The sequence below is a fragment of the Marinobacterium sedimentorum genome (genome assembly GCF_024267675.1).
GTDB classification, from domain to species: domain Bacteria; phylum Pseudomonadota; class Gammaproteobacteria; order Pseudomonadales; family Balneatricaceae; genus Marinobacterium_A; species Marinobacterium_A sedimentorum.
Map to the genome: position 1 here is coordinate 1 of NZ_JALDYX010000030.1, position 57,671 is coordinate 57,671.

Consider the following 57,671-nt stretch of genomic DNA (forward strand, 5'->3'; position numbering starts at 1 on the left):
AGCATTTATTCAACGAAAACGCCTCGACCATTGGTCGGGGCGTTTTTGTATGTGGGATTTGAAAATTCGCGGTAAGAGCAGCTGGTCTTATCCGCTCAGAGAACCGTGCGCGGTATATGCCTGCTGTGCTTTAGCGGCTGGGCCAGGTCCTATGGTCGCGGTTGCTGCCTTCGGAGCGATTTATCCAGTATTGAATCTTGAACGGGTTGCCGAGGCTGGCTGCCGGAGGAGATTCTGAATTGCGACTGAGCTGGAAGCGGCCATCACAGCCCAGGGTTTCACCTGTGGGGGTTACCGATATTCGGCCGGCACCGACACTGCGTGCGGAGTCCAGTTTGCCCGATATCCTGAGCTGAGGTTCATTGTTGAAGATGCCCACACCACCGTAGATCCAGGTATCTCCAGTCACCGGCATCCGGTGACTGAATTCGCCACTGGCATTGAGCGTCGTGCTGAAGTTGAACGTTGGTTCTCTTCCCAGCGAGCCTTCAAGCGTCCCATTCGCAACCTTTAGGCTGATCAGATCCTGATAGCGGGCGCAGTCGATTTCAACCGGGCCTGCGAGTGCACCATAGGCCACCTTGTGAGAGTACGCATTACGAGCCAGCCCCTGCCAGTGACCGTTCAACGTCATCTGATTGAGTTGGCCCGGTGCAGGCGGCTCATACCAGTAGCTGGGGGATGCGCAGCCGGTTAGAAAAACGGCGGTGACTATCAATTGAGTCGCGTGCAACGGTTTCATCGGGTGCTCCTGCAGCCGGGGTCTTACTGGTGAGACTCTGCCCGGAGTACTCGGTTCACTAGTGTATCCCCGGTCTATCGGGCAATTGAGTTATGCCGCTCAGGCTCATAGACAGTTTTTCTAAGTTGCTGTTTTCAATATATTGCTGTGTGGGTGGAAGGACGGTATCCGGGTTTTGCGGACTCTAGGTTCGGCTGCTCCTTTCAGGAAGACGGCGTTGCGCGTGGACACTTGGTCGCCAATCGACTAGAATACCGCCGGTTTGCCTGCCCGCAGGGGGTGGCTAAGCCCCAAATTCTATAGAGCGAGGTAAAGTTTCGGTTTTACCTCGCTTTTTTGCACCTGTTCATTTTTGTATCGGCTTGTTTGTAACGCATCACGCGGGGGAGGTTCACTTGACGAGACCAGCCATTTTGGCCCTTGAAGACGGTAGTATTTTCAGGGGGGTGGCAATTGGTGCCGACGGACAATCCAGCGGGGAAGTTGTTTTTAACACCTCCATGACCGGATATCAGGAAATCCTGACAGATCCGTCCTATTGCCGTCAGATCGTAACCCTGACATACCCGCACATCGGAAACGTAGGTACCAACGCCGAAGACGAAGAGTCTGACAAGACCTGGGTCTCCGGTCTCGTCATTCGCGATTTGCCTTTGCTGGCGAGCAACTTTCGCAGTGAACAGTCGCTGGATACCTATCTGAAAGCCAAAAATATTCTTGGCATCGCTGATATCGATACCCGTCGTCTGACCCGCATTCTGCGGGAAAAAGGCGCGCAGAATGGCTGCATCATGGCCGGTGATTCGGTTGATGAGGCTGTTGCACTGGCTGAAGCCAAGGCGTTTCCGGGCCTCAAGGGCATGGACCTGGCCAAGGTGGTTTCTACCACTGAGTCGTACAGCTGGAATTCCTCAACCTGGACGCTGGGTGTGGGCCATGTCGACAAGGATCCGTCCGAGCAGCCATTCCATGTTGTCGCCTACGACTACGGTGTGAAGCGCAATATCCTGCGCATGCTGGTTGAGCGCGGTTGCCGTTTGACGGTTGTACCGGCTCAGACCCCCGCCGCGGAAGTATTGGCGCTGAATCCGGATGGCGTTTTCCTGTCCAACGGTCCGGGTGACCCGGAGCCCTGTGATTACGCAATTCAGGCGATCAAGGATATCTTCGAGACAGATTTGCCGGTTTTCGGCATCTGCCTGGGGCATCAGCTGCTCGCGCTGGCCTGCGGCGCCAAAACGATGAAAATGAAATTTGGCCACCACGGCGCCAACCATCCGGTACAGGATCTGGACTCGTCCCGCGTGATGATCACCAGCCAGAACCATGGTTTTGCGGTGGATGAAAGTACGCTGCCGTCCAATGTCAGGGCGATTCAGAAGTCGCTGTTTGACGGGTCTTTGCAGGGTATTGAACTGACTGACCGTCCGGCCTTCAGCTTCCAGGGACACCCTGAAGCCAGCCCGGGACCGCAGGACGTGGCGCCGCTGTTCGATCGCTTTATCGAGCAGATGAAGGCCCGCAAGGACGCCTGAGCAACACGCAGTTACAGCTAACAGATTTGACTGGTTTATATCGATGCCAAAACGTACGGACATTAAAAGTATTCTGATTCTAGGTGCAGGGCCGATCGTAATCGGCCAGGCCTGTGAATTCGACTATTCCGGTGCTCAGGCCTGCAAGGCGCTGCGTGAAGAAGGTTACCGGGTCATCCTAGTGAACTCCAACCCGGCCACCATCATGACCGATCCGGCGATGGCGGATGCGACCTATATTGAGCCTATCAACTGGAAAACAGTTGCCAAAATCATTGAAAAAGAACGCCCGGACGCTCTTTTGCCGACCATGGGTGGCCAGACTGCACTGAACTGTGCGCTGGACCTGGACCGCGAAGGCGTACTGGCCAAGTTCGGTGTCGAGATGATCGGCGCCAGCCAGGATGCCATCGACAAGGCCGAAGACCGCGAGCGCTTCGACAAGGCGATGAAATCCATTGGTCTTGCCTGCCCGCGTGCGATGATTGCCCACAGCATGGAAGAGGCACTGCAGGTTCAGGCGTCCATCGGCTACCCGGCCATTATTCGCCCGTCGTTCACCATGGGTGGCTCCGGCGGCGGTATCGCCTACAACCGTGAAGAGTTCATCGAGATCTGCGAGCGTGGTCTGGATCTGTCCCCGACCAGCGAGCTGCTGATCGATGAGTCCCTGATCGGCTGGAAGGAATACGAGATGGAGGTCGTTCGCGACAAGAACGATAACTGCATCATCGTCTGCACCATCGAAAACTTCGATGCCATGGGGGTTCACACCGGCGATTCCATCACGGTTGCGCCGGCGCAGACATTGACCGACAAGGAATACCAGCTGATGCGGGATGCGTCCATCGCAGTCCTGCGTGAGATTGGTGTTGAAACCGGCGGTTCCAACGTCCAGTTCGGTATAGATCCGAAAACCGGCCGCATGGTCGTGATCGAGATGAACCCGCGTGTATCGCGCTCGTCTGCGCTGGCGTCCAAGGCAACCGGTTTCCCGATCGCCAAGATCGCCGCCAAGCTGGCCATCGGTTACACCCTGGATGAGTTGCAGAACGACATTACCGGCGGGCGCACACCGGCGTCCTTTGAGCCGGCGATCGACTACGTCGTTACCAAGATTCCGCGTTTTACCTTTGAAAAATTCCCCCAGGCAAATGACCGCCTGACGACGCAGATGAAGTCCGTCGGCGAAGTTATGGCCATCGGCCGTACACAGCAGGAATCGCTGCAAAAAGCACTGCGCGGTCTGGAGGTGGGCGCCACGGGTCTGGATCCGATCGTGGACCTGGAAAGCGAAGATGCGCGCAGCGACATTATCCGCGAGCTCAAGCAGCCCGGCGGCGAGCGTATCTGGTACATCGGTGATGCCCTGCGCCTGGGCATGAGCGTAGATGAAATCTACGCACTGTCGGGCGTTGATCCCTGGTTCCTGGTGCAGCTCGAAGACCTGATCAAGGACGAAGCGCGCGTTTCCAACATGGCCCTGTCCGATCTGGACAAGGACAAGATTTACCGTCTCAAGCGCAAGGGCTTCTCTGATGCCCGTCTGGCCAAGCTGCTGGGTGTGAGCGAGAAACAGTTCCGCAAGCAACGCCACAGCCTGGGTGTGCGCCCGGTCTTCAAGCGTGTGGATACCTGTGCGGCGGAATTCGCCACCGACACGGCCTATATGTATTCGACCTACGAGGAAGAGTGCGAGGCCAACCCGTCCACCCGGGACAAGATCATGGTCATCGGCGGTGGTCCGAACCGCATCGGTCAGGGCATCGAGTTTGACTATTGCTGTGTGCACGCCGCACTGGCTGCCCGTGAAGACGGGTACGAGACCATTATGGTCAACTGTAACCCCGAGACGGTTTCTACCGACTACGACACCTCTGATCGTCTGTACTTCGAGCCGATCACACTGGAAGACGTACTGGAAATCGTGGAAGTCGAGAAGCCCAAGGGCGTGATCGTGCAGTACGGTGGCCAGACGCCGCTGAAACTGGCGGTGGCACTGGAGCAGGCCGGCGTACCCATTATCGGCACCAGTCCGGAAGCGATCGACCGTGCAGAAGACCGTGAACAGTTCCAGCAGATGCTCAAGCGTCTGGGTCTGAAACAGCCGCAGAACGCAACTGTGCGCAGCCTGGAAGAGGCCGTTATCGAAGCGGCCAAGATCGGTTACCCGCTGGTTGTGCGTCCGTCCTACGTCCTCGGTGGCCGGGCGATGGAAATTGTTTATAAGGAAGACGAACTGCGCCGCTACATGACTAACGCGGTCAAGGTTTCCAACGACGCGCCAGTGTTGCTGGATCACTTCCTGAATGCCGCTGTTGAAGTTGATATCGATGCGATCTCTGACGGCAAGACCGTCGTGATCGGCGCGATCATGCAGCACATTGAGCAGGCCGGTGTACACTCCGGTGACTCCGCCTGCTCGCTGCCGCCTTACAGTCTGGCGGCCGATGTGCAGGACGAGATGCGCGAACAGGTCAAGAAGATGGCACTGGAACTCGGTGTTGTCGGCCTGATGAACGTACAGCTGGCCTATCAGGACGGCGAAATCTACGTTATCGAGGTCAACCCGCGTGCATCACGCACCGTGCCTTTCGTCTCCAAGTGCATTGGTGTGTCGCTGGCCAAGATTGCGGCCCTGGTGATGACCGGCAAGACCCTGCAAGAGCTGGGCTTTACCGAAGAGATCGTGCCGAGCAACTTCTACGTCAAGGAAGCTGTATTTCCGTTCAACAAGTTCCCGAGCGTGGATCCGATTCTGGGCCCGGAAATGAAGTCGACCGGTGAAGTCATGGGCGTTGGCGAAACCTTCGGCGAAGCCTTCATGAAGGCGCAGATCGGTGCCGGTGAAAAAATGCCGAAGAAAGGCAAGGCGTTCATCTCGGTACGTGACGTCGACAAGGCGGGTGTGGTCAAGGTGGCCAAGTCTCTGCTAGACCTCGGCTTCTCCCTGGTAGGCACAGGTGGTACTGTCAAGCTGCTGGCCGAACACAACCTGCCGGCGACGGCGGTGAACAAGGTTATGGAAGGTCGGCCAAATATCGTGGACATGATCAAGAACGATGAAATCGTTTATGTGATCAATACCACAGAAGGCCGCAAGGCGATTGCAGACTCGTCTGAAATTCGTCGCAGCGCATTGCAGCACAAGGTGCCTTACACCACGACTCTGGCGGGCGCGGAAGCCATGACCATGGCGCTGGAATATGGTGAAGAGAAGGTTGTCCGCAGCCTTCAGGACTTGCATGCAGGTATTGCGAAATGAAACGAGTTCCCATGACTGTCGGCGGCGAGCTGGCTCTGCGTGCAGAGCTGGATCGCCTGAAGTCCAAAGATCGTCCGCGTGTTATCGCGGACATCGCCACTGCGCGTGCGCACGGTGATTTGAAGGAAAATGCCGAGTACCACGCGGCGCGGGAACAGCAGGGCTTCATCGAAGGCCGGATTCAGGAACTTGAGTCCAAGCTGTCCCAGTGCCAGGTAATCGATGTCACTACGATTCCCCATACCGGCAAGGTGTTCTTCGGTGCGACTGTACTGATCGCCAACGTCGACAGCGGTGATGAGGTTCGTTATCAGATCGTCGGTGACGACGAGGCCGATATCAAGCTGAGCAAGATTTCGGTGAACTCACCGATCGCGCGCGCCCTGATTGGCAAGGAAGAAGGCGATATCGCCTGTGTGGCAACCCCAGGCGGTGAAATCGAGTACGAGATCATCGAGGTGAAGCACATCTGATTGTGCTGTTACATAAAAAAACCGCCTGTCGGCGGTTTTTTTATGTGCTGCGAAGACTTAGCGCAACAGGTTGGACAGCTTGGGATTGGGCTCCAGCGCCTTGCGGTAGATCAGGGCGATGTTGCCGATCTCCTGCACGAGTGTGCACTCCACGATGGTGCAGAGCTCCTGGATAATCTGTTTCTTGATTTCGCGCTCGCCAACCGCAAACTTCACCTTGATCAGTTCGTGGTCGTCCAGGGCGCGGTCGACTTCCAGCTGCAGGTTCTCGGTCAGTCCCTTAGCGGCAACGGTCACGATCGGGTTTAGTTTGTGGCCGATGGTGCGCAGCTGCTTCTTTTGCTCGGGCGTCAGGCTCATACTAGAATACGTTGCCTCGTGATTGTGTGGGTCGGGCTTGCGTGTTAAAACGGGCCACGATGAAAACAATCAATCATTTTACCTGAGTTGCCCATCGCTGAGTAGCGTTGCAACCATTGATCGGTCTGGAATTACAAGTGGCAAGATCTAAAAGCAGTGGTCAGTGGTTAAAGGAACATTTTGATGACCGCTACGTCAAACAGTCAAAATCCGACGGTCTTCGCTCCCGCGCCAGCTACAAGCTGAAAGAACTGAACGACAAGGATCGGTTACTGCGCCCGGGCATGACAGTGGTCGATCTGGGCGCGGCGCCCGGCGGCTGGTCCCAGGTGGCCAGCGAACTGGTGGGGGATCATGGTCGCGTAGTGGCGTCGGACATACTGCCGATGGACTCACTGGCGGGTGTCGAGTTCGTGCAGGGTGACTTCACCGATGAGGCCGTACTGGCGCAGATTCTGGCAGCGCTGGGGGATGCGCCGGCAGACCTTGTAATTTCCGATATGGCCCCCAATATGAGTGGTATGTCCGGAATTGACCAGCCTGCAGGAATGTATCTGGTTGAACTGGCGCTGGATATGGTGCGCCAGGTGCTTAAACCAGGCGGCTCCTTTCTGGTCAAAGTATTTCAGGGAGAGGGATTCGATGCCTATCTCGCGGATGTGCGGCAGAGCTTTACCAAGGTAGTGACCCGCAAGCCCGATGCATCGCGCGCGCGCTCCCGCGAGGTCTACCTGCTCGGCACAGGCTTCAAGGGCTAAACAGTCCGTAGTACCGCGCCGGCCTGGCTGTCATGGCACAGGGTGGTGAGTGAAGTAGTCAGGCCAGTTAAACTGGTGTACTTTTGAAGCGCGAATTTTCGTGCTTGAGCGTCAATTGAGGGTAGTCCTTTGAACGATATGGCAAAGAATCTGGTCCTCTGGCTGGTTATTGCTGCGGTCTTGCTGACCGTTTTCAATAACTTCAATGCCGAGGGAGATTCCCGCAGACTTACATATTCCGACTTCGTGGCGGAAGTCCAGGCTGACCGCGTGTCCAAGGTTGTCATAGATGGTTATACCATCCAGGGACAGCGGCAGAACGGGGAGCGGTTCGAGACTATTCGTCCTGCGCTGCAGGATCCCAAGCTGGTCGACGACCTGCTGCTGCACAAGGTCGTCATCGAAGGCAAGCAGCCTGAGCAGCAGAGCATCTGGACCCAGTTACTGGTGGCGTCATTCCCGATACTGGTGATCATTGCCGTATTCATGTTCTTTATGCGCCAGATGCAGGGCGGTGGCGGTGGCAAGGGGCCAATGTCCTTTGGCAAGTCGAAAGCCCGCATGATGAGCGAAGACCAGATCAAGACCACCTTTGACGATGTCGCCGGTGTGGAAGAGGCCAAGGAAGACGTTAAGGAACTGGTCGAATACCTGCGCGACCCCGGCAGATTCCAGCGGCTCGGTGGCCATATACCGCGCGGTGTACTGATGTCAGGTAACCCCGGTACAGGTAAGACACTGCTGGCCAAGGCGATCGCCGGCGAGGCGAAGGTGCCTTTCTACAGTATTTCCGGTTCGGACTTTGTCGAAATGTTTGTCGGTGTGGGTGCGTCCCGCGTCCGTGACATGTTCGATCAGGCCAAAAAGAGTGCGCCCTGCATTATCTTTATCGACGAAATCGATGCTGTTGGTCGTCACCGTGGAGTTGGCATGGGCGGCGGCAATGACGAGCGCGAGCAGACACTGAACCAGCTGCTGGTTGAGATGGACGGCTTCGAAGGCACCGAGGGTGTCATAGTGATCGCCGCCACCAACAGGCCTGACGTGCTCGACCCTGCCCTGTTGCGTCCCGGCCGTTTCGACCGCCAGGTGCATGTCGGCCTGCCGGATATCCGTGGTCGCGAGCAGATTCTCAAGGTACACATGCGCAAGGTACCGCTGGCTGACGACGTCAAGCCTGCGCTGATTGCCCGTGGCACGCCCGGCTTTTCCGGTGCGGATCTGGCCAACCTGGTGAACGAGGCCGCGCTCTTTGCTGCCCGTGACAGCCGTCGTACCGTTGGCATGCTGCAGTTTGAAAAGGCCAAGGACAAGATCATGATGGGTGCCGAGCGCAAGTCCATGGTCATGTCTTATAAGGAACGTCTGAATACCGCCTACCATGAAGCCGGTCACGCCATCGTCGGGCGCCTGATGCCCGAGCACGATCCGGTGTACAAGGTGTCCATTATTCCCCGTGGCCGGGCGTTGGGTGTGACCATGTTCCTGCCTGAGGAAGATCGTTACAGTCATAGCCGTCGTACACTCATTTCCAACATCTGCTCGCTCTATGGCGGCCGTATAGCGGAAGAGATGACTCTGGGCAAGGATGGCGTCACCACCGGCGCGTCCAATGACATTCAGCGTGCCACCAGTCTGGCGCGCAACATGGTTACCAAGTGGGGTCTGAGCGAAGAGCTGGGGCCGCTGCTGTATGACGATGAAGACGGCGACCCCTTCACCCGCGGTTATGGTGCACCTGCCAAGCAGACGTCGGAAGAAACCCAGCGTAAAATCGACTCGGTGGTGCGTACCATCATTGATGATTGTTATGTCCAGGCGCACCAGTTGCTGGAACAGAATCGCGATATTCTTGAAGCCATGGCGCACGCACTGATCAAGTACGAAACCATCGATTCAGGTCAGCTGGATGAGCTGATGGCGCGTCAACCGGTGACGCCGCCGGATGACTGGGTCGAAACCGACAGCAGCGCTCAGGCGACTGAAAGTGCGGATGCGGAGGATACGCCTGCGAACGAAGCGCAGTCAGACGAGCGCGACGAAAAGCCGAGCGTCGATGCCGGGAAGGACGAGACACCCCCTGCGGAAGACCCGGATATGCCGGAGTCAACGGATCGAAAGTTGCACTGAGATAACCGACACTGATTAGTATCGAAAAAGGCTGGCCCTATAGGGTTGGCCTTTTTGTTTTGGAGACATGGCTGTGAGTAACATTAAACTAAAATGTGGCAGGCGTGAGCTAGATCTGTCCCGGGTTCAGGTCATGGGTATCCTGAATGTGACCCCTGACTCCTTTTCGGACGGTAACAGCCTGTACAAGGCCGGCCAGCCTGCCGGCGATAAAGTGCTGGGTCGCGCAGCCCGAATGGTGGCGGAGGGCGCAACGATCATTGATCTGGGGGGCGAGTCAACCCGTCCTGGGGCTGCGCCTGTCAGTGTGCAGCAGGAGCTCGACCGGGTGCTGCCGGCGCTGGAGCTGATTCAGCGCGAGCTTGATGTGATTGTCTCGATTGATTCCAGTACAGCCGAGGTATTCATCGAAGCTGAAAAACTGGGGGCGGGCATGCTCAATGACGTGCGTGCGCTCGGCCGTGATGGTGCTCTGGTCGCTGCAGCAGCAACCGGGCTGCCTGTCTGTCTGATGCACATGCAGGGCAATACGCCGGCGGACATGCAGCTGGCGCCGCACTACGAGGATATCATAGCCGAGGTTGGCGACTTTCTGCGTCAGCGGGTGCTGGCCTGCGAGCGGGCGGGAATCAGTCGTGATCGCCTGTTACTGGATCCGGGTTTTGGCTTTGGCAAGACGCTGGAGCACAACCTGCGCCTGCTGAACCAAATGCAGCGCCTGCAACAGCTCGAGCTGCCGCTGCTGGTTGGCACCTCGCGCAAGAGCATGATTGGCCAGGCGCTTGAGCGTCCGGTAGATCAGCGCCTGGCGGGCAGTCTGGCAACGGCGGTGATGGCGGTGCAAAAGGGTGCGAAAATTATCCGTGTACATGATGTGGCGGCAACGGTAGATGCGGTACGCATGACCGAGGCTGTGATGATGGAATCAAAGGGAGAACAGGCGTGACGAAACGTTATTTTGGCACGGACGGCATACGCGGCAAGGTGGGACAGCATCCGATTACACCGGATTTTGTGCTCAAGCTGGGCTGGGCTGCGGGCAAGGTGTTTGCGCGCTCCGGGCAAAGCCGCATCCTGATCGGCAAGGACACCCGCATTTCGGGCTACATGTTTGAATCTGCACTGGAGGCGGGGCTGTCCGCCGCCGGTGTGGATGTGTTGCTGACCGGTCCGATGCCGACTCCGGCCATTGCCTACCTGACCAAGACCTTTCGTGCCGATGCGGGCATTGTGATCAGCGCCTCGCATAATCCGTTCTACGATAATGGCATCAAGTTTTTCTCGGCATTGGGTACCAAGCTGCCGGATGAGGTCGAACAGGCGATCGAGGCGCAGATGGATATCGCCATGTCCACGGTGGAGTCCCATGAGCTGGGCAAGGCCCGTCGTATCGACGATGCCGCCGGGCGCTACATCGAATTCTGCAAGGGCACGGTCAGCGGTGCTTTGAGCCTGAAAGGCCTTCGTATTGTGCTCGACTGCGCCAATGGCGCGACCTACCACGTAGCCCCCCAGGTGTTCGAGGAGCTCGGTGCGCGGGTGATTCGCATGGCGGCCTCGCCCGACGGGATCAATATCAATGCCGAATGTGGCGCCACTGCGCCTGCGACATTGCAGCAGCGGGTGTTGGCAGAAAAGGCGGACCTAGGCATAGCGCTGGATGGTGATGGCGACCGGGTGATTCTGGTGGATGCCGCCGGCGAGGTGGTGGATGGTGATGAAATCCTGTTCATCATCGCGCGCCAGATGCAGCTGCACGGGCGACTGACCGGCGGTGTTGTCGGCACCCTGATGAGCAATTACGGGCTTGAACTGGCGCTGCAGCGCGCCGAGATTCCGTTTGTGCGGACCCGGGTTGGCGACCGTTATGTGCTGGAAGAGCTTGATCGCAGGGACTGGTTCCTGGGGGCCGAGAATTCCGGTCATGTGGTGTGCCGTCATCTGACCAGCACCGGCGATGGCATCGTTGCCGGGCTGCAGGTGCTCAAGGCAATGGTGGAAAGCGGCGATACCCTGGCGCAGCTGCGACAGGGAATGACCAAGCTGCCGCAGGAAATGATCAATGTGCGGATCGCCAAAAAGGTGGATATTAGCTCGGTGGCCGAGATCGACCAGGCGGTGGCCCGGGCTGAGGCACGGCTGGGGAATTCCGGACGCGTACTGTTGCGCCCGTCGGGTACGGAACCTGTCGTGCGAGTCATGATCGAGGGCGAGGACGGGCAGCTTGTTGCAGAGCTGTGCCGAGAGCTTGCCGATGATGTTGAAAAAGCATTGCAAGCGCTTGTATCTTAAGGTCGGCTCAGTTAATATTTGCGCCTCTTTCGAGAGGGGACACCGATGCGTAAGAGTATCGTAGCTGGAAACTGGAAGATGAATGGCAACCTGGCAGCGAATGCTGAGCTGGTTAAAGGCCTTCTGAGTACGCGTTCTGGTGGCGATAATGTCGACGTGTTGGTCTGCCCGCCCGCAGTATATATACCGCAGGTAGCAGCCTTGCTGCAGGGCAGTGATATTTCCCTGGGTGCGCAGAATGCATCCGCTTTCGAAAAAGGCGCTTATACCGGCGATCTTTCGCTCTGCATGCTTGCCGAGTTTGGTGTCCAGTACGTTATTCTGGGTCACTCTGAACGCCGCGCACTGTTTGGCGAAGATGATGCCCAGGTGGCCGACAAGTTTCACGCTGTCGTGGCCGCCGGCGCTACGCCGATTGTATGTGTCGGCGAAACACTGCAAGAACGTCAGGCGGGTCAGACGCTGGAAGTTGTCAGTCGTCAGCTCAGAGCGGTGCTTGAAGTTGCCGATAAGGCAAAGCTGGCGGATGCCGTTGTTGCGTACGAGCCTGTATGGGCTATTGGGACGGGGCTGACAGCAACACCGGAGCAGGCGCAGGAAGTACATCAGGCGCTACGCGCACTGATTGCCGAGTACGACGCCGCGGCGGCGCTTAAGGTGAGAATTTTGTACGGTGGCAGCGTGACTGCTGATAGCGCGGCGCAATTGTTTGAAAAGCCCGATATCGATGGTGGTCTGGTAGGTGGAGCCTCTCTGAAGGCAAAAGATTTTCTTGCGATCTGCAGTGCAGCTGCAGGCGCATCGGCAAATGGTTGATTAAATGGAAACTCTGGTTCTGGTTGCACACGTGCTGCTCGCCGCTGCGATTATCGCACTGGTTTTGCTGCAGCAGGGTAAAGGTGCAGAAGCAGGCGCTGCCTTTGGTGGTGGTGCTTCCCAGACCGTATTTGGCAGCCAGGGAAACAGCAGTTTCCTGGGCCAAATGACCGCAGTAATGGCGGTGGGTCTGTTTATTACCAGTTTTGTTTTGGCCGTGTTCGCTAAGGACAAGGCCGAAACGGTTGGCGATGCTGGTATTCCAGCGCCGATCGTGATCGAGAGCAGTGCGGCTGAACCGCAACTGCCGGTACTGGAAAGCGCACCTGAGCCCGCGGCTGATGCCGATGTGCCCAGCGCCGAGTAAGTACCAACCTGGTGTTGCCCAAGTGGTGGAATTGGTAGACACGCTATCTTGAGGGGGTAGTGTCCCTAGGACGTGCCGGTTCGAGTCCGGCCTTGGGCACCATATTGAAAGAAAGACAGGAAGTGTGTAATATAACGCTCCTGTTTGTTGCGGGGTGGAGCAGTCTGGTAGCTCGTCGGGCTCATAACCCGAAGGTCATAGGTTCAAATCCTGTCCCCGCTACCACCTTATTCGTGTATCTTCGAAAAGGCCCCTCTTTAGGGGCTTTTTCGTAGGTAAATCAAGGCATTGGTGCCGCGATCAATAATGGGTCCAACAGAGACCCATTTTTTGTTTCCGGCGTCCGAATCGGTGCTTGCCAACAAGAGGTTTGCCGGTGTCAGCAAAGCTGAAATTGCTACATGAATTGATTGAACCGGGCGTTGTATCGCTTGGATTCGAGCTGTGGGGCATCGAATATCTTGCCCACGGTGTTCACAGTGTACTGCGTGTCTACATTGATGCTGAAAACGGCATTACCGTTGATGACTGCGCCAAAGTGAGTCATCAGATCAGCGGTGTGCTGGATGTTGAAGAGCCTATCAGCGGCCAGTACAACCTGGAAGTTTCATCCCCCGGGCTGGACCGTCCCCTGTTCACGCTTGAACAGTTTGTCGCCTTTACAGGCCACAAGGTTGAGATACGCCTGAGAGTGCCGTTTGAAGGGCGGCGCAAGTTCAAGGGGCTGCTTAACGGCGTCGAAGGTGACGAAGTCCTGGTGGTCGTAGATAAAGAAGAATATCTGTTGCCGATCGATTCCATCGATCGTGCGAACGTAGTTCCGCAGTTCTAAGGAACGCGAAGGATTGAGCGAGGCAGTGGCATGAATAAAGAGATTCTACTGGTAGCAGAAGCAGTTTCGAACGAAAAGGATGTGCCCAAACAGGTCATATACGAAGCGATCGAACTGGCACTGGCAACAGCGACCAAAAAACGCTACGACGAAGAGGCTGAAATCCGGGTTGAGATCGACCGGGTAACCGGCGATTACGATACTTTCCGTCGCTGGCTGGTTGTAAGCAATGAAGGTGTAGCGGCGCTCGGTACTGAGCTTACGCTGCAGGAAGCGCACGAGCTGGATATTAACCTCCAGCCGGGCGATCTCTATGAGGAGGCCGTTGAATCCGTCAAGTTTGGTCGCATTGCCGCCCAGACTGCCAAGCAGGTTATCGTACAGAAGGTACGTGAAGCCGAGCGGGCCAAGGTCGTCGCCATGTATCAGGATCGCGTGGGCGAACTGATCTCCGGCAGCGTCAAGAAGGTGACACGTGACAATGTTATCGTCGATCTGGGCAACAACGCCGAAGCTCTGCTGCCGCGCGAATTCCTCATCGGTCGGGAAACCTTCCGCATGGGCGATCGCGTACGCGCCATTTTGCATGAAGTTCGTGCCGAAGGTCGTGGCCCTCAGTTGGTGCTGAGTCGTTCCTGTGCAGCCATGCTGATTGAACTGTTCCGCATCGAAGTGCCGGAAATCGCCGAAGAAGTGCTCGAAATCCGGGCCGCTGCACGTGATCCGGGTTCGCGCGCCAAGATCGCTGTTAAAACCAACGATGGCCGCATTGATCCGGTGGGCGCCTGTGTCGGCATGCGGGGTGCACGTGTTCAGGCTGTGTCCAACGAGCTCAATGGCGAGCGTGTCGATATTATTTTGTGGGATGACAATCCCGCGCAGCTGGTTATCAATGCCATGTCGCCGGCGGAAGTTGCGTCTATCGTCATTGACGAAGAAACGCATTCCATGGATGTGGCCGTCGCGCAGGAAATTCTTGCGATGGCCATCGGCCGCGGTGGCCAGAACGTGCGTCTGGCCAGCGAGCTGACCGGATGGACGCTGAACGTGATGACCGAAGAAGCGGCGGCTGAAAAGCAGGAATCGGAACTCGGTTCGATCATGGAAATCTTCACCCGATACCTGGATGTCGATGAAGATATGGCCGAAGTACTGGTCGCCGAAGGCTTTACGTCGCTTGAAGAAGTGGCGTATGTGCCGGTTGATGAAATGCTTGAGATTGATGGCTTTGATGAGGACATGGTTGAAGAACTGCGTTCGCGAGCCAAGGATGCCCTGCTGAACCTGGCGATTGCCAGTGAAGAGGTGCTTGAGAACGCAGAGCCTGCGGCGGATTTGCTGGAAATGGAAGGTATGGATCGTCATACCGCCTTCCTGCTGGCAGCCAAGGGTGTGATCACGATGGAAGACCTGGCAGAACAGGCCGTCGAAGATCTGCTGGATGTTGAAGGCATCGATGAAGAAAAAGCCGCAGTACTGATCATGACCGCCCGGGCTCCCTGGTTTGCGGACGATGAGTCTGGGTCAACGGATTAGGAGAGAAAACCAATATGGCAGAAGTAACAGTACAGCAACTTGCCGATGTGGTTGGTGTTTCCGTCGAACGTTTGCTTAAGCAAATGCAGGAAGCAGGTATCAACGGTAAGGCCGATGGCTCCAAGGTCACCGAAGGCGAGCGCCAGGATCTACTGACTTACCTGAAGCGTAGCCACGGTGAAACCACGGATTCCGGTGAACCGAAGAAAATCACACTCAAGCGCAAGACTACGTCGCAGCTGAAAGTCTCCGGTGCCTCCGGCAAGAAGAAGACGATCAACATCGAAGTGCGCAAAAAGCGCACCTACGTCAAGCGTGCCGACGCTGAAGGCGAAGCGGCTCCGGCTGAACAGGTAGCAGAGCAGCAGACGAGCGCCGCCGTTGAGCAGGCCGCAGCGCCTGCACAGGCAGCTCCGGTCGTCGCTCAGCCTGTCGCTGCCGCCTCCGCTGCCGCCTCCGCACCGGCCGTGATCGACACTAAATCGGTCAAGGCTGTTGAAGGCGAAGAACAGCTGGCACCGCCGGCATCCAAGGCAGATCCCCGTGAAGAGGCTCTGCGCAAGGAGAAGAAAAAGCAGCAGCAGCTGGCGCGCCGCACAACTACGGATGACAAGAAACCGTCCCGTGGTGCCAAGTCTGCCCGCGGCCCGAGCCGTGGCTTCGGTGGCGATGACCGTGACGGTCGTCGTGGTGGCAAGCTGAGCCGTGGTCCCGGCAAGGGACGTGCACGCGGCGGCAAGCCGAACGTACATGGCTTCAAAGAGCCCCAGGCACCTCAAGTGCATGAGGTTCAGCTGCCCGAAAGTCTGACGGTGGCGGAACTGGCCAAGAAGATGTCGGTCAAGGCGGCCGAGGTCATCAAGGTGATGTTCAAGATGGGCGCCATGGCGACCATCAACCAGGTCATTGACCAGGATACAGCGACGCTGATCGTGGAAGAGATGGGTCACGTTGCCAAGCCGATGCAGGAAAATGCTGTTGAATCGGCGCTGATGGAAACCATCCAGCAGCAGCAGGGCGAAACCCAGGGCCGCGCGCCGGTCGTGACCGTTATGGGTCACGTTGACCACGGTAAAACGTCTCTGCTCGATTACATTCGTACCACCAAGGTGGCTGCGGGCGAGTCCGGTGGCATTACCCAGCATATCGGTGCTTACCACGTCGAAACCGACAACGGCATGATCACCTTCCTGGATACCCCGGGACACGCGGCCTTTACCGCCATGCGTGCCCGTGGTGCCAAGCTGACTGACATCGTTATCCTGGTTGTGGCCGCCGATGACGGTGTGATGCCGCAGACCGAAGAGGCTGTACAGCACGCGAAAGCGGCTGGCGTGCCCCTGGTCGTGGCCGTCAACAAGGTTGATAAGGAAGACGCCGATCCGGATCGTGTCAAAAACGAACTGGCCCAGCGCGATGTTATCCCGGAAGACTGGGGCGGCGAAGTTCAGTTCGTCAACGTGTCGGCCAAGACAGGCGAAGGTATCGACAAACTGCTCGAAGCCATCCTGCTGCAGGCTGAAGTACTGGAACTGAACGCGGTACCTGAAGCTCCGGCTCAGGGTGTTGTGGTCGAGTCCCGTCTGGACAAGGGTCGCGGTTCGGTTTCCACCGTGCTGGTTCAGAATGGCACGCTGCGCAAGGGCGACATTGTCCTGGCGGGTCTGCACTATGGCCGTATTCGTGCCATGCGTGATGAAAGCGGCAAAGACATTGAAGAAGCAGGTCCGTCCATTCCGGTGGAAATCCTGGGTCTCGATGGCACGCCGGGTGCCGGTGATGACTTTGCAGCCGTCAGCAGCGAGAAGAAAGCGCGTGAAGTGGCTCTGTTCCGTCAGGGCAAGTACCGCGAGATCAAGCTGGCGCGTCAGCAGGCTTCCAAGCTGGAAAACCTGTTTGCCAACATGCAGGCCGGCGATGTGAAATCGCTGAATATCGTCCTCAAAGCGGACGTGCGCGGATCCCTCGAAGCCCTGTCCCAGGCGCTGGAAGAACTGTCCACCGACGAAGTGAAGGTCAATATTGTTGCCGGCGGTGTCGGTGGTATCTCCGAGACCGAGGCAAACCTTGCCGTGGCATCGAGCGCCCTGATCATCGGCTTCAACGTGCGTGCTGACAACCAGGCCAAGGCCATTGTCGAACGTGAAGGTCTGGAGCTGCGCTACTACAGCGTTATCTACGACATCATTGATGACGTCAAACAGGCCATGACCGGCTTGCTGTCGCCGGAGTTCCGCGAGCAGATCGTGGGCATCGCCGAAGTACGCGACGTCTTCCGTTCACCCAAGCTTGGCCTGGTGGCGGGCTGCATGGTGACCGAAGGCACAGTGCATCGCAACAAGCGTATCCGCGTGCTGCGTGATAACGTCGTGGTCTACGAGGGTGAGCTTGAGTCGCTGCGTCGCTTCAAGGATGTCGTGCAGGAAGTTCGTCAGGGCATGGAATGCGGCATCGGCGTCAAGAACTACAATGACGTCAAGGTCGGAGACCAGATCGAAGTCTTCGATACCATTGAAGTTCAGCGGACACTCTAAACGCCATGGCACGAGAATTTACTCGAACTCAGCGGGTAGCGGACCAGATCCAGAAGGATCTGGCCCAGCTGATCCAGCGGCAGATCAAGGATCCGCGCGTAGGCATGGTTACCGTCAGTTATGTGAAGGTAGCCAAGGACCTCGGTTATGCCGACGTCTATGTCACCGTCATGCCGTTTGGCGCCCAGACCGATGAAGAGCAGACAGTGAAGGAATCACTGTCTGTCCTCAACAAGGCTGCGGGCTTTCTGCGACACGAGCTGGCGCGCGGCATCAAGCTGCGCGTCATGCCGCAACTGCGCTTTCACTTCGACGAATCTGTCGACCGTGGCCGCCGTCTGCACAGCCTGATTACTCAGGTGAATCAGCCGGAGCCGGGTTCAGAGCCGGCCGATGATTCTGCGGACAAGGCGGACGAGGAATAAGGCATGACCGAGGGCAGAAAACGCCGCGGTCGGGCGCTGGACGGCATTCTATTGCTGGACAAGCCTGCCGGGATAACCTCCAATGGCGTACTGCAGCGGGTCAAGCGCCTGTATGGCGCGGCCAAGGCCGGTCATACCGGTGCGCTGGATCCACTGGCAACCGGCATGCTGCCGATTGCATTCGGTGAAGCCACCAAGTTTTCCCAGTTCCTGCTGGATGCCGACAAACGCTATCTGACAACGGCCAAGCTGGGTATCCGCACGGATTCCAGTGATGCCGATGGCGAGGTGGTGGAAACCCGTGTGGTGCCGGCGCTGGATGAAGCGCGGATTCTGGCACTGCTGGATGAGCACTTCTCGGGTGAAATCGAGCAGGTGCCCTCTATGTTTTCGGCACTGAAGCACAACGGTCAGCCGCTCTACAAGCTGGCGCGCAAGGGCATTCAGGTTGAAGTCAAACCGCGGCGAGTCACCATTTTCCACTGTCATCTGACCGCCTTGCGCGAGGACGAAATCGAGTTGGATATCCGTTGCTCCAAGGGCACCTATATCCGCTCCATCGTGGAAGACCTTGGCTTGCTGCTGGGCTGTGGTGCCCATGTGAAACAGCTGCGCCGCCTCGATGCGGGGCCCTACAAGGCCGAGCAGATGATCACCCTTGATGCCCTGCAGGACATGGCCACTGAACAGCCGCAGGATGACGGGGAAAAGGGCATACAAGCCAGGCTTGATGCGCTATTATTGCCGGTCACCAGCGCCCTGGAGGATATTCCTTCCCTGACGCTGGATGGCGCACAGACGCAGCGTATCCTTATGGGGCAGCGTCTGGCATTGCCGGAGCAGGCTCCGGCAGAGCTGATAAAACTGATTGCAGGCGAAACCGGAGTCTTTCTGGGGATCGCCGAAATATCGGATGATCGCGTTCTTCGCCCCCGCCGCTTGCTGGCGACGGGCTGAAACGGTTATCGATAGCCCGGGTTGTCGCTCCCTGAGTGGCGGGCATGATGATTGGCGTTGTACTGATAATATGCTCGGTGCATCGTTTCTTCCTAACAGGCGGCACTAGCCGCACGCATATTAATATTGGAGCTGGATACAATGGCATTAGCTGTAGAGAAAAAAGCAGAGATCGTTAAAGACTTCGCCCGCGGTGAAGGCGATACCGGTTCTCCTGAAGTTCAGGTTGCCCTGTTGTCTTTCAACATTCAGGGTCTGCAGGATCACTTCAAAGAGCACAAGCACGATCACCACTCCCGTCGTGGTCTGATTCGCATGGTAAACCAGCGTCGCAAGCTGCTGGATTACCTGAAGAGGAAAGATGCTGATCGCTACCTGAAGCTGATCGCGCGCCTGGGTCTGCGCCGCTAAGTTGATGTTACCGGGGCCATACAATGTATGGCCCTAGTTTTATCCGGGGAATGAAACAGGCTCCCGGGTAAAGATTCAAACAGCCTGCTGTTTGGGCTGAGATAAACGCCCTGTCATCATTCCACGCTATTCATCCCGCCCGTACTCAATTGCGCTTTGGTGCAGAGTGCAACTGAGTACTGGCTTTCAATGAAGGACTGAATGCGACGGTGTGGTACAGGGGACGATTCTTCGAACACATGAGGTAATCTATGTTTCAAGTAACGACCAAGACATTCGAATTCGGTGGCCAGCAGGTTACGCTGGAAACCGGCCGCATTGCCCGTCAGGCGACCGGTGCCGTAATGGTTACCATGGGTGGCGTACAGGTTCTGTGTACCGTTGTTGGCGCCAAAAGCCAGCGCGAAGGCCAGGACTTCTTCCCGCTGTCCGTGCACTACCAGGAAAAATACTACGCCGTAGGCCGTATCCCCGGTGGTTTCTTCAAGCGTGAAGCCCGCCCGACCGAGAAAGAAACCCTGACTTCGCGTCTGATCGACCGCCCGATCCGTCCGCTGTTCCCCAAGGGCTACATGAATGAAGTACAGGTTATCTGTACTGTCATGTCCGCCGACAAGATCAATGATCCCGATATCGCTGCGATGCTCGGCACCTCGGCGGCTCTGGCCATTTCCGGTCTGCCGTTCCAGGGCCCGATTGGTGGTGCGCGCGTAGGCTTCACTGAAGCGGCCGGTTACATCCTGAACCCGACCTACGAACAGCTGGCTACGTCCGAGCTGGACATGGTCGTGGCCGGTACCAGCGACGCGGTACTGATGGTTGAGTCCCAGGCGCAGGAACTGTCTGAAGACGAAATGCTGGGCGCGGTTCTGTTCGCCCATCAGGAAATGCAGGTTGCCATTGCCGCCATCAACGATCTGGTTGCCGAAGCCGGCAAGCCGAAGTGGGATTGGCAGGCACCGCAGAAAGACGAAGCCCTGATCGCTCAGGTGCGTGGTCTGGTGGGTGAAGGCATCGCCGCCGCCTATCAGGTTGCCGACAAGGTTCAGCGTCAGAACGTCCTGGGCGAACTGCGCAGCCAGGCTGTTGAAGCCCTGACCGGTTCCGAAGAAGGCCAGCCGAATGCCCGCGCTATCGGTGGTATCTTCAGCTCGCTGGAAAAAGAAATCGTTCGTCACCGCATCATTGAAAGTCAGCCGCGTATCGACGGCCGCGACAACAAGACCGTGCGTGCCATCGACGTTCAGATCAACACCCTGCAGGGCGCACACGGTTCTTCCCTGTTCACCCGTGGTGAAACTCAGGCCATGGTCACCTGTACTCTGGGTACCAGCCGCGATCAGCAGATGATCGATGCCATCGAAGGCGAACGCAAAGACCCGTTCATGCTGCACTACAACTTCCCTCCGTACTCCGTGGGTGAAGCGGGCCGCATGATGGGTGCCGGGCGTCGCGAAATCGGTCACGGCCGTCTGGCGCGTCGCGGTGTTGCTGCCGTACTGCCGACCCAGGACGAGTTCCCGTACACCATCCGTATCGTGTCCGAGATCACCGAATCCAACGGTTCCAGCTCCATGGCGTCTGTCTGTGGTGCTTCGCTGTCCATGATGGACGCGGGCGTGCCGCTGAAAGCACCGGTCGCCGGTATCGCCATGGGTCTGGTCAAGGAAGGCGATCGCTTTGCCGTTCTGACCGACATCCTGGGTGACGAAGATCACCTCGGCGACATGGACTTCAAGGTTGCCGGTACCGAAGCAGGCGTTACCGCGCTGCAGATGGATATCAAGATCACCGGTATCAACGAAGAGATCATGGAAATCGCTCTGGAGCAGGCCTGCGAAGCACGCAAGCACATCCTCGGCGAAATGGCGAAGGTCATCGGCTATGCCCGTCCGGAACTGCCGGACAACGCACCTGCCATGACGCAGCTGAAGATCAACCCGGAGAAAATCCGTGATCTGATCGGCAAGGGCGGTGCGACCATTCGTGCGCTGACCGAAGAAACCGGCGCCATGATCGATATCGACGACAACGGTACCGTACGTATCTACGCCGACAACAAGATTGCTGCCAAAGCCGCGATCGAGCGTGTCCAGGCGATTACGGCAGAAGCTGAAGTCGGCAAGATCTACGAAGGCAAGGTTGTGCGCATCGAAGACTTCGGTGCCTTCATCAACATCCTGCCGGGCAAGGATGGTCTGGTGCACATCTCTCAGATCGCTGACAAGCGCGTTGAGAAGGTCACCGACTATGTGAACATGGACGACATCGTCAAGGTCAAGGTACTGGACGTGGACGTGCGTGGTCGCATCAAGCTGTCCATGCGTGACATGGTTGCAGACGAGTCTGCTTCCTGATGACCGGCTGAATAAAAAACCGCCTGAAAAGGCGGTTTTTTTTGGTCTGCAGTTTGTGCTGTCTTTAGTTTGGCGGCGCGGCCGGGGTGCTTTCGCTGCGCATCAGCGAATAGATGCGAAAGCCGTAAATGGTTACCAGGGTGCCCAGTAGGTCGAAGATGACGCTGAGTGTCGCCTCGACGGCCGGGGAGCTGAAGCCCGCGGCTTCCGCCAGGTACAACAGGGGTGCTTCAATCAGGAAGAGGCCGCCGAAGATGATCAGCAGGCCTTTGAGCAGCAGCCAGAAATAGGCTTCAGACTCGTCCCAGCTCTGGCGCAGCGAGGCCACCGGTTTCTTGTCTTCCAGCACGCAGATGTAGTCGGCAAACACCAGTCGCACGCCGACATAGATGCCCGGTACGACCAGCAGCATCAACCCCAGAGTAATGGCGAAGCCGCTCAGCAGGTAGGTAATCAGCAGCCGGCGCCAGTATTTGAGGCTCACCGCCACGGCCTGGAAGGCGCTCAGCGGGCGGTCGTCCACTGCCGACTGCAGGAACAGAAGGGTGGCGCCCCAGTACAGCGGCAGCAGGGTCAGGTTAAGCAGCATCAGCAAGCCGGTGCCGGTGTGCATCTGGTTGCTGTCGGCTTCGACGCTGGCCTCCAGCACCAGACCGAGCAGATTCAGGCCGATGATAAAGGGCAGCTGAATGCGCGCAATGGTGCCCAGGTGACGGCGAAAGAAGAACAGGCTCTGGCGTATATATTCAAAAGTCATGGCGATGGATCAGGCTCCTGTTTTGGCTTCGGCCAGCAGAACCAGCTTGAAGCTGCCGTTTTCGGCCAAGGTCTGGATTCGCCGAAAACGCGATGCGGCGCGGCGTTCCAGCATGATTTGTCGGTTGACCACAAAGGCGGCGATGCCGCCCCGGCCGAGCAGGCGTGCAGCCGCGCTCAGAAAGCGCTCGGTCAGGTCATCTTCCACGCTAAAGCCGGCATGGAAGGGCGGGTTGCACAGAATCAGCTCGAAGGGACCCTCGATACCCGCGCCACAGCTGGCCGGGATCACCTCGCCGGCGATGCCCTGGGCCGCGAAGTTTTGCCGGCAGGCGGCAATGGCGGCGGCATTGTTGTCGGTGGCGACAATAGGTACGCCCAGGCGCGACGCCTGTACCGACAGATAGCCGTAGCCACAGCCCAGGTCAAGAATGCGTGTGGGGGGCGCAGGCAGCTCGGCGAGAAAGCGGTCGAGTTGCTGTATCAGGAAGGCGCTGCCGCGATCGATCTTGTCCCAGCCAAAGACGCCGGGCTTGCTCCAGTAGCTGAAGTGCTCATCGCTGCAGGCCGGGCGCAGATGCTGGTAATCCTTGTCATCCAGAGGGGCGCCGGGCTGCTCGGGCCGGGTAAAGAGGCCGCGCCAGCAGTTGGCGCTGGCCTTTTCGGTGTCGCCCTGGCCGGCAAAGAGTGCCTGGGTGCGGTCGAGATAGCCCTTGATACCCTCGCCCTTGTCGCCGCTGAGGATCAGCTGGCCGCCGGGTTTGAGGACGCGCACCGCCTGGTTGATGTTGTGGTGCACCAGCGCCTTTTCCTTGGAGATGCGATAGAGCACGCGGGCGATGGAGCCATCGGTAATCTTGCTCAGGTCAAAATCGGACCAGTCGGCCTGCCAGCCGCGGGCACAGGCGGATTCCACCAGATCAAGGCGGTTGCCGATCATGCGGATGTTACTGCGTGGCGCCATCTGGCTGCCGAGCAGGTTCTCGTCGGCGAGCCAGAGGCTGTCCGCAGGCGCGTCCTGTACGAAGGGCAGCAGCAGGTTGAAGGCTGGATCGTTCATGGCTTGATACTGGCGATCTCTGCGGCCGTGAGCTCGCGGTATTCGCCGGGGCTCAGTTCCGGGTCCAGGCTGATGGGGCCTATCTGTTCGCGGTGCAGTGCGGTAACCCTGTTGCCCAGTGCCGCAAACATGCGCTTGACCTGGTGATAACGGCCTTCTGTCAGATAGACGAGGGCTTCATGCGCACTGAGTATTTCCAGCTCGGCGGGCTTGGTCAGCCGGTGTTCGCCGTGCAGCTTGAGGCCATCAAGGAAGGCTTGCACCGCACTGGCATCAATAGGATCGGCGGTTTCCACACGGTAGCGCTTGGGCAGCTTGTGACGCGGCGATGTAATACGGTGCGACCATTTGCCGTCGTCGGTCAGCAGAATCAGCCCGGTGGCATCGATGTCGAGCCGGCCACAGCAGTGCAGCTCGTCGTTGCGGGGAATATCCACCAGGCTGTTGATGGTGGGGTGGCTGGGGTCATCGCTGGCGCTGACATAGCCTTCGGGCTTGTACAGCATCAGATAGCGCGGCCCAGGGGCACCTATGGGCTCGCCATTCAGGCAGACGCTATCGACTCCCGGCTCAATGTGCTGGGCGGGATTCAGCGTTTCATTGCCGTTGAGGCTGACATCACCGCGGTGCATGATGCGGTGTATTTCCTTGCGTGAAATCCCGGTTGCCTGGGATAGATACTTGTCCAGTCTCATAGCTGCCCTGAGTGCCGTGTAAATGCGGCTAGTATACCTGAGCCCCGGGCTATTTTGTCGGCCCGAAATTGTGTACAAAACATGAAATGCGCCGCCGCTTGGGCTAAAATGGCGCCCTGCCAAAGACCTCGTATGGAACTCATGTGAAACTGTTTGTCGATAACCTTACCAACGTCGATTTTTCCTACCTTCATCCGCAGCGCGGCTTGCTGGGTGAGTCCTGGCTGGTACAGCTGGTTCTGGACGGCCGGCTTAACGATCAGGGCATGATCTGCGATTTTGGTATCGTCAAGAAGGCCGTCAAGGCCTGGATGGACAAGCATATCGACCATGCGTTGCTGGTCGCCACCGGGCTGCCCCGTTTGCAGCATGTTCAGCAGGATGGCGAAACCCGCATTGACTGGCTCTATCCCGATGGCCGGCACTTTTACTGCCGCTCGCCGGAGCAGGCCATTACCCTCATCGGCGAGCCGGATATCAATCCCCATACCCTGGCGGCCTGGTGCAAGGAGCAGCTGCTGGCGCTGTTTCCCGATGAGGTACAGGGGCTGGAGCTGGCCTTTGTGCCGGAGCGCATAGACGGTGCCTTTTATCATTACAGCCACGGCCTGCATCAGCACGATGGCAACTGCCAGCGTATCGCCCACGGTCACCGCTCGAAGATCGAGATTCATCTGAACGATCAGCGTGAAGAAGCGCTGGAGGCAATTTGGGGCGAGCGCTTGCGCGATATCTATATAGGCACCCGTTCACACCTGATCGGCGAGGCGGATGGCATGCACCACTATCGCTATGACGCCCCCCAGGGCGAATTCGAGCTCAAGTTGCCGGCGCAGTACTGCTATCTGATCGACACCGAGACCACGGTTGAGCAGATTGCCCAGCATCTCGCCGTTGCCATCAAGCAGGAGTATCCCGACTCAGACGTGCTGGTGCGGGCGTTTGAAGGCGTAGGCAAGGGCGCTATCGCCACGGCCTAGCTGCCTGTTCCACAGGCTGCTATCCACCAATATCGACCTGCGGCTCATTTTGCAGCCGTTGGCCGAGCCCAGGCACGCTGTAATCGCAGACGCCGTCGGGGAAGATACGCTGCAGTCTGGCCCGCTGCGGTTGCATATCGATGGGGGCATAGGTCCCCCGCTCTAAGGCTTCATCGATACTGATGAGGCTGCATTTGAACAGATCCCCCCGCAGATCCTCGCCCGCCACCGAGCGCGGCGTACCATAGATCGGGTACTGCCGCATGCAGGCACCCGGTGGCCTGTTGTTCCAGTTGCCATCCCATACATGCTCCCCTGCAGCGAGGAGCGTGCCGTCGGCCGCGAAACAGCTGTCCTGTGCGGTTTGTGGGCGCTTACCTTCGTGCAGCCACTGCAGCAGTGTATTCAGCGCCTGGGGCACGGGATTATGGGGCCTGGCTGTGATCCAGATCAGCTGATTGTCGGCATAACCGCGCTGCTGCAGGCGCATCCGGGTACTGAAGGCCGCGCTGCTGTGGTGCATGTCCAGAGCAGGTTCCAGGTAGTGGCGCAGATCAATCACCGGAATGGACAGCTCGCCGGTAAACACCAGCCCGGCCTGGACCGCAGCCTGAATGGCAGCGGCATCGCCCTGGCTGCGCGCTGCCGGGGTAAAGCCGGCATCCGGTGACAGCTGCATGTTGTGATCACTCCAGGGACTGAGCGCGAACAGGTCGTCGTCACCGTTCAGGTGCCAGAAACGCTCCTGTCGCATCTGTGCCGCGGGTTTCCAGCCACCTATGTTGGCGTTCAGGTGTACAAAGGTATCGACGCTGAGCTGGCCGTCCCGCAGAGCCTGCAAGCCATATTGCACGCCGATATTGTCCCAGGTCTGGCGCGCATAGCCGTTTTCATCGGCGCCGAAGATATGGCGCAGCTCCTCCCAATAGGACCAGTGCACCTGGCTGCTGACGGCGGGGCTGAAGCGGGGCGCGAAGTGAATAAAGCGTGGATTGTTGACCAGGGGTGTCAGGCCGCGCCAGGCCAGGCTGCATTCGCTGGCCCCCAGTGGCCAGTGCGGTGCCCGACCACGGATTATCATGGCCAGCTCATACAGCCAGGTACGGTTGTCATGCACGCCATTGCGGCTGTTCAGGCCCGCCACCTTGCGTCGCGCCGGCCAGCTCCAGGTCTTGCGCGCGGTTTGGTCGAAGTAGTATTCCAGCAGTTCACAGTCAAACGCATAGATCGTCTGGGTGAGCATGTCCGGATAGGCATAGAGCGCGATGCCGGCGTCCAGCAGACCGGTACCGTTCTGGCCGATCAGGTATTGCTGAATGGCGCCACCCGAGCCGCCAATGCCCAGGGTAAATTCCGGTGTACCGTAGAGCGCGCTGAACTGGCGCTTGACCCGCGAGGCGGTTTCTTCGGCCAGCCATATATTGTAGTGGTTGGAGGTCTGGTTGCCGCTGGAATAGGCGAGGGCATAACCCTCGCGTAGCTGGTCGATGCGCCGCTCCGGCAGGTCGGTATCCCGCAGCCGGCCCTGACGATAGCCAATGCCCACGCCACCACGGAATTGATAGATGAGCTGTTGGTTCCAGTACTGCATGTCCGGCGCCTCGGGGCTATCGTTGGGCCCACGCAGGGTGGTGATGTTGTAGATAAAGCGGTTGATGGTGCCCACTTCGCTGCGCACGACAAAGTCGATGTCCTGACCCTTGATGCGGATACGGGTGATATCGCCGCTGGCCTGTTCGAGCGGGTAGAATTTGTCGGTACCGGCACGGTTGTAGTAGTAGCTAACACGGGTGGGGTGCAGGCAGTCCTTGCTGTAGCCCAGTCGCTGCCGGGTTTTTCTGCCCTGGTCGTCGAGGGCAAAGACCTCGATGCCATAACCGTCCTGATTATCCACCAGTGGCTGGCCCAGGCCGGAACTCTCCCCGTCGCAGGCGAAGGGATACTGCAGTGGGCCGGCATAGACCGGTGTGTGCGGGCCAACCTCTCCAGGCCGGATAGGATACGGGAAGGGATCCGGTGGGCGTTTCCATTCCCGCGGATGGGGGCCGCTGTAGCTGGGCAGTGCCTGATGGGGCTGGGGTGCCATGCCAACGACGGTGGGCATGTCCTTGTAGCGACTGTTGCCGGGCAGCCAGTCTGGCAGCTGGTTCCAGAACCAGATCGTCAATACCAGGAGCGGGGTCAGTAGTAGAGCCATGATTTTGACGAATTTCATACCCTCTCCTCCAGACTGAGTCGGGCTCGAACGTTACGACAGCCATATCCGATGTCGTCCAGGCGATGACATCGAGGTTACGTAAAGTTGTGCTGATCGGCAGGACAGCAACAGGCCCCCGGGATCAGGCGCGGCCATCCGATAGATGCAGTTTAGACGCACCGGTCAGGGCGGGCATGAAGTTGATTGCGAACAGCACTGCGGGAAATAACACAGCGCAGGAGGTACAGGGCAGGAGAGGGAACAGGAAAGTCAGCGGCAGGCCTTAGATTGCCGCTCCTCGGCTTAGGCATCCTGCGTCGCCCTATGTCCTGCATCCCTGGCGCACGACCGCCATGGATGGCGGGAATGCAGAAAACGCAGGAGCGGTTGTTTGTCGTACATCCTGTACATAAAAACCGGGGGCTGATGCCCCCGGTTGTTTTACTGCGTGCAAGACCGGGCCGCTGGAGGCGGCCAGGCCGAGTTGCGTTTAGTCGCGTTCGATTGCCAGTGCAGTACCCATGCCGCCACCGATGCACAGTGTGGCCAGGCCTTTCTTGGCGTCACGCTTGATCATTTCATGCACCAGGCTGACCAGAACGCGGCAACCGGAGGCGCCGATCGGGTGGCCCATGGCAATGGCGCCGCCATTGACGTTAACGATGCTGGTATCCCAGCCAAGCTCCTTGTTGACGGACATGGCCTGGGCGGCGAAGGCTTCGTTGGCTTCAACCAGTTCCAGGTCGCCGATGCTCCAGCCGGCCTTTTCCAGCGCCTTGGTAGTGGCGCAGATCGGGCCTGTACCCATGATGGCAGGATCAACGCCGGCAGAGGCGTAGGCCTTGATACGGGCCAGCGGCTTGAGCCCCAGCTCCGCGGCTTTTTCGGCCGAGCACAGGATCACGGCGGCAGCACCATCGTTGAGGGTGGAGCTGTTGCCCGCGGTTACGGTACCGTCACGCTTGAAGGCAGGACGCAGCTTGCCCAGCGCTTCAGCGGTTGCACCAAAGCGCGGCTGCTCATCGGTGTCGAATACGACTGGGTCACCCTTGCGCTGCGGGATGCTGACCGGAATGATCTCATCCTTGAAGCGACCTGAGGTCACAGCAGCTTCGGCCTTGTTCTGAGAGGCTGCGGCAAAGGCATCCTGCTCTTCACGGGTGAAGCCGTATTTATCAACGATGTTCTCGGTGGTGATACCCATGTGGTAGTTGTTGAAGGCGTCCCAGAGGCCGTCCTTGATCATGGTGTCGACCAGGCTCCAGTCGCCCATGCGGACGCCGTTGCGGGAGTTGGGCAGCACATGGGGGGAGGCGCTCATGTTTTCCTGACCGCCGGCAATAATGATGTCGGCATCGCCGCAGCGTATGGCCTGGGTGGCCAGTTGCAGCGCCTTGAGGCCGGAGCCGCAGACCTTGTTGATGGTCATGGCCGGTACTTCGTTCGGCAGACCACCGTTGAGGGCGGCCTGGCGTGCAGGGTTCTGACCGCAGCCGGCAGCCAGTACCTGGCCGAGGATGACTTCGTCAACCAGGGCGGGGTTAATTTGAGTTTGTTCCAGCAGGGACTTGATGACGGTGGCCCCGAGGTCGGCCGCAGAGATGGCAGCCAGGGATCCATTGAAGGTGCCAATAGCCGTACGGCCAGCAGCTACAATTACGACGTCGCGCATTAGGTGTGCCTCTATTGTTGGTAGCTTCTTCATTGTGGTGCTGGGGGCTGCCTGCAATATGGCTGAGCGCTACCGGGCCGCAGTACTGCTGTTGGCAAGCGCTCTGCGGGCTTGCTTCAAACCGGCTGGTGGTCATGTGCTCAGGCTAAATCAGGCAGACTCCTGCGGACCATGATAACGGGGAAATTTGACCCCATTATTGCAGTGGCGAAATATAATTTGAGCCCGGCGACAAGGACGAGTTGCTGCCGTGACCGCCACCTGCGGGTCCATGCCCATTTTTATATTTCATTTTTTAAGGAATGGGACCGGCCCAGTCTGCGCGAGCTGTTCTCTGTTTGTCAAGCGTACAGCCTGCATGCAGGCCGCGTACTGTGCCGCCGGACGGGAATAGAGGGGGGGCTGATGGCTGCCGGCATGCCGGCGGCCATCGGGGGATCAGAGGTCGAGTTCGAGATTGTCGATCAGGCGCGCGGCGCCCAGATAGGCGGCGCTGAGTATGACCAGCTGAGTGTCGGTTGCGTTGGCCGGCTGCAGATCGCTGCGACGCACAATGCGCATGAAGTCGCCCTTGAAGCCAACTTCTTCCAGTTTTTGCAATGCCTGGGCGGCCAGCTGAGTGTAGTCCCTCTGGCCCGCCTGAATGGCCTGTGCGGTTTCACGCAGCACCCGGTTCAGGGTCGGCGCCACCGCCAGTTCGGCCGGGCTGAGGTAACCGTTGCGTGAGCTCAGGGCCAGCGCTTCGTTGTTGCGCACTATATCTACGCCGTGAATGTCGATGGGCATGCACAGGTCGGCCACCATACGGCGGATAATCAGCAACTGCTGATAATCCTTGCAGCCAAAGAAGGCGGAATCCGGCTGCACTATGCCGAACAGCTTGCTGACCACAGTGGTAACACCGCGAAAGTGTCCTGGCCGGGTGCTGCCGCAATGCATCTCGGATAGATCTGTGACTTCCACAATGGTCTGATTCTCGCGACCATTGGGGTATATCTCGGCCTCGCTGGGAGCGAACAGATAGTCGCAGCCGGCGGCGGCAAGCTTGGCCTGATCGGCTTCCAGTGTGCGGGGGTAGCTGTCCAGGTCTTCGTTGGGCCCGAATTGCAGTGGATTGACAAAGATGGTTGCAACGGTGATGTCGGCATGCAGGCGAGCCTGATTGACCAGCTCGATATGGCCGGCGTGCAGGTTGCCCATGGTGGGAACCAGGCCTATAGTCTTGCCGGCGCGGCGGGCAGCGTTCAGCTGCTCGCGCAGCGCCTGAATAGAATGAATAGTCTGCATATCACACGAATCCATGCTCGTCGGCGGGGAAGGTGCCAGCGCGAACCTGGTCGCCATAGCTCCGCAGGGCGCCGGCAATGCTGTCGGCATCGCTCATGAAGTCTTTCACAAAGCGCGGCTTGCGGCCGGGGGTAATACCCAGCATGTCGTGCAGAACCAGTACCTGGGCATCGGTCTGCGCACCTGCGCCTATGCCGATAACCGGAATGCTGACGGCGCGGGATATCTCGCCGGCCAGCAGGGAGGGTACACACTCGAGCAGCAGCATGCTGGCGCCGGCCTGCTCCAGCAGGATGGCGTCATCGAGCATCTGCCGGGCGCTGGTTTCGTCGCGGCCCTGCACACGGTAACCGCCCAGACGGTTGACCGCCTGGGGTGTCAGGCCCAGATGGGCGCAGACGGGTACACCGCGATCAGCCAGCAGACTGATGCTCGCAGCCAGCCAGGCTCCACCTTCAATCTTGATAATATGGGCGCCGGCCTGCATCAGAAGGCCGGCGTTGAGCATGGCCTGTTCCGGGGTGGCATAGCTCATGAACGGCAGGTCGCTCATCAGCATGGCGCCCTGGTTGCCACTGGCGACGCAGCGCGTGTGGTAGGCCATCTCGTCGACAGTCACAGGCAGGGTGCTGTCGTGACCCTGAAGCACCATGCCCAGAGAGTCACCCACCAGAATGACCTCGATACCGGCGCTACTGACCAGCTGTGCGAAACAGGCATCGTACGCGGTCAGAGCCGCGAACTTCTTTCCATCCTGCTTGAGGGCAGACAGGGTATGCAGAGTGACGTTGTTCATAGGGAACTCGGCTTTTCGTTTGACTTCAACGGTTCCGGATTATAACGAGATCCGTTCCAGTGTGCCTATAGGGCATTCAGATAACAGTGCTGCCAGCGGGCGTCCGCCGGGCAGTTGCAGATCAGGGGCTATTTCACTCAGTGGCCAAAGCACAAAGTTACGTTCGGGCAGACCTGGATGCGGTACCGACAGTCGCTCGCTCTGGATCTGCTGTTGGCCATAGAGCAGCAGGTCAAGGTCGAGCGTGCGTGGCCCCCAGTGCTCCAGCCGCACGCGCCTATGCAGCTGCTCCAGTGCCTGGAGTTCATCCAGCAGGTGGTGAGCATCCAGTGTCGACTCGAGCAGTGCGACAGCGTTGATGTAATCCGGCTGATCCTGTGGCCCCATGGGGGCCGAACGATACAGGCTTGAATGGGTCAGCAGCCGTGTGTCGGGCAGGGTTCTGAGTTCTTCCAGCGCACGGGCAACATGTTGCTGCGGGCTGTCCAGATTGCTGCCAAGGCCAATAAAACAGCGCACGGCTTCAGGCATCGTGAGGACGGCTGCGAGGCTTGCGCCGGCGTTTGCGGGGTTTTGCGGCGCTGGGGGCGAGGTCTTCCTGCAGCGTCTCGCGATCATCGCCATTGGCGCCCTGGTAGTCGGTCCACCACTGGCTCAGACCGCCGAGGTCCTCACCGCTGGATTCGCGCAGCAGCAGCAGATCATAGGCCGCCCTGAAGCGTGGATGTTCCATCAGGCGCTCGGCCCGGCCGCCCTGGCGCTTGGGCAGTCGCAACTGCAGCTCCCAGATTTCGCGCAGCGGGGTGGAGAAGCGACGCGGTATCGCAATATGGCGAATCTGAGCCGCGATAACTTCATTGGCGGCTTCATGCAGCGCCGGCAACGGCGGCATACGACCTTCCTTCATCAGGCTGTTAAGGCGCAGCTGCATGGGGTACCAGAGCAGTGCGGCAAACAGGAAGGCGGGTGTGACGCTCTTGCCCTGTTCCAGTCGACGGTCGGTATTGCGCAGCGCCTTGATAATCAGTTCTTCCACCGGCATGCCGGCAGCGGGGCCACGGTCAATGGCATCCTGAACCTGCGGGAACAGCTGCTCGAACAGGCCGTAGGTCTGCATCTGCCTGTAGGCGGCAACACCATGGCCCGATTGCAGCAGCTTGAGCACTTCATCAAACATGCGGGCCGCGGGGATAGCGCGCAGCAGCGGAGCCAGCTGGTGGATGGGTGCTGCGGTGGCGGGTTCGATATCGAAATTCAGTTTGGCAGCAAAGCGTACCGCACGCAGCATGCGCACCGGATCTTCACGGTAGCGCGAGGCCGGATCGCCGATCATGCGTATGACCTTGTGACCGATATCGCGGTAACCACCGGCGAAGTCGTGGACGCTGTGGTCCTGGGCCGAGTAATAGAGCGCGTTGATGGTGAAGTCGCGACGCAGTGCATCTTCACGCAGTGTGCCGTAGACGTTATCGCGCAGTATCAGGCCGCTGGCGGCCTGACGACCGTCTTCGCCATCTTCGTTGCGGTCTTCAGTGTCATGTCCGGCACGGAAGGTCGCAACCTCGATCACTTCGCGGCCAAAGCGCACATGCACCAGCTTGAAGCGACGACCGATCAGACGTGAGCGGCGAAACAGCTCCTCGGCCTGCTCAGGCGTGGCGGACGTGGCAACATCAAAATCCTTGGGACGCAGACCCAGCAGAATATCGCGTATGCAGCCACCCACGAGGTAGGCTTCATGGCCGTCATCGTTGAGGCGATGCACGACTTTCAGCGCGTTCTCATCGAGGTGCTGGCGAGGGATGTTATGTATGTCTCGGGTGATGACGCTTTCAAGCGCGCTGCCGTCAGAGGCAGACTTTTCATCAGTATCCAGCTTGGGTGCCATATATCTTCTACGCAGTAGCAGGGTGGCGCCAATAAGGATAACCGCAATAGCCGCGGCTATGAACAGGCTCATATCCATAAGTGTTTGTTTTTTGTTCGCCCTGGCGGTGGAAGTGGCGCATCATATCACTGTTGCCGGCTCAGTATAAGAGTGGCCGTTTGGTGTGATGCTTAGCGGGATTGATCGATCGGAGGCGTGGCGGGGAAAGAGATGGTTTAGCTGACCACCGTGATTAGAACGCAGCCTGTAACTTATTTTTATTCAGGCGTATGCGATTCTGAATCTAGGGTTTGGGGACCTTCGTGACAACGCACGGCAGTCAGCTACAGACCTCGTTGTTATTTTTATTCGAGGTAGTTTACCTGGGAGCCTGACCGAATTTATTTTTATTGTTGGTCGGGTGTGGCAGGTAACAGTGTTGTTGTTCTGGCCAGTTATAGAGCATTCATTGTGCCAGTTTTTGTAACGTAATGGTTTTAAACGATTTGTTTCTTTATCTGTGTCGTTTTCGTGAGTGGGGTAACGTCAAAGTGTTACCTTTTGGAACGCTTGGGTAGCACTTTGGTGGGTAGCAGGGTAACAACCCGGCAAAGTAACAGTGGGACGGTAGCGTTTTTCCAGGCGCGTGCCGCTGCTTTGCACGACGACGGCGTGACAACGGGATGGGTCGAGCGACAGGCTATGCTGTGTAAATTCCAGGGCAGCTATATATAGCAGGATAGGGGCGGAGTTCTGAGGGGCGGATCTAGTGCATCAGCCGTTGCGGTTACGCAGGCAGGAGCCGTGATAATAGGTAGCAGTGGAAAGTAGTGAGCGGCGGTGGCGGCGGCAGAGCATAGAGCAATAGTTACTAAAGGGCAGGTAGGCGCTGTACAGGATTTGTATAGGTGAGCAGAGGGTATTCGGAGGAGCTTCTGGCTTAGGAGATGGGTGGCTGACCACCTGACAGTGACATCATGACCTGTTGTTATTTTTATTCAGGTACAAGGATCTAAGATCCGGATGGCATTGTTCGGTGATCAGCGCAGGCCTCATTTATTATTTTTGTTAGAGGCGGGCTACGCGTACGAAACCTCCGCAGTTATTTTTATTCTGGAGGTGTCGCCGGTAAATATTTTTCTTCTTGTTTTTTCTTATTCTTGTTTTTCTATGGCTATATAGAATGCAGAGCTTGTGCCAGTTTTTATAAGATATTGTTTTATATCATAAATTTATTTGTTGCATCGTTTCCCGTGTCTGGAGGTAACAAAGGTTTGTTACCTCAGGGAACGTCTGGTGTGGGGTCATGGGTGTGGAGGTAACACTCCTGGGGTAACACTTGTTACCACAGGACGACTTGTGCGTTACTTGCTGCGACTTTTTCGGGGTATGCCCAGCTTCTGACGCCGTTCCCACAAGCACTTGCGGCTGACACCAAGCTTCTTGGCCAGGTCGGTTTCGCTCATGCGGTTCTGATTTTCCAGCACGAAGCGCTGAAAGTAGTCGTCCAGCGACAGCCCGGTTTGCGGCTCGCGCCGGTTGCCGGTGTTGACGGTGTCGCCCGACGAGTAGGCGTAGCTGCGTTCAAACTGATGCAGTTTCGAGGCGGGTTCCAGGTCGAGGCCGAGCAGTTCGGTGGTGATCAGCAGGTCGTCTGCCAGAATCAGCGCCCGCTCGATGGCGTTTTCCAGTTCGCGCACGTTGCCGGGCCAGTGATACTGGGTCATGGCCTCCATTGTGCCTTCGCTGAATCGCGCTGGCTCTAGCCCCATCTTGCTACAGGCCCGTTGCAGGAAGCGGTTGGCGAGTGTAACGATGTCATTGCCGCGATCACGCAGCGGCGGCATGCGCAGCTCCATGACATAGAGGCGGTAATACAGATCTTCGCGGAAGTCGCCGTTGCGGGCCATTTCCTTCAGGTTGCGATGCGTTGCCGCGACAAGGCGCACATTGACCTGGGTCGAGTGTACGGCACCGACGCGCCGGATTTCACTTTCCTGCAGGAAACGCAGCAGGCGGGCCTGTGCTTCGAGCGGCAGTTCGCCGATTTCGTCAAGGAACAGGGTGCCGCCATTGGCCGCTTCAATCAGGCCGCTACGTGCACTGTTGGCGCCGGTGAAGGCGCCTTTTTCGTGGCCGAACAGCTCGGATTCGATAAGGGTGTCGGGGATGGAGGCGCAGTTCACCGAGATCAGCGGCGCCTTGGATCTATCGCTTTGCTCGTGAATGGCGCGGGCCACCAGTTCCTTGCCGGTGCCGGATTCGCCCAGCACCAGCACAGTAGCATCGGTGCGGGCGACCTTGTCGATACGGCTCAGCAGCTCCTGCATGGGTGGGCAGGAACCCAGCAGTTCGCTCTTGCTGCCTGTGGCGGGTGCTTCGGGGCTGGCGTCGGTGGCCGCGACCTTGCGGTTCAGCACATTCTCGACGGTGCGCAGCATCTCGTCATGATCAAACGGCTTGGCGATGTAATCGACCGCGCCCAGCTTCATGGCGTCTACGGCGGAGCGCAGGCTGGCATAGCTGGTCATGATCAGTACAGGCACCTGTTTGGCCAGCGGGATCAGCTCGGTGCCCGGAGCGCCAGGCAGGCGCAGGTCACTGATAATTACGTTGTAATCCTGCAGTTTGAAGCGGCTGGTGGCTTCGTCAACGGAGCCTGCATCATCGACCTGGTAGTCGTGACGTTCAAGCAGGCGGCGCAGGGCTGTACGGATTATGGTTTCATCTTCAACAATCAGAATACGGCTCATTCGGTTCGACCTTGGTTCCTACATGCAGGACATGGCGCGCGTCAAAGCTCGGACGGCGGAAGTCCAGGTAAGGTGATGACCACTAGAGTGCCTTTATTCTGTTTCTTGTTGGCAGGGCTGAGTATCTCAATATTACCATAGTGTTCTTCGATAATATTGTAGACCAAGGGTAAACCCAGTCCGGTTCCCTTGCCGGGGTCCTTGGTGGTGAAAAACGGTTCAAACAGTCGGTCCTGCAATTCGGCCGGGATGCCGCTGCCTTCGTCAAGCATGCGGATGATGACCTTTTCGTCTTCCCGCTCGGCACTGATACTGATCAGACCCTGCTCCGGCGACGCGTCGCAGGCATTGTTAAGCAGGTTAACGAAAATTTGCAGCAGTTGCTGCAAGTCCCCGACCACCTGCAGCGTCTGAGGCACGTCGTTCTGATAGCGCTGGTGCCGGCCACGGGTGTCGAGGGAGACCAGCTGGATGGCTTCGGCGATACAGGCATGGATATCGACAGGGTCGTGCTGCGTGCTGTGATCCTGGCGGCCTGTATGGGCAAACCGGACCAGCGACTGCACTATGCGGCTGATACGCTTGGTCTGATCCAGGATTTGCTCGCCGGACTCGAGCACCAACGGATTCTCGGTCTCGAATTTCAGGTTCTGTGCCAGGCAGGCGATACCGGTAACCGGGTTGCCGATCTCGTGGGCCACACCTGCGGCGAAGCGCCCGATGGAGGCCAGGCGCTCGTTGTGTGCCAGCTTGTCGGCCAGCATCAGGGTGTCGGACTCGTCTTCCAGCAGTATGACCATGCCTGCGTGGGCTTTTTGCTCATTGAGCTGAGCCTTGTGCAAACTGAACCAGCGCGGCTGCCCCCGCACGACCAGCTTCTGGCTTTCCAGGTGTGACTGATCCCCTTCGGTAAAACGGGTGAAGAGCTCACCCCAGGGGGCCGGCAGCGAGGCGGGGCGCCAGGTCAGGACATCGTCGACGGACAGGCCTGTGTAGTGTTCGATTTCCGCGTTCCAGAACAGGATGCGACCATCGCTGTCCAGAGTACAGACGCCCACGGGCAGTTTTTGCAGCGTGAGACGGTGGTAACGCCGCAGCTCGTCGAGTTCGGCTGCAAGGCCCCCCAGGCGCTGATGGTATTGCTCGAGCTGCGATTCCAGCAAATGCACATCGCGGGCCCTGAAACCCTCGATCGGATCCTGCCGATCCAGCGGCTCCAGAATAGTGGCCGCTTCTACCGGCCCGACCAGCCCCGACAGGTGCTGCTCCAGCTGAGTGCGCAGGCGCAGCAGGTCCAACGGCGACAGGACTTCATAGTTGATGCCCAGCTGGGCAATGGCGCTTTGCAGTTCGCGCTGTGCCGTTTCGACGCCAAAGCGCGGGCGCAGCAGAGCCTCGAAATCTTCCACCCGGGTGGCGTTGAGGCGAATACCCATGGGCTGCTGCATGACATTCAGCATGCAGGCATCGGCGGCCTTGCGCTCTTCTTCGCCGGTGGGGAACAGGCGCGACGCCACCACCAGTACAACGCAGTTGAGCAGCAGGGAAAATACCGCCGACTGGTGCCAGTCATCGGTATTGATGTCGAAGTCCAGCACACTGATATTCTGATCCAGCATCATCGGCAGCAGCATGGTCAGCAGCCAGCAACCGGTGCCGGCACAGAGCCCCAGCACAAAGCCCCAGCGGTTGATGCCGGCCCAGAACAGGGTCGCAAGCAGGCCAGGCAGGAACTGCAGAAAGGAAATAAAGGCGATCAGGCCGAGCAGGTAGAGGGTTTCTGGCCGCGCCAGCTGGGTGTAAAACAGGTAGCTGGCGCTCATCAGCACCAGGATGAGGATGCGCCGCAGCCACAGCAGCCAGTTGTAGAAACGCACATTGTCCGGTACCCGGGTGATGGGGAGCAGCAGGTGGTTCTGCAGCATGGAGGCCATGGACACCGTAGCGACGATAATGACGCCGCTGGCCGCCGACAGGCCGCCGAGAAAGGCCAGCAGAGTCAGGGTGCGAGAGTCCAGCATCACGCCGATATTGAGTACCAGGTACTCAGTGACGTTGGTGGCCTCAAGCTTGATGCCGGCCCAGACAATAATGGGCACCGTTAACGCCATCAGGAACAGGTACAGCGGCATCAGCCAGGAGGCTTTTTGCAGGCTCAGGGCGGAGGAGTTCTCGGTGAACGCCAAATGGAACATGTGCGGCATGACGATGGTGGTGGCGAAAAACGCCAGTAGCAGAGTGTTCCAGTTCTCGCTCTCCGGGATGTGCTGAATGCGCTGCAGCGCGGCGGGATTTTCAGCCAGCCACTGCTCCAGCCCGCTGGGGCCGCCGAAAATGCTAAACAGGGCGTAACCGGCAATGGTCAGCAGTGCCACGAGCTTGACCAGGGACTCCACCGCCATGGCGACCACCAGGCCGTTATTGCGGTTGCGCAGAGAGGCATGGCGGGCGCCGAACAGGATTGCGAACAGCGCCATAACGGCGCAAAAGGTCGCGGCGATAAGGTCGCGCGGGGCATCATTGTTAAGCAGGTAGAGTGAATCGGCCACCGCCTGAATCTGGATCGCAATCAGCGGCAGGGTGGCGGCGACAACCAGCAAGGACGTAAGGGTGCCGACCGGCCCGCTGCGAAAGCGAAACGAAAACAGGTCGGCCAGCGAGCTGAGCTGGTGGGTGCGGGCAATACGCAGTATCGGCACCATGATGGCCGGTGCCAATACAAAGGCCAGGGTCGCGCCCAGGTAGGAGGTCAGGTAGGTGATGCCGGCATCCTGCACAATGCCGAAGATGCCATAGTAGGTCCAGACACTGGCATAGATGCCCAGCGAGAGCGCGTGTACCAGTGGGTGGCGCACGAGGCGCCGAGGCAGTTTTCCCTGCTCGGTCAGGTAGGCGGCGCCAAACAGCAGCAAAAGGTAACTGACGCCGGCAATGAACAGAGCGTGAATGCTAAACATCCTGATGACCCCGTCGCATGTCTATGAGCCAGCTCAGGGCGATCAGCACCAGCCAGATAATAAAGGGCCTGTACCAGTGGGAGTCGGCCTGCAGCCACCAGTCGAGCAGCAGCGGGCCGGCCAGGTAAAAGCCGATAATCGTTAACAGGGCGGTGCGGTGCAGATACATAGGTCTCCTTCGCCTGCGGACCACGGCAATCCGCGGGTTTTGGGGATGGCATTCATATTCCAGTGTTCCACCGCCCATCGCAACAGTTCGGCGGTAGTGGCATCACGTAGCGCAGTGGCCGGGTGCTGGCCGAGAAACTCAAGTGCGGCGATCAGCGCCGGAACAGGGTTGGCGACATCCAGTGCCGGGGCATGGCTTTGCTTGCTGAGTTTCTGGCCGCTGGCAGTCGTTGCCACTGGAATATGGGCGTAGGCCGGTCGGGTATAGCCCAGATAGCGTTGCAGCTGAATCTGGCAGGGCGTTTCATCGAGCAGATCGCTGCCGCGAACCACGTGGGTGATGGCCTGGGCGGCGTCATCCACAACTACCGCCAGCTGGTAGGCAAAAAGCCCATCACGGCGCCGGATCACGAAGTCGCCGTGGTCCTCAGTCAGGTTGTAAAGGTGCAAGCCCTGAACAGCATCCGGCACTTCAATACCACCGGCTTTACAGCGCGTGCGCATGGCGCAGGTCATGGCCGCGGGCGGGCGCTGGGAAAGACAGTGGCCATCGTAACGGCTGGTGCCGGTGCGGCTGAAAATCTGTTTGCGCGAGCAGCCACAGCGATAGGCCTGCTGGTTCTGTTCCAGCTGAGCAATGGCGTGGCGATAGTGTGCGCTGCGCTGACTTTGGTACAGCACATCGCCGTCCCAGTCGAAACCGAAGGCTTCCAGGGTCGATAGAATCAGGGCGCTGGCGCCAGGTTGTTCGCGGGGAGGGTCCAGGTCTTCGATACGGACATGCCACAGGCCCTGATGGGCACGGGCATCTGCATAACTGGCAAGGGCTGCCAGCAGTGAGCCGAAGTGAAGTGGGCCTGTGGGGGATGGAGCGAAACGTCCGATATAGCGCAAGGGTCAGGGTCCTACGCCGTTTCCGGCCGCCGCAGCGGCCGGTTCAGGAGGGGTCAGCCGCCGAGCTGCCTTTCCTTGATTTCTGCCAGCGTTTTGCAGTCGATGCAAAGCGTTGCGGTGGGACGTGCCTCAAGGCGACGGATACCGATTTCGATACCGCAGGCATCGCAGAAGCCGTATTCATCATCGTCAATGCGTTCGACGGCTTCGTCAATCTTGCGGATCAGCTTGCGCTCGCGGTCACGGGTACGCAGTTCGAGGCTGAATTCCTCTTCCTGGCTGGCGCGGTCGCTGGGATCGGCAAAGTTGGATGCTTCTTCCTGCAGATGATGGATAGTGCTGTCGACTTCCTCCATCAGCTGCCGTTTCCAGGCATTCAGAATCTGTCGAAAATGCTCGCGATGAGCATCGCACATATAGTCTTCGCCCGTACCGAGATCGTAGGGCTTAAAGTGCGTAAACTGAGAATCATTAGTTGGCATAGTCTTGCCTCACGTCTCCGAGTCCTCCGAACTGCATCAGTCCGGTTCGGTTATCCCTTCTGCCTAAAGCCGTGCAAGCGCCGGCACTGGAAGGCGACGAAGTTACCAGAACCCTTTTCAATAGGCTAGCCTTTATAACCAAATTCGCCAGTGCAGTCGCGCTAGCCCCACAGGGCGCTCAGGGCGGTATAATCCCGTGCTTTTAGGCCGAGGAGCGGACGCCGATGGCAGCGCGCTGGAGTGATCGGGTGGGTGATATCGAGTCCTTCAAGGTGATGGATTTGCTGAAGCGGGCCCGCGAGCTGGAAGCCCTGGGGCATGATGTGGTGCATATGGAGGTAGGGGAACCTGACTTCCCGACCGCCGCACCTATCGCCGAGGCGGCCCGGGCGGCGATTGCGCAGGGCCATACCCAGTACACGCCCGCGACGGGTATTCCTGAGCTGCGTGAGGCCATAGCCGGCTTTTATCAGCAGCGCTACGGCCTGGAGATCGCGCCGAGGCGGATTATTGTGACCGCAGGAGCCTCGGGTGCTCTGCTGATGGTGTTTGCGCTGCTGGCGAATCCTGGCCAGACATTCATGATGAGTGACCCAGGTTACCCCTGTAACCGGCAGTTTCTGCGCCTGATCGAGGCCCGTGCTCAGTTGATTCCGGTGGATGCCGAATGCAACTTCCAGCTGACGCCTGCGCAGGTCAGGGAGCATTGGCACAGTGCTACCGCCGGCGTACTGCTGGCATCGCCGGCCAATCCGACGGGCTCCGTGCTGAATGCCTCCGAGCTGGCGGCACTGGCCGAGGCGGTGCGACTGCAGGCTGGTCATCTGGTGGTGGATGAGCTGTACCAGGGTCTGACCTATGGTTTCGATGCGCCGACCATCTTGCAGGTGGAGCCGGATGCGTTCGTGATTAACAGCTTCTCGAAATACTTCGGCATGACCGGTTGGCGACTCGGCTGGATCGTTGCGCCGGAGCAGGCGGTGCCGGAGCTGGAGAAGCTGGCGCAAAACCTCTACATATCGCCCCCGACGGTATCGCAGTATGCTGCACTGGCGGCCTTCACGCCCGAAACCCGGGCTATTCTGGAGGCCCGCCGGCATGAATTTGGCGCCCGGCGTGATCGTCTGGTCAGCGGCCTGCGCGAGCTGGGTCTGGGTGTGCCGGTGGCGCCCGAGGGGGCTTTCTATGTGTACGCCGATGTGAGTCAGCTGACCGACAATGCGTTCGAGTTTTGCTGGGACCTGCTGGAATCCGAGTATCTGGCTGTGACGCCGGGGCTGGATTTCGGTCAGCACCGGGCCAATGAATTTATCCGCTTTTCCTATACCACCAGCCTTGAACGCATTGAACTCGGGCTGGAGCGTCTGCGTCGGCGGCTGGCCCGCTGATGCAGCTGAGCAACCTGATAGAAGGGCGTCTGCTGCGGCGTTACAAGCGCTTTCTGGCCGACGTCGAGCTGCCGGATGGGCGCTGCGTCACGGTGCACTGTCCCAACACCGGTTCCATGCGTAACTGTGCCGAGCCTGGCAGCCGGGTCTGGCTGCTGGACTCCGGCAATCCGAAGCGCAAATATCCGCTTGGCTGGGAGCTGGTGGAGGTTGACGGGCGTCATCTGGCCTCGATCAATACCGGGCGCGCCAATGCGCTGGTACGCGAAGCCATAGAGCAGGGACGGATTGCAGAGCTGGCAGGCTATCGCAGCATTCGCCAGGAGGTGCCCTACGGCGAAGAGCGCAGCCGCATTGATCTGGTGCTCAGTGAGGGCAGCGCGGCCGATGCCTGGATTGAGGTCAAGAACGTGACCCTGCTCGAAGCGGACGGCTGGGGCAGCTTTCCCGATGCGGTGACGCTGCGCGGGCAAAAGCATCTGCGTGAGCTGATGCTGCTGGCCCGCCAGGGTCTGCGGGCGGTATTGCTCTTCTGTGTGCCCCACGGCGGCATCGAGCGGGTACGGCCTGCCGATGCCATAGACCCGGCCTATGGGCGGCTGTTGCGTGAGGCACAGGACAAGGGCGTGGAATTGCTGGCCTGGGGTGCGACGCCGACACCCGAGGAACTGGTGCTGAGTCGCCGGCTTGAGATAGTGCTCTAAGCTAAGGCCGGGGTTTATAGGGCGTCAGCTCAGTATGATCTGACCGTCGATTTCGCTGAATGCCACCTGGGTGAGCGCCTGGCCATTGCAGGGGCCGGCGATACATTCGCCGGTGTCGATCTTGAACAGGGCGCCGTGGGTGGCACACTGGATAAAGTTGCCTTCAAAGTCGAAAAACTGGTCGGGCTGCCATTCGAGCTCGACACCCCGGTGGGGGCAGCGATTCTCGTAGACGAAGAAGCCGCCGTTATGGTGTACGGCGACCAGTGCGCGGCCGTCCAGGGTAAAACCGCGGGCACTCTGGGCCGGAATCTCGCTGGTGTTGCAAAGGACAGTCATATCAAATCCAAAATGAACGGGGATAACGCAGACTTGAGGTCTCTTCACCCACAGCGGGGCAGTCGGCCTCTATAATGCGTGTCCACGAATGCTAAGAGAGCCGGAACCTGCGTGCAAGGCCCTATAACCCGCAAAACCCTGCGTCCCTTGCTGCTGATGCTGTTGCTATCGGGCGGCGTGCACCTGGTGCTGGCCGCATCCTGGCTGGCGTCGGGTGGCGGCCTCAGTGCGGCTGCAACTGCGGGTCGCACTGCCGGGGAGTCGCATATTCATATACAGATGGCGGCGCCAGCCCCGGACGCTTCTGTTGTGCCTGTCGTGCGGGAAACGGCGGCGGCCCCCGTGCCTGAACATCTGCCGCAACCAGCGCCAAAGGCAGAGCCGGAACCCCCGCCTGCCAGAGCGTCTGAACGACTTGCCAGCCCCGCGGCCCCTGTCAAAAATACTGCACAGCCACAGCCACAGCCACAGCCACAGCCACAGCCACAGCCACAGCCACAGCCACCCGATCCCGAACGCCAGGCCGAGCCTGAGCCCGAGCCGGATCCGTTTCCCGATCCTGTGCCTGCACCGATAGCAGATTCAATGGTGGCTGATGCTGGTGCGGCCGCTGCTGCTTCGGCGTCCGTTGTGGCGGCAGCGCAGGCAGGCGTGCAGCAGGCCGATGGACCAATCGAGCAGCAACAGGCCGCCTGGCGTAGCCCGCCCCGGCCGCCGGAGTATCCGCCGCTGGCACGACGTCGCGACCAGGAGGGGGAGGTGCTGCTGCGATTGGATCTCGATACCCAGGGGCGCGTAACGGCGGCGCAGGTGCTGCAGTCGTCCGGTTATCCACTACTGGACCGGGCCGCACAGGCAGCAGGCTCGCGCTGGCACCTGCTGCCGGCACGAATCAATGGCGTCGCGGTGACCTCCTATGTGAGAATCCCGGTTCAATTTCGGCTGGACCAGTGACCCTGACTCAATGATATCGAGCATATGCATGTCCGCGCGCCGGCTGGGTCTGCTGTTATGGCTGCTGTTGTTGCCCGTGGTACTGACTTCCCTCTGGGTAGGCCCTGTCTCGCTGTCGTCCGACGCCCTGTTGCAGCCGGGCTCGCGGGACTGGCTGATTCTGTTTGAGCTGCGGCTGCCGCGATTGGTGATGTCGCTGGCGGCAGGCGCCATTCTTGCCATTACAGGCGCGTCCATTCAGGCGCTGTTTCGTAACTCACTGGCGGACCCCGGTCTCATTGGCATCAGTGCAGGTGCTGCGCTGGCGGCGGTGGCGGTGCTGGTCTTCGGCGGTGCCTGGCTGCTGGGCCCCTTTGGCCCTGTGCTGGTGCCTTTGGCGGCATTCGCTGGCGGCCTGCTGGTGACGGCACTGGTATTGCACATAGCGCGCACGCCACGGGGTGTCTCGGTGACCACCATGCTGCTGGCGGGGATTGCGCTGAACAGCATTGCGGCGGCGGCCATTGGTGTCATGAAGTATTTCAGTGACGAACTCTCGTTGCGTCAGGTGACCTTCTGGCTGCTGGGGAACCTGCACAGCACTGACTGGAGCAGTGCCCTGTTGCTGCTGGTTATCGGCGGGCCTGTGTTGCTGCTGTTACTGCGCGAGGGGCAGCAACTCAATCTGCTGCTGCTGGGGGAATCTCAGGCCCGTTTGCTCGGCGTTGTCACGTCACGCCTGCGTCGCCGGCTGGTGTTGCTGGTGGCACTGGGCGTCGGCACTGTGGTGTCCCTCGGCGGTCTGATTGGCTTTATCGGCCTGGTGGTGCCGCATCTGGTGCGGTTGCTGTGCGGGCCGGATAATCGCGCCTTGCTGCCGCTATCGGCGCTGCTCGGCGCACTGTTGCTGACGCTGGCCGATATTCTGGCGCGGCTGCTGGTCAGCCCGGCCGAGCTGCCCATTGGCATAGTCACGGCACTGATTGGCGGGCCTTTCTTCCTGTTCATGATTCTGTATCGGCAACGGGGGCGCGCATGACACTGCAGGCCAGTGCCTTGACCGTGCGGCGTAGTGGGCGACTCCTGCTGGACGCGGTCGATGTCACCCTGGCGGCGGGTTCACTGACGGTTGTGCTGGGGCCCAATGGCGCGGGCAAGTCGACATTGCTGCATGTGCTGGCGGGGCTGGAGCGACCGGATGCAGGCAGCGTGTGGCTGGGCAACCAACCGCTGCTTTCGATCGCTGCACTCGAGCGTGCCCGCAGGCTCGCGGTCATGACCCAGGATCAGCCGCTGGATTTTGCCTTTAATGTTGAGGAAGTAGTGTTGCTGGGCGCCTATCCACTGGGGTTGGGGCGGGCCGAAGAGCGGGCGCACTGCCACCATGGGCTGCAACGGCTGGAATTACAGGCGCTGGCACCGCGCAACTATCTGAGCCTGTCCGGTGGTGAGCAACAGCGGGTACAGCTGGCACGTGTGCTGGCGCAGTGCGGTGAAGAAACGGCGGTGCTGTTGCTGGATGAACCGGTCAGCGCAATGGATTTGAGGCATCAGCATCTGTGCCTGCGCCAGTTGCGGATTTTGGCGGATGCCGGGGCGGCGGTGCTGGTGATTCTGCATGATCTGGCGCTGGCGGCGCGCTATGCCGACCGGGTGCTGCTGCTCAAACAGGGCCAGGTGCTGGCGCAGGGAGCCATGCTGGATACCATGACGCCGTCCTGTCTGAGCACGCTCTTCGACGTCCGTGTCGAGGTCGCTCTGGTAGAGGGTGTGCCACGCTTCAGTTCGTCACTCGCCGATGACACCGTCCTGTCTTAGTCGGTCGGTGAGCCGAAACAGGGCTTCGTCATCGTCGGTATAGACGGCCACGGTACGTTCCAGTTCGTCGTCCTGCAGTGGGTGCTGCATCTTCTTTTGCTGGTGCATGACGCTCACATCGGCATCGGATGCATCCACTCCTTTGGCTTTTCTTCGCTTGAGACGGGCTTCGATCAGCTTCTGTTCACAATGACAGCTGATAATACGGAAGGGTATATCCAGCGATGCGGCCAGTTCAGCGTAACTGATGCGTGGGCGCTGACGGATGAAAGTGGCATCGACCACCACCGAATAGCCGGCGCGCAGCATTTCGCGCGTGGTATCGAACAGCTGGTGGTAGGTGCGAAGGTTCATTTCCTGACCGTACAGGTCGAGCTTGCCGCCCTTGAGGCTGAGCTCGCGATACAGGCGCTTGCGCTCGATATCGGAGCGGATGCGGATGGCATCAATGCGCTCCACCAGCTGGCCGCTGATATAGCTCTTGCCGCTGCCGGACAGCCCGTGCATCAGCAGCAGTGCAGGCTTTGGAGTACGCGCATAGTGCTGCGCCAGCTTGAGGTAGCGGCGGAAGGTTTCGAGGTCCGGATGTTCGCCCAGCATCGCCACCTTGGCCCGCACCATGGCGCGGTAGGCCTTGTAGAAGTTGAGCAGCTTGAGGCTCTTGTAGTCGCCGGTGAGCTCCAGGTAGCGGTTCAGCAGGCGGTGGGCCCAGCGGAACTGGCCATTGGCTTCCAGATCCATCAGCAGGAAAGCCAGGTCGCAAATGGTGTCGATCCAGCGGAACTGCAGATTGAATTCGATACAGTCGAAGAGCCGCAGTTCGTTGCCGTACAGCGTAATGTTGGCCAGATGCAGGTCGCCGTGGCATTCACAGACATGGCCTTCGGCCTTGCGCCGGCGCAGGACGTCGGTTAGCTCGCGGAACTGCTGCGATGTCTGCTGCGACAGCTTCTGTACCGCGGACCAGTCGGCGGGATCTTCCAGCACATCACGCAGGTGCAGGAAGTTGTCCGAAACCAGCTCCCAGATATTTTCCGGCTCGCCCCAGGGGCTGTCGGAGGCCACCATAGGTACCGATGAGTGGAAGTGGGCAATCTGGGTGGCCAGGGCATCGATCCAGTCGGGTTCGAAGCGTTTTTGCTGCAGCAGCAGATCGAGCCGCAGGTTGGTATCGAACTGATGCATGCGCACGGCGTATTCGAAAGCGTCATCTTCGCCGTTGATACTGGGCTGCTGCGGCGTACCTGTGATGGCGACAACCTCCAGATAGAGGTCCGGTGCCTGGCGTCGATTCAGACGCAGCTCTTCCTCGCAGAAATGCTGTCTTTTCTGCAGGCTGGTGAAATCGAGAAAACCAAAGTCGACCGGCTTCTTCACCTTGTAGGCGTAGTCGCCGGTGAGCAGAAGCCAGGAGATGTGCGTCTCGATGACGCGAATGTCCTTTGTCGGATGCGGGTAGGCCGCAGGATCACAAAGTGATTGAATAAATTCAGGAAACATAGAATCCCGGTATCGCGCAATTAGGTAAGGAATTATACTGAGCCGATGACAAAAAAGAGAGCCTCCGCTGCTAAACCCTCCCGTTCCGATGCCAGGCGCAAGCCTGTTCGCAAGCGTCCACGGGGACGTTTTTGGCCTTCCCTGTTCAAATTCCTTTTCAAACTGACACTCGTGATAAGTGTCTTTGTTGCCATCGGCATGGCCTATCTGGACATGCAGGTGCGCAGCAAGTTTGAAGGTAAACGCTGGGCATTACCAGCCAAGGTATACGCTCGTCCGCTGGAATTGTATCCCGGACAGCCTCTGGCGATGAACGATCTCAAGGCGGAACTGAACAGTCTGGGCTACCGCTTTGTGCGCAGCGCCAGTGCGCCAGGTCTGGCCGAATGGGCCAGCACCCGCGCCCGGGTGCATACCCGCGGCTTTACCTTCCCCGACGGCTACGAGCCTTCGCGACAGCTGTTGCTGGACTTCAGCGGGGATAACCTGAGTCGCATTCGCGACGAAGAAGGTCGCACTCTGCCGCTGGCACGGCTGGAACCCTTGCTGGTGGGCGGCATTTATCCCAACAGCAATGAAGACCGCGATCTGATCCGGCTGCAGGATGCTCCGCCCTACCTGGCCGAGGCACTGATCGGCATCGAGGATCGCAGCTTTTACGATCACCACGGTATCTCGTTCAAGGGTATTGCCCGGGCGATGTGGGTCAACTTCCAGGCCGGGCGTTTCGTCCAGGGCGGCAGTACCCTGACCCAGCAGCTGATCAAGAACTTCTATCTCACGGCGGATCGCACGCTGCTGCGCAAGCTCACCGAAATTCCCATGGCGGTGTTGCTGGAACTGCATTACGGCAAGGACGAGATTCTCGAAGCCTACCTCAACGAAGTCTATCTGGGACAGTCCGGCGCCCGTGCGGTGCACGGTTTCGGGCTGGCCAGCCAGTATTACTTTGGTCGTCCGCTGCAGGAGTTGCAGTTGCATCAGGTGGCGCTGCTGGCGGGCTTGGTAAAAGGACCTTCCTTCTATGATCCGCGCCGCAACCCGCAACGGGCGAAGGAACGTCGCGATCTGGTGCTGTCGGTGCTGGCAGAGCGTAATGTCATCAGCGCGCAGCAGCTGGCCCAGGCGCAGGCTGAAGATCTGGATGTGGTGAAGGAAAAGAACCTGCACAAGGGCGCCTACCCCGCCTATCTGGATCTGGTAAAACGCCAGCTGCGTGAAGACTATCGCGATGAAGACTTGAGCTCCGAGGGGCTGAGGGTGTTCACCAGCATGGACCCGGTCGTGCAGGGTCGCGCCGAAGAGGCGCTGGTGGCGACCATGGCCAAGCTGGAAAAACGCTATGGCAAGAAGGTGGATGGCCTCGAAGGCAGCATGGTGGTGACCGATCCGCAGACCGGCGATGCGCTGGCGCTGGTGGGTGGCCGTGATACCCGTTTTCAGGGCTTTAACCGCGCGCTGGATGCGGTACGCCCCATCGGCTCGCTGGTCAAACCGGCGGTCTATCTGGCAGCGCTGGAGCAGGGTTACACCCTGGCCAGCACCCTGGAAGACAAGGCGCTGCGGGTTAAACTGCCCAATGGTGATCTGTGGGAACCGAACAACTTCGACAAAAAAGCCCACGGACTGGTGCCCCTGCACCGGGCACTGGCGTTGTCGTACAATCTTGCCACCGCCAAACTTGGCATGGATATAGGTGTCGAACGGGTAGTGGACATGCTGCATCGTCTGGGCGTTGAACGTGATCTTAAGGCCTATCCGTCATTGCTGCTGGGTGGCCAGGGCATGTCGCCGTTTGAAGTGGCAGGCATGTATCAGACCATTGCCGCCAATGGCTTCCTGACGCCGCTAAGGGCGATTCGCATGGTGACGGATGCACAGGGTCAGGAGCTTTCACGCTATCCGTTCCAGGTGCGTCAGACGGTGCCGGTGGAGTTGATCCACCTTATTCAGTACGCCATGCAGGAAGTGGCCCGCGAGGGTACGGCACGGTCGGTGTATCAGCAGCTGCCGGCGAACCTGAACGTAGCAGGTAAAACGGGCACATCCAACGATCAGCGTGACAGCTGGTTTGCCGGCTTTACCGGCAACCGCCTGGCGGTGGTCTGGCTGGGCAGGGATGACAACTCGCAGCTGCCGTTGACCGGTTCCAGCGGTGCCCTCCAGGTATGGACGGACTTCATGCGCCGGGAGCAGCCGCAGCCCTATCTGGCACGGATGCCGGATGGCATCGAGTATGTCTGGATAGATGAAGCGACGGGGCTGCGTTCGGATCAGCGTTGCGAAGGCTCGCGACAACTGCCGTTCCTTTACGGCACGGCGCCGCAGCAGGCGGTAAGCTGTGGCTTTAATGATCCGGTCGGAGAATCTCTCGAGTGGTTCAGAAACTGGTTTAGATAGGAAATGACTATGTATCGTTACAGACTACTGTCGCTCGCCGCCGCCCTGCTACTGGCAGGTTGCGCCGGCCCAGGCATCTACCTGCCGCCGGTTGAGGATCGCTCGGCACCGCTGAGCCGTGCGCCCCAGGCGGCGCCGGTGGAGCAGGACACCGGTGTGCGGGTGACGCCGATATACGACGAGCCGGTCGTGCGCCAGCAGCGTCTTGGCAGCGACAGCGGTTTCTCGGTGCAGCCGCTGTATCCATCGGACAGCAATGACCGTGGGTCTGATTATTCGAGCCCTCAGCAGCTCCAGGGCCAGTTGCAGGATAATTATCAGCAGGGCAATCGCCAGTACGGCAGCGGGCAAGGCAGCTCTCAGGGTAACAGCGAAGCGCCTGCAGCGGCCAACGCGGCGGTGGTTGCGCTGCTCGACAGTGCCCGTCAGCAACAGGGAGCAGGCTCGCTGGCCGCGGCCCAGACTAGCCTGGAGCGTGCCCAGCGCATAGCGCCGCGTGATCCGCAGGTGTATTACCAGCTGGCAGACATACAGCGCCAGATGCAGAAGTACAGCGAAGCCGAGCAGCTGGCCCTTCGCGGTGTCGCTTTGGCAGGTGGCCAGCCCGAATCACTGCGCAAACTCTGGTTACTGATCGCGTCAGTGCGCAAGGATACGGGGAACCTGAGCGGCGCGCGCGATGCGCTGGAGCAGGCCAGGCGCTACTAAGAGCCCATCATTCCCAGTCGATCATTATCCGTTATGTTACCTGTGCCGCAGGATCTCAGCGGCGCAGGTGGCTCAGGATATCCAGCGTTGATACCACTCCTGCCAGTTCGCCATCCCGGGTGACGAACACCCGGTGTATGCGGTTGCTGCACATCATGTCTATGGCCTCATCGAGTGATGCGTGCTGATCCAGCGCGATGATATGGGGCGTCATGATTTCACACACCAGATGCTGCCCGTGCTGGTCACCACCTGCCAGCCCCAGCTGTTCCGGCGTCATGCCTTCCAGCCCGCTGTAGTAATACTGCGTCAGGGGATTTTCCTCGATGGAGTGCTGCGCACTGCTGTCAAAGCGCAGGATGTCCGTGAGGCTGACCACACCTTTCAGATTGCCGTGGCTATCGGTGACAGGCGCGCCGCTGATGCGGTGAGTGTTGAAAAATTCGATCAGGCTGTGCAGTGACCAGTGCTCTGACACTTTGAGTACATCGCTGGACATCACTGCGGCAACGGTTACCCTATCTGGCGTATGCATAGTGCGCGATTCCTTTAGGCTTTTTCTGTTTTTTGCCCTGACGGTGGATGCTTGATCTGCTGGCAGTTTAGTCGAGTCTGGGGAAGAGTCTTCGCTGGGCAGGCGCGAGCCCGGTCAGAGCCGGGCAGCGTTTCTTATCGAAAAGGCGAGAAGCCAAGAGGGCTAGAAGATGAGGTGCCGTTGCGGCCTCAGGCCGCTGCCTGAGGTGTGCGACTGAAGCTGTAACCGCACAGAATGATGAAGCCTGCCAGTGCAAGGCGGTAGAGCGCATCCTGCTGAAAGCCCGCCGCCAGGGGGGCAGGCCCAAATGCCAGCAGACCTATGGAGAGCAGCAGCGTACCGGCGAGGCCGAACAGTCGCGTGGCCCCCTGGTAGCCCTTGAGCACGCCCGCCAGCAACGCCAGGCAGGTCAGCAGCGCCAGGCCCTGACTGTAAAGCACTCCTGTATCCGAGCGGCGCACCAGCTCGAACAGCGCAAACAGTCCCAGCAGCCAGCGCCCCCAGGCGGCGCGTGACCACTGCTTGTTCCAGCCGTGGGCTATGGCGACGCTGGCGATCATGGGCAGGCCCGCGTAGTACGCCAGGTTATCCAGCATCAGCTGCAGGGTCTGTTGTTCCGAGCCTGAGCGCGTCAGAACGAGCCGACCCAGCGCCGCCAGTGCCAGCGACAGGGCACCGAGTGCGAACATGTAATGCAGGCTGCGCTGGGCCAGCGACTGCGACTGGCGATACAGCAGGGCGGCAACAGCGAAGCCGCCGAGCAACAAGGCCAGGTTGGCGAACAGACTGCTCATCTCAGAGGCTGGCAAAGACACGGTCGGCGGCGGCCAGTGTGAATTCAATATCCTGCTGGGTGTGCGCGGCCGACATAAAACCGGCTTCAAACGCCGAGGGAGCCAGATACACGCCTTCGGCCAGCATGCCGTGGAAGAAGCGGCCAAATTTGGCGGCGTCGCACTGCATGGTCTGGGCGAAGCTGGTGACTTCTGCCTGCTCGGTAAAGAACAGGCCGAACATGCCCCCGACACGGCTGGTGGTGAAGGGAACGCGGTGCCCCAGGGCGACAGCCTCCAGACCTTCGGTGAGCAGCTCGGTCTTGGCGCTGAGCTGCTCATGGAAACCCGGTACCGAGATTGCATTAAGCATCGCAAGACCGGCGGCCATGGCGAGCGGGTTGCCTGACAGGGTGCCGGCCTGATAGACCGGCCCCAGCGGTGCTATATGGTGCATGATTTCGCGCTTGCCGCCGAAGGCGCCGACCGGCAGGCCGCCACCTATGACCTTGCCCAGGGTGGTGAGATCGGGCTTGACGCCGAAATGCGCCTGAGCGCCGCCGAGAGCGACGCGAAAACCGGTCATGACCTCATCGAATATCAGCACGCTGCCGTGCTGGTCGCAGACCTCGCGCAGGCCTTCGAGGAAGCCCGGCAGCGGCGCAATGCAGTTCATGTTGCCGGCTACCGGCTCGACGATGATGCAGGCGACCTGGTCACCCACGGCCGCGAAGGCTTCGCGCACGCTGTCGATGTCGTTGTAATTCAGCGTGATGGTGTGTTCAGCCAGGGCGGCGGGGACACCCGGGGAGTTGGGCTCACCCAGAGTCAGGGCGCCGGAGCCGGCCTTGACCAGCAGGGAGTCGGAGTGACCGTGGTAGCAGCCCTCGAACTTGACGATCTTGTCCCGCCCGGTGTAGCCGCGGGCGAGACGAATTGCGCTCATGGTCGCTTCGGTACCGGAGCTGACCATGCGCACCATCTCGACGGACGGCATCAGCGCGCAGACCTTGTCGGCCATGTCGATCTCGATCGCCGTGGGGGCGCCAAAGCCGGTGCCGTGATCCAGCGCCGCGCGGATGGCATCGATCACGGCCGGGGCGCGGTGGCCCAGAATCATCGGTCCCCAGGAGCCCACGTAGTCGACGTAGCGCTGGTCATCCTCGTCGAACAGATAGGCGCCGGAGGCGTGCTTGAAAAACAGCGGGGTGCCGCCGACGCCCTTGAACGCGCGAACCGGCGAGTTTACGCCACCGGGGATATGCTGCTGGGCGGCCTGGAACAGGGCTTCGGAACGGGACATAGGCGTAACTCCCTCACTCTAAAATGGTCAATCAGAACTGTTGGCTGAACAGCTGTGCCTGGCGCCGAATGTCGGCTGCGGCAAACAGCGCGTGAATAACGGCCACCATGCTGGCGCCGGCTTCAATTACCTGGCGGGCATTATCCATACTAATGCCGCCAATCGCCACCACGGGCAGACCAAGGTCACGGGCGGCCTGTGGCAGCAGCGACAGCGGGGCGGGACGGGCGTCGGGCTTGGTGCTGGACGCGAAAAAAGCGCCGAAGGCAACGTAGTCGGCTCCTTCGGCACGGGCTTCCAGCGCCAGCGCCAGTGAGTCGTGGCAGGTCACGCCTATAATGGCGTCGGGTCCGAGCTGTGCGCGGGCGGCGGCCACTGAACCGTCGGTTTGGCCCAGATGTACGCCCTGGGCCTTGCAGGCAATCGCCAGCGCCAGGTCGTCGTTGATCAGCAGCGGACGTTCGAATTCGTCACAGAGTTCACGCAGCAGGGTGGCCTGACGCAGGCGTTTCACGCTGTCATCGCTCTTGTCGCGGTACTGCACGATGCTGGCGCCGCCCTCCAGCGCCGTCCGAACCTGGCTGAGCAGGGTCTGATCGTCGGGCATCAGGCTGCTGTCGGTGATGGCGTAAAGGCCGTGGAGCGAGTAGGCGGTCATGGCGTTTCCGTGGTTTGTTGGTGTATCAGCAAATAGTGGGCAGGCGGACTCAGAGCGACTGATGGTGCAGATAGTAGGCTTCTATCTGGGCACGGGTCAGAACGCCGATAATGTCGCCGCGATTACTGCTGACGCAGAGAATATCGGTTTGGCGCTGCTGCATGCAATCGGCGGCTTCCTGGAGCGTGGCGCGAAAGCTGATCAGCACCGGGTCGCGGCGATGCGCCGGCAGCTCCAGCAGGTCTATGTCAGCGTCGGTGTCTGTCTGCTGTAGCCAGAGCATCAGCTCCGAGCGCGGCAGCAGTGCGCGCAGGGCCGAGTCACTGATCAGTATCCAGTCCGAGCTTTGCTCCGACAGAAAAGCCGCGCGGGCCTTGGATTCTCGAGTACCCGCCTGCAGGAAATTCCGTTGCATGAGACTGCCGACGGCGGCCCGGGACAGCGCCTGGGCCAGGGGGGACTGAGTTTGGTCGAGACCCTGGGCACGCAGCAGCGACTGAAAAATAGATGGCAGCTTGAACAGATGCCGCACCGTGAGGTTGCTGATAACGATGGCGAGCATGGCGGGCAGAATGATGTGGGGATTGCCGGTCAGCTCCAGTAAGGCGATCAGGGCGGCAAGCGGTGCATTGAGCACGGCACCCATCATGGCGCCCATGCCGATCATGGCGTAGAGGCCGACCTGGGACAGCATCTGGTCGTTGAATAGCTGGGCCAGTGAGCCGATCAGGGCGCCGGCCAGGGCGCCGATAAAAAAGGTGGGTCCTATGAGCCCGCCGGGGATGCCAAGGCCCAGTATGATCGGCGTCAGCAGCCACTTGGCCAGCAGCAGGCCCGCCAGCCAGAGCAGCGGCTGCTGGCCCAGCAGCGTCTCACTGACTGTGTCATAGCCCACGCCCATGATCTGCGGATACAGCAAAGCAACGCAGCCGGTCAGGACGCCCGCCAGCAATAGCCGCCAATGCAGAGCAGTGGCACTGAATCTTGTTGTGTACAGCATGATGCGGTTGAAACCACCGGCCAGCAGGCCAATCATGAGTCCCAGCAGCATGACCAGCGGAATTTCACTCAGATCGTCAATACTGAACTGGGGGACGCTAAACAGCGGTGTCGAGCCGATACTGGCGCGGATCACCAGATCCGCCGTGACGGCCGCCACCATGATGGGGGTGAATCCCAGTACGGTATACTCCAGCAGCACCACTTCCATGGCGAACACCACGCCTGCCAGCGGTGTATTGAAGGCGGCGGAGATACCCGCCGCGGTGCCGCAGCCGATCAATAGGCGCATGGAGTTGTTGGGCAGGCGCAGCCACTGGCCAATCAGGCTGGCGCCGCCCGCACCCAGATGAATGGCGGGCCCCTCGCGCCCTACCGAGTGCCCACTGAGCAGCGCGACAGTCGCGCTAGCAAACTGGACTAGAAGGTTGGACGCCGGCAGTTGCCCCTGATGGTAGCCCAGGCGCTCTAGCACATGCACGACGCCCACCTTGCGATGCGCCGGTGCCAGGCGCCAGAACAGCAGTATCAGCACCAGACTGCCGGCGACAGGCAGCAGAAAATGCAGCCATGCAGGCAGGTCTTCGAAGTTTTCCGGATTGTGCCCCGGCAGCGAGAAACTTAGCGGAATCTCGACAAGCAGGCGAAATGCCATAATGATGAGTCCCGCGAAGAGTCCGGAGAGGACGCCCAGCAGCAGCATCTGCGGTAGCGAGTCGATATGAGCCAGTCGATCGCGGAAATGCTCCAGCGATAAGAGGTCCTTGCGTATCAATGGGCAGTGTTCCGATAGTTTTTAGGCTGAGTGCTTTGTATGATTAAGGGTAACAGTTTTCGACTCTCAAGAGAGGTGGATGTGATTAAGGTAGGTATCGTAGGCGGCACTGGCTATACCGGTGTAGAGCTGTTGCGGATTCTGGCGAATCATCCCGATGTGAAAGTCGATGTGATCACCTCCCGCTCCGAAGACGGCATCAGGGTGGCGGACATGTTCCCGAACCTGCGGGGGCATTATGACCTCGCCTTTACGGTGCCGGATGTTGATCGTCTGGCGACGTGCGATCTTGTGTTCTTCGCAACGCCCCATGGCGTGGCCATGCGCATGGCGCCTGAGCTGGTGGAGCGCGGCGTGCGCGTCATCGATCTGGGCGCGGACTTCCGAATCAAGGATCTTGACCTGTGGTCGCGCTGGTACGGCATGGAGCACACGGCGGCGGCGCTGGTGGAACAGGCTGTGTATGGCCTGCCCGAAATGAACCGCGAGCAGATTCGCACGGCGCAGATGATCGCCTGTCCTGGTTGTTATCCGACTGCGGCGCAGCTGGGCTTTTTGCCGCTGATCGAGAACGGTTTGGTGGATACGCGCAGGCTGGTGGCCGATTGCAAATCCGGCGTCAGTGGTGCCGGGCGTGGTGCCAGTGTGGGTGCGCTCCTGTGCGAAACCAGCGAGAGCATGAAGGCGTACGGTGTGGCTGGGCATCGGCACCTGCCGGAAATCAAGCAGGGCCTGAGCGCTGCGGCCGGTCGCCCGGTGGGGTTGACCTTCGTACCGCATCTGACGCCGATGATCCGCGGCATCCACGCTACCCTGTACTCTGTACTTAAGGATCCGAACGATGGCCTCCAGGCGCTGTTCGAATCCCGTTATGCCGATGAGCCCTTTGTCGATGTGATGCCGGCGGGCAGCCACCCCGAAACCCGAAGCGTGAAAGGTGCCAACGTCTGCCGTATCAGTGTTTTCCGTCCGCAGGACGATGACACCGTGGTGGTGCTCTCGGTGATTGACAACCTGGTCAAGGGGGCTGCCGGGCAGGCGGTGCAGAACATGAACATCATGTTCGGGCTGGATGAGCGCGCCGGGCTCAACCAGGTTGGTCTGATGCCATAATACTTGACTACTTTAGTTGGGTAAGAAAGAATAGTGGCCTGATTGACGTATAGTTGGAGTAGGTATGACTGAGTCCTTTGAGCAGAGCTCCCCGATGGTCTTCACAGACGCGGCGGCTGCGAAGGTGAGAAGCCTGATAGAGGAGGAAGAAAACACCAATCTCAAGCTCCGGGTTTACATCACTGGAGGAGGTTGTTCCGGCTTTTCCTATGGTTTCACCTTTGATGAAGCGGTAGCTGAAGACGATACCGCCGTGGATAACGACGGGGTCATGATGGTCGTCGACGCCATGAGCTATCAGTACCTGGCGGGCGCCGAGGTTGACTACAAGGTCAGCCTGCAGGGATCCCAGTTCGTTATTAACAACCCCAATGCTGCCACGACCTGTGGCTGTGGATCGTCTTTCTCGATCTGATCTGCAAGACGGACAGCGCTCGCTGTCCGTTTTCTTTACGTGCTAGTACCTGTTCAAACCCAACCACCTGATAGCCGCACCCGAGTTCTGAATTGGGTGTGTTTTGATGTCTGTTCGTTTTTAATCAGGTGACTGTGTCGCCAGAATGGCTGTATTCAGGCGAGATAGGTCAGGGGGAGTTCAAGCAGAGCGGTGTTCAGGGTGGATAGATCCCGCCGAGAATGCGCTCACCCCGGGCGCCCGTTACGCTGGGCATGTTACCGGCAAGGCTATCGAGTCTGCAGCCAGCCAGCCAGGCAAAGGCACAGGCCTCGACCCAGTCTGGAGCCAGACCGAGAGCCGCGGTGGTGGCCAGGGTATAAGGTTTAAGCAGTGTTCGCAGGCGTTTCCTCAGCAGGCTGTTATGGCTGCCGCCGCCACAGAGAAAGACTTCGCAGCCAGTGCTCGCTACTTGCTTGATTTCGTTGCTGATAGTGACCGCAGTCAGTTCCAGCAAGGTGGCCTGAATATTCTCCGGCGCCAGCCTGTCAAAGCCGGTTTCCGCAAGGCGTTGCAGTAGCCAGTCGGGATTAAACTGTTCGCGCCCGGTGCTCTTGGGAGCAGGAGCGCTGAAAAAGGGCAGTTGCAGCAACTGTTGCAGCAGCTCAGGCACAACCGTGCCGGTGGCCGCCCAGGCACCATCGCGGTCGTAGCTCAGGGCCTGGTGGCAATGAATCCAGTAGTCGAGCAATACATTGCCTGGGCCTGTGTCGTAGCCGATGGCCGGTTGCTCGGTGTTGCCAGGCAGCAGGGTGATGTTCGCCATGCCACCGATATTCACAATCACGCGATGAGTGCCGGGTGCGCGAAACAAGGCATCATGAAATGCGGGCACAAGCGGGGCGCCCTGGCCACCTGCCGCCATGTCCCGGCGCCTGAAGTCCGCAACAACACAAAGCCCCGTGCGCTCTGCAATC

The 57,671-nt window shown here is 59.4% G+C and carries 50 protein-coding genes and 2 tRNA genes (1 of these 52 running past the window's edge); 28 read left to right on the plus strand and 24 right to left on the minus strand.

Annotated elements, in window-relative coordinates; all coding sequences use genetic code 11:
• Positions 1 to 130: 130 nt before the first annotated feature.
• Entirely contained in the window at positions 131 to 742 is a 612-nt protein-coding gene (locus MRS74_RS19005; protein WP_254581856.1) for a hypothetical protein, read from the minus strand.
• 395 nt (positions 743 to 1,137) lie between these two features.
• Here MRS74_RS19005 and carA point away from each other — a divergent pair, with 395 nt between their 5' ends.
• From carA to greA, 3 genes are read left to right on the plus strand one after another with little or no spacing between them, the layout of a single operon-like run.
• Positions 1,138 to 2,277 (plus strand): glutamine-hydrolyzing carbamoyl-phosphate synthase small subunit, encoded by a 1,140-nt coding sequence (carA, locus tag MRS74_RS19010; RefSeq protein WP_254581857.1) that lies wholly within the window; start codon positions 1,138 to 1,140, stop codon positions 2,275 to 2,277.
• A gap of 43 nt (positions 2,278 to 2,320) precedes the next feature.
• Positions 2,321 to 5,542, plus strand: a complete 3,222-nt coding sequence (gene carB / locus MRS74_RS19015) for a carbamoyl-phosphate synthase large subunit (protein ID WP_254581858.1) — start codon at positions 2,321 to 2,323, stop codon at positions 5,540 to 5,542.
• Positions 5,539 to 6,015 (plus strand): transcription elongation factor GreA, encoded by a 477-nt coding sequence (gene greA / locus MRS74_RS19020; RefSeq protein WP_254581859.1) that lies wholly within the window; start codon positions 5,539 to 5,541, stop codon positions 6,013 to 6,015. The genes carB and greA overlap by 4 nt, the downstream gene beginning before the upstream one ends.
• 57 nt (positions 6,016 to 6,072) lie before the next feature.
• Here the strand turns inward: greA and MRS74_RS19025 are convergent, their stop codons facing one another.
• Complete coding sequence (locus tag MRS74_RS19025) at positions 6,073 to 6,375, minus strand: YhbY family RNA-binding protein (RefSeq protein WP_254581860.1); 303 nt, start codon at positions 6,373 to 6,375, stop codon at positions 6,073 to 6,075.
• A 137-nt stretch (positions 6,376 to 6,512) separates the two neighbouring features.
• On the opposite strand from MRS74_RS19025, the gene rlmE reads away from it, so the two are divergent.
• The 15 genes from rlmE (at position 6,513) to pnp (ending at position 21,790) form a co-directional block, all read left to right on the plus strand.
• Positions 6,513 to 7,133 (plus strand): 23S rRNA (uridine(2552)-2'-O)-methyltransferase RlmE, encoded by a 621-nt coding sequence (gene rlmE / locus MRS74_RS19030; RefSeq protein ID WP_254581861.1) that lies wholly within the window; start codon positions 6,513 to 6,515, stop codon positions 7,131 to 7,133.
• 138 nt (positions 7,134 to 7,271) lie between these two features.
• The gene (gene ftsH, locus MRS74_RS19035; RefSeq protein WP_254581906.1) at positions 7,272 to 9,263 is read left to right on the plus strand and encodes an ATP-dependent zinc metalloprotease FtsH; all 1,992 of its coding nucleotides are present in this window, start codon (positions 7,272 to 7,274) and stop codon (positions 9,261 to 9,263) included.
• Between the two features lie 67 nt (positions 9,264 to 9,330).
• Positions 9,331 to 10,209 (plus strand): dihydropteroate synthase, encoded by an 879-nt coding sequence (gene folP, locus MRS74_RS19040; protein ID WP_254581862.1) that lies wholly within the window; start codon positions 9,331 to 9,333, stop codon positions 10,207 to 10,209.
• On the plus strand, positions 10,206 to 11,555 hold the full coding sequence (gene glmM, locus MRS74_RS19045) for a phosphoglucosamine mutase (protein WP_254581863.1): 1,350 nt from the start codon (positions 10,206 to 10,208) through the stop codon (positions 11,553 to 11,555). Before folP ends, glmM begins: the two co-directional genes overlap by 4 nt.
• Positions 11,556 to 11,600: 45 nt before the next feature.
• Complete coding sequence (gene tpiA / locus MRS74_RS19050; RefSeq protein ID WP_254581864.1) at positions 11,601 to 12,371, plus strand: triose-phosphate isomerase; 771 nt, start codon at positions 11,601 to 11,603, stop codon at positions 12,369 to 12,371.
• A 4-nt stretch (positions 12,372 to 12,375) separates the two neighbouring features.
• Positions 12,376 to 12,738 (plus strand): preprotein translocase subunit SecG, encoded by a 363-nt coding sequence (gene secG, locus MRS74_RS19055; RefSeq protein ID WP_254581865.1) that lies wholly within the window; start codon positions 12,376 to 12,378, stop codon positions 12,736 to 12,738.
• A 16-nt stretch (positions 12,739 to 12,754) separates the two neighbouring features.
• Positions 12,755 to 12,840, plus strand: a tRNA-Leu gene (locus MRS74_RS19060).
• Between the two features lie 46 nt (positions 12,841 to 12,886).
• Positions 12,887 to 12,963 (plus strand) — tRNA-Met (locus MRS74_RS19065).
• A gap of 151 nt (positions 12,964 to 13,114) precedes the next feature.
• Positions 13,115 to 13,570: a ribosome maturation factor RimP gene (gene rimP, locus MRS74_RS19070; protein ID WP_254581866.1), complete on the plus strand. Its 456-nt coding sequence runs from the start codon at positions 13,115 to 13,117 to the stop codon at positions 13,568 to 13,570.
• Between the two features lie 30 nt (positions 13,571 to 13,600).
• Positions 13,601 to 15,106 (plus strand): transcription termination factor NusA, encoded by a 1,506-nt coding sequence (gene nusA, locus MRS74_RS19075; RefSeq protein ID WP_254581867.1) that lies wholly within the window; start codon positions 13,601 to 13,603, stop codon positions 15,104 to 15,106.
• Between the two features lie 14 nt (positions 15,107 to 15,120).
• Entirely contained in the window at positions 15,121 to 17,640 is a 2,520-nt protein-coding gene (gene infB / locus MRS74_RS19080; RefSeq protein WP_254581868.1) for a translation initiation factor IF-2, read from the plus strand.
• A 5-nt stretch (positions 17,641 to 17,645) separates the two neighbouring features.
• Positions 17,646 to 18,065: a 30S ribosome-binding factor RbfA gene (gene rbfA / locus MRS74_RS19085; RefSeq protein ID WP_254581869.1), complete on the plus strand. Its 420-nt coding sequence runs from the start codon at positions 17,646 to 17,648 to the stop codon at positions 18,063 to 18,065.
• Positions 18,066 to 18,068: 3 nt separating this feature from the next.
• Complete coding sequence (gene truB, locus MRS74_RS19090) at positions 18,069 to 19,022, plus strand: tRNA pseudouridine(55) synthase TruB (RefSeq protein ID WP_254581870.1); 954 nt, start codon at positions 18,069 to 18,071, stop codon at positions 19,020 to 19,022.
• A 141-nt stretch (positions 19,023 to 19,163) separates the two neighbouring features.
• Positions 19,164 to 19,433 (plus strand): 30S ribosomal protein S15, encoded by a 270-nt coding sequence (rpsO, locus tag MRS74_RS19095; protein ID WP_254581871.1) that lies wholly within the window; start codon positions 19,164 to 19,166, stop codon positions 19,431 to 19,433.
• A 251-nt stretch (positions 19,434 to 19,684) separates the two neighbouring features.
• Positions 19,685 to 21,790, plus strand: a complete 2,106-nt coding sequence (gene pnp, locus MRS74_RS19100) for a polyribonucleotide nucleotidyltransferase (protein ID WP_254581872.1) — start codon at positions 19,685 to 19,687, stop codon at positions 21,788 to 21,790.
• Positions 21,791 to 21,854: 64 nt separating this feature from the next.
• Here pnp and MRS74_RS19105 read toward each other — a convergent pair whose 3' ends face one another.
• Genes MRS74_RS19105 through MRS74_RS19115 form a run of 3 tightly spaced genes read right to left on the minus strand, consistent with a single transcriptional unit; the run spans position 21,855 to position 24,301 of the window.
• On the minus strand, positions 21,855 to 22,547 hold the full coding sequence (locus tag MRS74_RS19105; RefSeq protein WP_254581873.1) for a YciC family protein: 693 nt from the start codon (positions 22,545 to 22,547) through the stop codon (positions 21,855 to 21,857).
• A 9-nt stretch (positions 22,548 to 22,556) separates the two neighbouring features.
• A complete protein-coding gene (locus tag MRS74_RS19110) occupies positions 22,557 to 23,606 on the minus strand; it encodes a class I SAM-dependent methyltransferase (RefSeq protein WP_254581874.1) in 1,050 nt (349 codons plus the stop codon).
• The gene (locus tag MRS74_RS19115; RefSeq protein ID WP_254581875.1) at positions 23,603 to 24,301 is read right to left on the minus strand and encodes a pseudouridine synthase; all 699 of its coding nucleotides are present in this window, start codon (positions 24,299 to 24,301) and stop codon (positions 23,603 to 23,605) included. Before MRS74_RS19115 ends, MRS74_RS19110 begins: the two co-directional genes overlap by 4 nt.
• A gap of 143 nt (positions 24,302 to 24,444) precedes the next feature.
• Here MRS74_RS19115 and MRS74_RS19120 point away from each other — a divergent pair, with 143 nt between their 5' ends.
• Positions 24,445 to 25,281, plus strand: a complete 837-nt coding sequence (locus MRS74_RS19120) for a 6-carboxytetrahydropterin synthase (protein ID WP_254581876.1) — start codon at positions 24,445 to 24,447, stop codon at positions 25,279 to 25,281.
• A gap of 19 nt (positions 25,282 to 25,300) precedes the next feature.
• Here MRS74_RS19120 and MRS74_RS19125 read toward each other — a convergent pair whose 3' ends face one another.
• The 11 genes from MRS74_RS19125 to dksA form a co-directional block, all read right to left on the minus strand.
• The gene (locus tag MRS74_RS19125; protein ID WP_254581877.1) at positions 25,301 to 27,496 is read right to left on the minus strand and encodes a DUF6351 family protein; all 2,196 of its coding nucleotides are present in this window, start codon (positions 27,494 to 27,496) and stop codon (positions 25,301 to 25,303) included.
• 472 nt (positions 27,497 to 27,968) lie between these two features.
• Complete coding sequence (locus MRS74_RS19130) at positions 27,969 to 29,150, minus strand: acetyl-CoA C-acetyltransferase (protein WP_254581878.1); 1,182 nt, start codon at positions 29,148 to 29,150, stop codon at positions 27,969 to 27,971.
• A 438-nt stretch (positions 29,151 to 29,588) separates the two neighbouring features.
• Positions 29,589 to 30,437 (minus strand): pantoate--beta-alanine ligase, encoded by an 849-nt coding sequence (gene panC, locus MRS74_RS19135; RefSeq protein ID WP_254581879.1) that lies wholly within the window; start codon positions 30,435 to 30,437, stop codon positions 29,589 to 29,591.
• 1 nt (position 30,438) lies between these two features.
• Positions 30,439 to 31,233, minus strand: coding sequence for a 3-methyl-2-oxobutanoate hydroxymethyltransferase (gene panB, locus MRS74_RS19140; RefSeq protein WP_254581880.1), 795 nt, complete (start codon positions 31,231 to 31,233; stop codon positions 30,439 to 30,441).
• Positions 31,234 to 31,272: 39 nt separating this feature from the next.
• Positions 31,273 to 31,764, minus strand: coding sequence for a 2-amino-4-hydroxy-6-hydroxymethyldihydropteridine diphosphokinase (folK, locus tag MRS74_RS19145; RefSeq protein WP_254581881.1), 492 nt, complete (start codon positions 31,762 to 31,764; stop codon positions 31,273 to 31,275).
• Positions 31,757 to 33,199, minus strand: coding sequence for a polynucleotide adenylyltransferase PcnB (gene pcnB / locus MRS74_RS19150; RefSeq protein WP_254581882.1), 1,443 nt, complete (start codon positions 33,197 to 33,199; stop codon positions 31,757 to 31,759). Before pcnB ends, folK begins: the two co-directional genes overlap by 8 nt.
• A gap of 1,265 nt (positions 33,200 to 34,464) precedes the next feature.
• Positions 34,465 to 35,853: a sigma-54-dependent transcriptional regulator gene (locus tag MRS74_RS19155; protein ID WP_254581883.1), complete on the minus strand. Its 1,389-nt coding sequence runs from the start codon at positions 35,851 to 35,853 to the stop codon at positions 34,465 to 34,467.
• Between the two features lie 41 nt (positions 35,854 to 35,894).
• Positions 35,895 to 38,810, minus strand: coding sequence for an ATP-binding protein (locus MRS74_RS19160; protein ID WP_254581884.1), 2,916 nt, complete (start codon positions 38,808 to 38,810; stop codon positions 35,895 to 35,897).
• On the minus strand, positions 38,803 to 38,979 hold the full coding sequence (locus tag MRS74_RS19165) for a hypothetical protein (protein WP_254581885.1): 177 nt from the start codon (positions 38,977 to 38,979) through the stop codon (positions 38,803 to 38,805). The genes MRS74_RS19160 and MRS74_RS19165 overlap by 8 nt, the downstream gene beginning before the upstream one ends.
• Positions 38,952 to 39,872, minus strand: coding sequence for a tRNA glutamyl-Q(34) synthetase GluQRS (gluQRS, locus tag MRS74_RS19170; RefSeq protein ID WP_254581886.1), 921 nt, complete (start codon positions 39,870 to 39,872; stop codon positions 38,952 to 38,954). The genes MRS74_RS19165 and gluQRS overlap by 28 nt, the downstream gene beginning before the upstream one ends.
• A 53-nt stretch (positions 39,873 to 39,925) precedes the next feature.
• Positions 39,926 to 40,354, minus strand: coding sequence for an RNA polymerase-binding protein DksA (gene dksA, locus MRS74_RS19175; RefSeq protein WP_254581887.1), 429 nt, complete (start codon positions 40,352 to 40,354; stop codon positions 39,926 to 39,928).
• Between the two features lie 224 nt (positions 40,355 to 40,578).
• Here dksA and MRS74_RS19180 point away from each other — a divergent pair, with 224 nt between their 5' ends.
• Together MRS74_RS19180 and sfsA are read left to right on the plus strand one after the other, a co-directional pair.
• Positions 40,579 to 41,742, plus strand: coding sequence for a pyridoxal phosphate-dependent aminotransferase (locus MRS74_RS19180; RefSeq protein ID WP_254581888.1), 1,164 nt, complete (start codon positions 40,579 to 40,581; stop codon positions 41,740 to 41,742).
• Positions 41,742 to 42,446, plus strand: coding sequence for a DNA/RNA nuclease SfsA (gene sfsA / locus MRS74_RS19185; protein WP_254581889.1), 705 nt, complete (start codon positions 41,742 to 41,744; stop codon positions 42,444 to 42,446). The genes MRS74_RS19180 and sfsA overlap by 1 nt, the downstream gene beginning before the upstream one ends.
• A 24-nt stretch (positions 42,447 to 42,470) precedes the next feature.
• Here sfsA and MRS74_RS19190 read toward each other — a convergent pair whose 3' ends face one another.
• Positions 42,471 to 42,785, minus strand: a complete 315-nt coding sequence (locus MRS74_RS19190; protein WP_254581890.1) for a Rieske (2Fe-2S) protein — start codon at positions 42,783 to 42,785, stop codon at positions 42,471 to 42,473.
• A gap of 111 nt (positions 42,786 to 42,896) precedes the next feature.
• On the opposite strand from MRS74_RS19190, the gene MRS74_RS24260 reads away from it, so the two are divergent.
• From MRS74_RS24260 to MRS74_RS19205, 3 genes are read left to right on the plus strand one after another with little or no spacing between them, the layout of a single operon-like run.
• A complete protein-coding gene (locus MRS74_RS24260; RefSeq protein WP_254581891.1) occupies positions 42,897 to 43,739 on the plus strand; it encodes an energy transducer TonB in 843 nt (280 codons plus the stop codon).
• 28 nt (positions 43,740 to 43,767) lie between these two features.
• Positions 43,768 to 44,757 carry a FecCD family ABC transporter permease gene (locus MRS74_RS19200; protein ID WP_254581892.1) on the plus strand — a complete coding sequence of 330 codons (990 nt, stop codon included), beginning with the start codon at positions 43,768 to 43,770 and terminating at the stop codon, positions 44,755 to 44,757.
• Positions 44,754 to 45,536 (plus strand): heme ABC transporter ATP-binding protein, encoded by a 783-nt coding sequence (locus tag MRS74_RS19205; protein WP_254581893.1) that lies wholly within the window; start codon positions 44,754 to 44,756, stop codon positions 45,534 to 45,536. Before MRS74_RS19200 ends, MRS74_RS19205 begins: the two co-directional genes overlap by 4 nt.
• Here the strand turns inward: MRS74_RS19205 and MRS74_RS19210 are convergent.
• Positions 45,507 to 47,036 carry a bifunctional aminoglycoside phosphotransferase/ATP-binding protein gene (locus MRS74_RS19210; RefSeq protein WP_254581894.1) on the minus strand — a complete coding sequence of 510 codons (1,530 nt, stop codon included), beginning with the start codon at positions 47,034 to 47,036 and terminating at the stop codon, positions 45,507 to 45,509. The genes MRS74_RS19205 and MRS74_RS19210 overlap by 30 nt on opposite strands.
• Positions 47,037 to 47,081: 45 nt before the next feature.
• Between MRS74_RS19210 and mrcB the strand changes: the two genes are divergently transcribed.
• Positions 47,082 to 49,436: a penicillin-binding protein 1B gene (gene mrcB, locus MRS74_RS19215; RefSeq protein ID WP_256558006.1), complete on the plus strand. Its 2,355-nt coding sequence runs from the start codon at positions 47,082 to 47,084 to the stop codon at positions 49,434 to 49,436.
• A 9-nt stretch (positions 49,437 to 49,445) separates the two neighbouring features.
• Positions 49,446 to 50,144 carry a tetratricopeptide repeat protein gene (locus MRS74_RS19220; protein WP_254581896.1) on the plus strand — a complete coding sequence of 233 codons (699 nt, stop codon included), beginning with the start codon at positions 49,446 to 49,448 and terminating at the stop codon, positions 50,142 to 50,144.
• Positions 50,145 to 50,199: 55 nt separating this feature from the next.
• Here the strand turns inward: MRS74_RS19220 and MRS74_RS19225 are convergent, their stop codons facing one another.
• From MRS74_RS19225 to MRS74_RS19245, 5 genes are all read right to left on the minus strand, one after another.
• On the minus strand, positions 50,200 to 50,679 hold the full coding sequence (locus MRS74_RS19225) for a CBS domain-containing protein (protein ID WP_254581897.1): 480 nt from the start codon (positions 50,677 to 50,679) through the stop codon (positions 50,200 to 50,202).
• 188 nt (positions 50,680 to 50,867) lie between these two features.
• Positions 50,868 to 51,473 (minus strand): hypothetical protein, encoded by a 606-nt coding sequence (locus MRS74_RS19230; protein ID WP_254581898.1) that lies wholly within the window; start codon positions 51,471 to 51,473, stop codon positions 50,868 to 50,870.
• 1 nt (position 51,474) lies between these two features.
• Positions 51,475 to 52,755, minus strand: a complete 1,281-nt coding sequence (hemL, locus tag MRS74_RS19235; RefSeq protein ID WP_254581899.1) for a glutamate-1-semialdehyde 2,1-aminomutase — start codon at positions 52,753 to 52,755, stop codon at positions 51,475 to 51,477.
• 31 nt (positions 52,756 to 52,786) lie between these two features.
• Positions 52,787 to 53,413 (minus strand): thiamine phosphate synthase, encoded by a 627-nt coding sequence (gene thiE, locus MRS74_RS19240; protein ID WP_254581900.1) that lies wholly within the window; start codon positions 53,411 to 53,413, stop codon positions 52,787 to 52,789.
• A gap of 49 nt (positions 53,414 to 53,462) precedes the next feature.
• Positions 53,463 to 55,187 carry a chloride channel protein gene (locus MRS74_RS19245; protein ID WP_254581901.1) on the minus strand — a complete coding sequence of 575 codons (1,725 nt, stop codon included), beginning with the start codon at positions 55,185 to 55,187 and terminating at the stop codon, positions 53,463 to 53,465.
• An 81-nt stretch (positions 55,188 to 55,268) separates the two neighbouring features.
• Here MRS74_RS19245 and argC point away from each other — a divergent pair, with 81 nt between their 5' ends.
• Together argC and erpA are read left to right on the plus strand one after the other, a co-directional pair.
• Complete coding sequence (gene argC / locus MRS74_RS19250; RefSeq protein ID WP_254581902.1) at positions 55,269 to 56,300, plus strand: N-acetyl-gamma-glutamyl-phosphate reductase; 1,032 nt, start codon at positions 55,269 to 55,271, stop codon at positions 56,298 to 56,300.
• Between the two features lie 64 nt (positions 56,301 to 56,364).
• Positions 56,365 to 56,715, plus strand: a complete 351-nt coding sequence (gene erpA, locus MRS74_RS19255; protein WP_254581903.1) for an iron-sulfur cluster insertion protein ErpA — start codon at positions 56,365 to 56,367, stop codon at positions 56,713 to 56,715.
• 196 nt (positions 56,716 to 56,911) lie between these two features.
• Here erpA and MRS74_RS19260 read toward each other — a convergent pair whose 3' ends face one another.
• A protein-coding gene (locus MRS74_RS19260) for an anhydro-N-acetylmuramic acid kinase (RefSeq protein WP_254581904.1) crosses the window boundary here: on the minus strand, positions 56,912 to 57,671 show its 3' portion. 350 nt of this gene lie beyond the right edge of the window; 760 of the gene's 1,110 nt are visible here — the last part of the coding sequence; its start codon lies off the right edge, out of view; its stop codon occupies positions 56,912 to 56,914.

Coding starts and splice junctions, on each gene's coding strand:
- MRS74_RS19005 (WP_254581856.1), bottom strand. CDS start 742: ATGAAACCGTTGCACGCGACTCAATTGATAGTCACCGCCGTTTTTCTA.
- carB (WP_254581858.1), top strand. CDS start 2,321: ATGCCAAAACGTACGGACATTAAAAGTATTCTGATTCTAGGTGCAGGG.
- greA (WP_254581859.1), top strand. CDS start 5,539: ATGAAACGAGTTCCCATGACTGTCGGCGGCGAGCTGGCTCTGCGTGCA.
- MRS74_RS19025 (WP_254581860.1), bottom strand. CDS start 6,375: ATGAGCCTGACGCCCGAGCAAAAGAAGCAGCTGCGCACCATCGGCCAC.
- ftsH (WP_254581906.1), top strand. CDS start 7,272: ATGGCAAAGAATCTGGTCCTCTGGCTGGTTATTGCTGCGGTCTTGCTG.
- folP (WP_254581862.1), top strand. CDS start 9,331: ATGGCTGTGAGTAACATTAAACTAAAATGTGGCAGGCGTGAGCTAGAT.
- tpiA (WP_254581864.1), top strand. CDS start 11,601: ATGCGTAAGAGTATCGTAGCTGGAAACTGGAAGATGAATGGCAACCTG.
- secG (WP_254581865.1), top strand. CDS start 12,376: ATGGAAACTCTGGTTCTGGTTGCACACGTGCTGCTCGCCGCTGCGATT.
- nusA (WP_254581867.1), top strand. CDS start 13,601: ATGAATAAAGAGATTCTACTGGTAGCAGAAGCAGTTTCGAACGAAAAG.
- infB (WP_254581868.1), top strand. CDS start 15,121: ATGGCAGAAGTAACAGTACAGCAACTTGCCGATGTGGTTGGTGTTTCC.
- rbfA (WP_254581869.1), top strand. CDS start 17,646: ATGGCACGAGAATTTACTCGAACTCAGCGGGTAGCGGACCAGATCCAG.
- truB (WP_254581870.1), top strand. CDS start 18,069: ATGACCGAGGGCAGAAAACGCCGCGGTCGGGCGCTGGACGGCATTCTA.
- rpsO (WP_254581871.1), top strand. CDS start 19,164: ATGGCATTAGCTGTAGAGAAAAAAGCAGAGATCGTTAAAGACTTCGCC.
- pnp (WP_254581872.1), top strand. CDS start 19,685: ATGTTTCAAGTAACGACCAAGACATTCGAATTCGGTGGCCAGCAGGTT.
- MRS74_RS19105 (WP_254581873.1), bottom strand. CDS start 22,547: ATGACTTTTGAATATATACGCCAGAGCCTGTTCTTCTTTCGCCGTCAC.
- MRS74_RS19110 (WP_254581874.1), bottom strand. CDS start 23,606: ATGAACGATCCAGCCTTCAACCTGCTGCTGCCCTTCGTACAGGACGCG.
- MRS74_RS19115 (WP_254581875.1), bottom strand. CDS start 24,301: ATGAGACTGGACAAGTATCTATCCCAGGCAACCGGGATTTCACGCAAG.
- MRS74_RS19125 (WP_254581877.1), bottom strand. CDS start 27,496: ATGAAATTCGTCAAAATCATGGCTCTACTACTGACCCCGCTCCTGGTA.
- MRS74_RS19130 (WP_254581878.1), bottom strand. CDS start 29,150: ATGCGCGACGTCGTAATTGTAGCTGCTGGCCGTACGGCTATTGGCACC.
- panC (WP_254581879.1), bottom strand. CDS start 30,437: ATGCAGACTATTCATTCTATTCAGGCGCTGCGCGAGCAGCTGAACGCT.
- panB (WP_254581880.1), bottom strand. CDS start 31,233: ATGAACAACGTCACTCTGCATACCCTGTCTGCCCTCAAGCAGGATGGA.
- folK (WP_254581881.1), bottom strand. CDS start 31,764: ATGCCTGAAGCCGTGCGCTGTTTTATTGGCCTTGGCAGCAATCTGGAC.
- pcnB (WP_254581882.1), bottom strand. CDS start 33,199: ATGGATATGAGCCTGTTCATAGCCGCGGCTATTGCGGTTATCCTTATT.
- MRS74_RS19155 (WP_254581883.1), bottom strand. CDS start 35,853: ATGAGCCGTATTCTGATTGTTGAAGATGAAACCATAATCCGTACAGCC.
- MRS74_RS19160 (WP_254581884.1), bottom strand. CDS start 38,810: ATGTTTAGCATTCACGCTCTGTTCATTGCCGGCGTCAGTTACCTTTTG.
- MRS74_RS19165 (WP_254581885.1), bottom strand. CDS start 38,979: ATGTATCTGCACCGCACCGCCCTGTTAACGATTATCGGCTTTTACCTG.
- dksA (WP_254581887.1), bottom strand. CDS start 40,354: ATGCCAACTAATGATTCTCAGTTTACGCACTTTAAGCCCTACGATCTC.
- MRS74_RS19180 (WP_254581888.1), top strand. CDS start 40,579: ATGGCAGCGCGCTGGAGTGATCGGGTGGGTGATATCGAGTCCTTCAAG.
- sfsA (WP_254581889.1), top strand. CDS start 41,742: ATGCAGCTGAGCAACCTGATAGAAGGGCGTCTGCTGCGGCGTTACAAG.
- MRS74_RS19190 (WP_254581890.1), bottom strand. CDS start 42,785: ATGACTGTCCTTTGCAACACCAGCGAGATTCCGGCCCAGAGTGCCCGC.
- MRS74_RS19200 (WP_254581892.1), top strand. CDS start 43,768: ATGTCCGCGCGCCGGCTGGGTCTGCTGTTATGGCTGCTGTTGTTGCCC.
- MRS74_RS19205 (WP_254581893.1), top strand. CDS start 44,754: ATGACACTGCAGGCCAGTGCCTTGACCGTGCGGCGTAGTGGGCGACTC.
- MRS74_RS19210 (WP_254581894.1), bottom strand. CDS start 47,036: ATGTTTCCTGAATTTATTCAATCACTTTGTGATCCTGCGGCCTACCCG.
- mrcB (WP_256558006.1), top strand. CDS start 47,082: ATGACAAAAAAGAGAGCCTCCGCTGCTAAACCCTCCCGTTCCGATGCC.
- MRS74_RS19220 (WP_254581896.1), top strand. CDS start 49,446: ATGTATCGTTACAGACTACTGTCGCTCGCCGCCGCCCTGCTACTGGCA.
- MRS74_RS19225 (WP_254581897.1), bottom strand. CDS start 50,679: ATGCATACGCCAGATAGGGTAACCGTTGCCGCAGTGATGTCCAGCGAT.
- MRS74_RS19230 (WP_254581898.1), bottom strand. CDS start 51,473: ATGAGCAGTCTGTTCGCCAACCTGGCCTTGTTGCTCGGCGGCTTCGCT.
- hemL (WP_254581899.1), bottom strand. CDS start 52,755: ATGTCCCGTTCCGAAGCCCTGTTCCAGGCCGCCCAGCAGCATATCCCC.
- thiE (WP_254581900.1), bottom strand. CDS start 53,413: ATGACCGCCTACTCGCTCCACGGCCTTTACGCCATCACCGACAGCAGC.
- erpA (WP_254581903.1), top strand. CDS start 56,365: ATGACTGAGTCCTTTGAGCAGAGCTCCCCGATGGTCTTCACAGACGCG.